General features: G+C 59.4%; 44 protein-coding genes, 2 tRNA genes and 1 riboswitch (1 of these 47 running past the window's edge). Of the genes, 22 read left to right on the top strand and 24 right to left on the bottom strand.

Annotated elements, in window-relative coordinates; all coding sequences use genetic code 11:
* Nucleotides 1-1,742: the 3' portion of a T9SS-dependent choice-of-anchor J family protein gene (locus ABD937_RS06240; protein ID WP_345254317.1), read on the top strand. The gene continues 1,420 nt to the left of window position 1, outside the view; the window shows 1,742 of its 3,162 coding nt (coding positions 1,421-3,162); the start codon falls outside the window, past its left edge; it ends in the stop codon at nucleotides 1,740-1,742.
* Nucleotides 1,742-2,866 carry an aminofutalosine synthase MqnE gene (gene mqnE / locus ABD937_RS06235; RefSeq protein ID WP_345254316.1) on the top strand — a complete coding sequence of 375 codons (1,125 nt, stop codon included), beginning with the start codon at nucleotides 1,742-1,744 and terminating at the stop codon, nucleotides 2,864-2,866. The genes ABD937_RS06240 and mqnE overlap by 1 nt, the downstream gene beginning before the upstream one ends.
* Nucleotides 2,867-3,114: 248 nt before the next feature.
* Here the strand turns inward: mqnE and ABD937_RS06230 are convergent, their stop codons facing one another.
* Nucleotides 3,115-4,848 (bottom strand): 7TM diverse intracellular signaling domain-containing protein, encoded by a 1,734-nt coding sequence (locus ABD937_RS06230; protein WP_345254315.1) that lies wholly within the window; start codon nucleotides 4,846-4,848, stop codon nucleotides 3,115-3,117.
* A 333-nt stretch (nucleotides 4,849-5,181) separates the two neighbouring features.
* On the opposite strand from ABD937_RS06230, the gene ABD937_RS06225 reads away from it, so the two are divergent.
* Nucleotides 5,182-8,733, top strand: coding sequence for a LamG-like jellyroll fold domain-containing protein (locus tag ABD937_RS06225; protein ID WP_345254313.1), 3,552 nt, complete (start codon nucleotides 5,182-5,184; stop codon nucleotides 8,731-8,733).
* Between the two features lie 133 nt (nucleotides 8,734-8,866).
* On the opposite strand, the gene ABD937_RS06220 is transcribed toward ABD937_RS06225, so the two are convergent.
* The 4 genes from ABD937_RS06220 to ABD937_RS06205 all read right to left on the bottom strand — a co-directional run bounded on the left by ABD937_RS06220 (nucleotide 8,867) and on the right by ABD937_RS06205 (nucleotide 15,301).
* Nucleotides 8,867-10,099 carry an NADP-dependent isocitrate dehydrogenase gene (locus tag ABD937_RS06220; protein WP_345254311.1) on the bottom strand — a complete coding sequence of 411 codons (1,233 nt, stop codon included), beginning with the start codon at nucleotides 10,097-10,099 and terminating at the stop codon, nucleotides 8,867-8,869.
* Nucleotides 10,100-10,450: 351 nt separating this feature from the next.
* Nucleotides 10,451-12,616, bottom strand: a complete 2,166-nt coding sequence (locus tag ABD937_RS06215; protein ID WP_345254309.1) for a S9 family peptidase — start codon at nucleotides 12,614-12,616, stop codon at nucleotides 10,451-10,453.
* A gap of 420 nt (nucleotides 12,617-13,036) precedes the next feature.
* Nucleotides 13,037-14,299, bottom strand: coding sequence for an aminotransferase class I/II-fold pyridoxal phosphate-dependent enzyme (locus ABD937_RS06210; RefSeq protein WP_345254307.1), 1,263 nt, complete (start codon nucleotides 14,297-14,299; stop codon nucleotides 13,037-13,039).
* A gap of 195 nt (nucleotides 14,300-14,494) precedes the next feature.
* The gene (locus ABD937_RS06205; RefSeq protein WP_345254305.1) at nucleotides 14,495-15,301 is read right to left on the bottom strand and encodes a Cif family virulence factor; all 807 of its coding nucleotides are present in this window, start codon (nucleotides 15,299-15,301) and stop codon (nucleotides 14,495-14,497) included.
* 82 nt (nucleotides 15,302-15,383) lie between these two features.
* On the opposite strand from ABD937_RS06205, the gene pafA reads away from it, so the two are divergent.
* The 3 genes from pafA (at nucleotide 15,384) to ABD937_RS06190 (ending at nucleotide 21,776) form a co-directional block, all read left to right on the top strand.
* Nucleotides 15,384-17,006, top strand: a complete 1,623-nt coding sequence (gene pafA, locus ABD937_RS06200) for an alkaline phosphatase PafA (RefSeq protein ID WP_345254303.1) — start codon at nucleotides 15,384-15,386, stop codon at nucleotides 17,004-17,006.
* 315 nt (nucleotides 17,007-17,321) lie between these two features.
* Nucleotides 17,322-19,157: a glutamine--fructose-6-phosphate transaminase (isomerizing) gene (gene glmS, locus ABD937_RS06195; RefSeq protein WP_345254302.1), complete on the top strand. Its 1,836-nt coding sequence runs from the start codon at nucleotides 17,322-17,324 to the stop codon at nucleotides 19,155-19,157.
* A 426-nt stretch (nucleotides 19,158-19,583) separates the two neighbouring features.
* On the top strand, nucleotides 19,584-21,776 hold the full coding sequence (locus tag ABD937_RS06190) for a DUF4954 family protein (protein ID WP_345254299.1): 2,193 nt from the start codon (nucleotides 19,584-19,586) through the stop codon (nucleotides 21,774-21,776).
* A 70-nt stretch (nucleotides 21,777-21,846) separates the two neighbouring features.
* On the opposite strand, the gene ABD937_RS06185 is transcribed toward ABD937_RS06190, so the two are convergent.
* The 3 genes from ABD937_RS06185 to era all read right to left on the bottom strand — a co-directional run bounded on the left by ABD937_RS06185 (nucleotide 21,847) and on the right by era (nucleotide 24,551).
* Complete coding sequence (locus ABD937_RS06185; protein ID WP_345254297.1) at nucleotides 21,847-22,104, bottom strand: hypothetical protein; 258 nt, start codon at nucleotides 22,102-22,104, stop codon at nucleotides 21,847-21,849.
* 89 nt (nucleotides 22,105-22,193) lie between these two features.
* Nucleotides 22,194-23,510, bottom strand: a complete 1,317-nt coding sequence (gene der, locus ABD937_RS06180) for a ribosome biogenesis GTPase Der (RefSeq protein WP_345254295.1) — start codon at nucleotides 23,508-23,510, stop codon at nucleotides 22,194-22,196.
* A gap of 171 nt (nucleotides 23,511-23,681) precedes the next feature.
* On the bottom strand, nucleotides 23,682-24,551 hold the full coding sequence (gene era, locus ABD937_RS06175) for a GTPase Era (protein WP_345254293.1): 870 nt from the start codon (nucleotides 24,549-24,551) through the stop codon (nucleotides 23,682-23,684).
* Between the two features lie 129 nt (nucleotides 24,552-24,680).
* Between era and ABD937_RS06170 the strand changes: the two genes are divergently transcribed.
* From ABD937_RS06170 to ABD937_RS06160, 3 genes are read left to right on the top strand one after another with little or no spacing between them, the layout of a single operon-like run.
* Nucleotides 24,681-25,145, top strand: coding sequence for a GNAT family N-acetyltransferase (locus ABD937_RS06170; RefSeq protein WP_345254292.1), 465 nt, complete (start codon nucleotides 24,681-24,683; stop codon nucleotides 25,143-25,145).
* 54 nt (nucleotides 25,146-25,199) lie between these two features.
* Nucleotides 25,200-25,724 carry a GNAT family N-acetyltransferase gene (locus ABD937_RS06165; RefSeq protein WP_345254291.1) on the top strand — a complete coding sequence of 175 codons (525 nt, stop codon included), beginning with the start codon at nucleotides 25,200-25,202 and terminating at the stop codon, nucleotides 25,722-25,724.
* A gap of 57 nt (nucleotides 25,725-25,781) precedes the next feature.
* Nucleotides 25,782-26,543, top strand: a complete 762-nt coding sequence (locus tag ABD937_RS06160; RefSeq protein ID WP_345254290.1) for an energy transducer TonB — start codon at nucleotides 25,782-25,784, stop codon at nucleotides 26,541-26,543.
* 48 nt (nucleotides 26,544-26,591) lie between these two features.
* Here ABD937_RS06160 and ABD937_RS06155 read toward each other — a convergent pair whose 3' ends face one another.
* The 5 genes from ABD937_RS06155 to ABD937_RS06135 form a co-directional block, all read right to left on the bottom strand.
* Complete coding sequence (locus tag ABD937_RS06155) at nucleotides 26,592-27,122, bottom strand: hypothetical protein (RefSeq protein WP_345254288.1); 531 nt, start codon at nucleotides 27,120-27,122, stop codon at nucleotides 26,592-26,594.
* A 10-nt stretch (nucleotides 27,123-27,132) separates the two neighbouring features.
* Nucleotides 27,133-28,287, bottom strand: coding sequence for a zinc-dependent alcohol dehydrogenase (locus tag ABD937_RS06150; RefSeq protein ID WP_345254287.1), 1,155 nt, complete (start codon nucleotides 28,285-28,287; stop codon nucleotides 27,133-27,135).
* Nucleotides 28,288-29,104: 817 nt separating this feature from the next.
* Nucleotides 29,105-29,176 (bottom strand) — tRNA-Met (locus tag ABD937_RS06145).
* A 285-nt stretch (nucleotides 29,177-29,461) separates the two neighbouring features.
* Nucleotides 29,462-29,536 (bottom strand) — tRNA-Met (locus tag ABD937_RS06140).
* 85 nt (nucleotides 29,537-29,621) lie between these two features.
* Nucleotides 29,622-30,332 carry a head GIN domain-containing protein gene (locus ABD937_RS06135; protein WP_345254285.1) on the bottom strand — a complete coding sequence of 237 codons (711 nt, stop codon included), beginning with the start codon at nucleotides 30,330-30,332 and terminating at the stop codon, nucleotides 29,622-29,624.
* Between the two features lie 87 nt (nucleotides 30,333-30,419).
* Nucleotides 30,420-30,524, top strand: a riboswitch (TPP riboswitch).
* A gap of 45 nt (nucleotides 30,525-30,569) precedes the next feature.
* On the opposite strand from ABD937_RS06135, the gene ABD937_RS06130 reads away from it, so the two are divergent.
* Nucleotides 30,570-32,804, top strand: coding sequence for a TonB-dependent receptor (locus ABD937_RS06130; RefSeq protein WP_345254283.1), 2,235 nt, complete (start codon nucleotides 30,570-30,572; stop codon nucleotides 32,802-32,804).
* A gap of 237 nt (nucleotides 32,805-33,041) precedes the next feature.
* Here ABD937_RS06130 and ABD937_RS06125 read toward each other — a convergent pair whose 3' ends face one another.
* The 4 genes from ABD937_RS06125 to ABD937_RS06110 all read right to left on the bottom strand — a co-directional run bounded on the left by ABD937_RS06125 (nucleotide 33,042) and on the right by ABD937_RS06110 (nucleotide 36,025).
* Complete coding sequence (locus tag ABD937_RS06125) at nucleotides 33,042-33,362, bottom strand: rhodanese-like domain-containing protein (RefSeq protein ID WP_345254280.1); 321 nt, start codon at nucleotides 33,360-33,362, stop codon at nucleotides 33,042-33,044.
* A gap of 18 nt (nucleotides 33,363-33,380) precedes the next feature.
* Nucleotides 33,381-34,235, bottom strand: a complete 855-nt coding sequence (locus ABD937_RS06120) for a PASTA domain-containing protein (protein WP_345254278.1) — start codon at nucleotides 34,233-34,235, stop codon at nucleotides 33,381-33,383.
* Between the two features lie 38 nt (nucleotides 34,236-34,273).
* Nucleotides 34,274-35,257, bottom strand: coding sequence for a D-alanine--D-alanine ligase (locus tag ABD937_RS06115; protein WP_345254276.1), 984 nt, complete (start codon nucleotides 35,255-35,257; stop codon nucleotides 34,274-34,276).
* 375 nt (nucleotides 35,258-35,632) lie between these two features.
* Complete coding sequence (locus tag ABD937_RS06110) at nucleotides 35,633-36,025, bottom strand: 4Fe-4S dicluster domain-containing protein (RefSeq protein WP_484489535.1); 393 nt, start codon at nucleotides 36,023-36,025, stop codon at nucleotides 35,633-35,635.
* Nucleotides 36,026-36,030: 5 nt separating this feature from the next.
* On the opposite strand from ABD937_RS06110, the gene ABD937_RS06105 reads away from it, so the two are divergent.
* The 4 genes from ABD937_RS06105 to mscL all read left to right on the top strand — a co-directional run bounded on the left by ABD937_RS06105 (nucleotide 36,031) and on the right by mscL (nucleotide 41,440).
* Complete coding sequence (locus ABD937_RS06105; RefSeq protein ID WP_345254273.1) at nucleotides 36,031-37,035, top strand: acyl-CoA reductase; 1,005 nt, start codon at nucleotides 36,031-36,033, stop codon at nucleotides 37,033-37,035.
* 141 nt (nucleotides 37,036-37,176) lie between these two features.
* Nucleotides 37,177-38,676, top strand: coding sequence for a trypsin-like peptidase domain-containing protein (locus ABD937_RS06100; protein ID WP_345254271.1), 1,500 nt, complete (start codon nucleotides 37,177-37,179; stop codon nucleotides 38,674-38,676).
* A gap of 178 nt (nucleotides 38,677-38,854) precedes the next feature.
* Entirely contained in the window at nucleotides 38,855-40,891 is a 2,037-nt protein-coding gene (locus tag ABD937_RS06095) for a M13 family metallopeptidase (RefSeq protein WP_345254269.1), read from the top strand.
* A gap of 162 nt (nucleotides 40,892-41,053) precedes the next feature.
* Nucleotides 41,054-41,440 (top strand): large conductance mechanosensitive channel protein MscL, encoded by a 387-nt coding sequence (gene mscL, locus ABD937_RS06090; RefSeq protein ID WP_345254267.1) that lies wholly within the window; start codon nucleotides 41,054-41,056, stop codon nucleotides 41,438-41,440.
* A 123-nt stretch (nucleotides 41,441-41,563) separates the two neighbouring features.
* On the opposite strand, the gene ABD937_RS06085 is transcribed toward mscL, so the two are convergent.
* Nucleotides 41,564-42,697: an arginase family protein gene (locus ABD937_RS06085; protein WP_345254266.1), complete on the bottom strand. Its 1,134-nt coding sequence runs from the start codon at nucleotides 42,695-42,697 to the stop codon at nucleotides 41,564-41,566.
* 502 nt (nucleotides 42,698-43,199) lie between these two features.
* Between ABD937_RS06085 and pheS the strand changes: the two genes are divergently transcribed.
* The gene (pheS, locus tag ABD937_RS06080; RefSeq protein WP_345254265.1) at nucleotides 43,200-44,231 is read left to right on the top strand and encodes a phenylalanine--tRNA ligase subunit alpha; all 1,032 of its coding nucleotides are present in this window, start codon (nucleotides 43,200-43,202) and stop codon (nucleotides 44,229-44,231) included.
* 64 nt (nucleotides 44,232-44,295) lie between these two features.
* Here the strand turns inward: pheS and ABD937_RS06075 are convergent, their stop codons facing one another.
* The 4 genes from ABD937_RS06075 to ABD937_RS06060 form a co-directional block, all read right to left on the bottom strand.
* The gene (locus ABD937_RS06075; protein WP_345254263.1) at nucleotides 44,296-47,130 is read right to left on the bottom strand and encodes a hypothetical protein; all 2,835 of its coding nucleotides are present in this window, start codon (nucleotides 47,128-47,130) and stop codon (nucleotides 44,296-44,298) included.
* A gap of 175 nt (nucleotides 47,131-47,305) precedes the next feature.
* Entirely contained in the window at nucleotides 47,306-48,340 is a 1,035-nt protein-coding gene (locus ABD937_RS06070; RefSeq protein ID WP_345254261.1) for a 2-oxoacid:ferredoxin oxidoreductase subunit beta, read from the bottom strand.
* A gap of 61 nt (nucleotides 48,341-48,401) precedes the next feature.
* Complete coding sequence (locus tag ABD937_RS06065) at nucleotides 48,402-48,773, bottom strand: four helix bundle protein (RefSeq protein WP_345254259.1); 372 nt, start codon at nucleotides 48,771-48,773, stop codon at nucleotides 48,402-48,404.
* Between the two features lie 133 nt (nucleotides 48,774-48,906).
* Complete coding sequence (locus ABD937_RS06060) at nucleotides 48,907-49,251, bottom strand: carboxymuconolactone decarboxylase family protein (RefSeq protein WP_345254257.1); 345 nt, start codon at nucleotides 49,249-49,251, stop codon at nucleotides 48,907-48,909.
* A gap of 111 nt (nucleotides 49,252-49,362) precedes the next feature.
* On the opposite strand from ABD937_RS06060, the gene ABD937_RS06055 reads away from it, so the two are divergent.
* From ABD937_RS06055 to yidD, 7 genes are all read left to right on the top strand, one after another.
* Nucleotides 49,363-49,815 (top strand): c-type cytochrome, encoded by a 453-nt coding sequence (locus tag ABD937_RS06055; RefSeq protein ID WP_345254255.1) that lies wholly within the window; start codon nucleotides 49,363-49,365, stop codon nucleotides 49,813-49,815.
* 166 nt (nucleotides 49,816-49,981) lie between these two features.
* The gene (gndA, locus tag ABD937_RS06050; RefSeq protein WP_345254253.1) at nucleotides 49,982-51,430 is read left to right on the top strand and encodes an NADP-dependent phosphogluconate dehydrogenase; all 1,449 of its coding nucleotides are present in this window, start codon (nucleotides 49,982-49,984) and stop codon (nucleotides 51,428-51,430) included.
* A gap of 116 nt (nucleotides 51,431-51,546) precedes the next feature.
* On the top strand, nucleotides 51,547-53,049 hold the full coding sequence (gene zwf, locus ABD937_RS06045; protein WP_345254252.1) for a glucose-6-phosphate dehydrogenase: 1,503 nt from the start codon (nucleotides 51,547-51,549) through the stop codon (nucleotides 53,047-53,049).
* Nucleotides 53,050-53,281: 232 nt separating this feature from the next.
* Nucleotides 53,282-54,136, top strand: a complete 855-nt coding sequence (ypfJ, locus tag ABD937_RS06040) for a KPN_02809 family neutral zinc metallopeptidase (protein WP_345254250.1) — start codon at nucleotides 53,282-53,284, stop codon at nucleotides 54,134-54,136.
* Between the two features lie 596 nt (nucleotides 54,137-54,732).
* Entirely contained in the window at nucleotides 54,733-54,888 is a 156-nt protein-coding gene (rpmH, locus tag ABD937_RS06035) for a 50S ribosomal protein L34 (protein WP_131850803.1), read from the top strand.
* Between the two features lie 212 nt (nucleotides 54,889-55,100).
* A complete protein-coding gene (rnpA, locus tag ABD937_RS06030) occupies nucleotides 55,101-55,493 on the top strand; it encodes a ribonuclease P protein component (RefSeq protein ID WP_345254239.1) in 393 nt (130 codons plus the stop codon).
* Nucleotides 55,477-55,707, top strand: coding sequence for a membrane protein insertion efficiency factor YidD (gene yidD / locus ABD937_RS06025; RefSeq protein WP_345254237.1), 231 nt, complete (start codon nucleotides 55,477-55,479; stop codon nucleotides 55,705-55,707). The genes rnpA and yidD overlap by 17 nt, the downstream gene beginning before the upstream one ends.
* Nucleotides 55,708-55,963: 256 nt before the next feature.
* On the opposite strand, the gene ABD937_RS06020 is transcribed toward yidD, so the two are convergent.
* Entirely contained in the window at nucleotides 55,964-56,425 is a 462-nt protein-coding gene (locus ABD937_RS06020; protein ID WP_345254236.1) for a DUF983 domain-containing protein, read from the bottom strand.
* An 11-nt stretch (nucleotides 56,426-56,436) separates the two neighbouring features.
* Nucleotides 56,437-57,333, bottom strand: a complete 897-nt coding sequence (locus ABD937_RS06015; protein ID WP_345254234.1) for an AraC family transcriptional regulator — start codon at nucleotides 57,331-57,333, stop codon at nucleotides 56,437-56,439.
* Nucleotides 57,334-57,671: the final 338 nt, after the last annotated feature.

Raw genomic sequence — 57,671 nt, 5'->3', positions numbered from 1 at the left:
TAGCCAGCAACAACACCTTCACGACCACCATCACCATCGCCGCCCCGATCGCGCTTCCCCTCGAGGAAGGCTTCGAGTCGACCACCTTCCCGACCTCCAACTGGACGCTGAGCAACCCCGACGGCGACGTGACCTGGGTACGCCGCGCACCGGGCCGCAACAGCGGCTTCTCCGCCTTCTTCGACAACTGGAACAACGACGTGGTCGGTACCAAGGACGATATCCGCAGCGTGCCCATCGCCGTTGCCAACAAAGCCGTTTCCATCACGTTTGACCTGGCCCATAAGAACTATGGTACCGCTTCCGCCGATTGGGATACCCTCCAGGTGCTGGTTTCGACCGACTGCGGCGTGACCTTTACCTCCCTGTACAAGAAGTGGGGCACCAACCTCGCAACTGCAGGCGCGGCCACGGCCAACTACACCAACCCGATCGCCAGCGACTGGCGCCGCGACACCGTAACGGTTCCGGCCACGCTGCTCACCTCGGGCAAGATGATCGTAGCCTTCCGCAACTCCAACCGCTATGGCAACAACATCTTCCTTGACAACATCCGCATCGTAACGATCGAGAACCGCGATATCCAGGCCTTCTCTCTCAACACCACCGCGCCCTTCGTATGTGCCTCCCCCGGCGCTACGAGCCTGACGGTGAAGAACACGGGCGCTGAAGCCGTAACGGGCTTTAAGATCGGCTACTCCGTCAATAACGGTGCTACCGTAACACAGACCGTTACCGGCATCAACCTGCCGAAAGATTCGTTCATTACGGTTCCCATCACCAACATCGCCCTCACTGCCGGCAGCAATGCTCTGCGCGTGTTCACCTTCGACCCGGTATCGGCTTCCGGCACCGGCGACTTCGCCAACGCCAATGACACCGCCCGCACGGTGCTGACCCTGTCGACCCAGGTACCGGACGGCCTGAACGAGAACTTCTCGGCACTGACCGCGCTGCCCCCCACCGGATGGGCCGTTGGTAACTACGACAACGCCGCCACCTGGGCCTACAGCCCCTATGGTAACGGCAACGCCGGCTCCGCCTGGATCCGCTCCTTCAACTACACCGGCTCCAACCGCGACGACCTGGCTACCCCCGTGGTCACCTACAGCGGTGTGGACTCGATCATCCTTTCGTTCGACGTAGCAGCGGCCAGCCGTTACTACCCCGGCACGACTAACATCCAGCTGGACACCCTCGAGGTGCTTGCCACCACCAACTGCGGCGCCTCCTACGACGTGCTGTATAAGAAGTGGGGCAGCGCACTGCAGTCGACGGCCAACCAGAGCAACCAGAACTTCCCGCTCAACACGGAGTTCACGCCCCTCACGGCCTTCAATAGCTTCCGCAACGAGCGCATCGATGCCTCCCGCTACATCAACAACCCCTCGGTGCAGTTCGTGTTCCGCGCGCGTACCAACAACGGCAACAACATCTACATCGACAACGTAAACGTGACGACGAAGAAACTGCCCGCCAACCTGAAGCAGAACGGCTACGTGGTGACCCCCAACCCCACCACCGGTCGCTTCCGCATCTGGCACGTGCAGCCCCCGACCACCCTGCGCTTTGTTAATGTTTACGACTCCAAAGGCGCCCTGGTGTGGAGCCGCTCCTTCACCAAGAACGCAGAGAATGTTATTTACGTAGATTTGTCCGGTCAACCCGCCGGTGTGTACATGGTTTCCCTGAACTATGACGACGAGCACCGCAATGTTACCGAACGAGTCATCAAACGCTAATGAAAACCACATCTGTCCAAAGGCTGATCAATGAACAACCGAGTGAACTGAAAGCCATTGGCGAGAAAGTAATCAATCATATTCGCCTCACAGATGAAGACGGACTGCTCCTTTTTGAAAGGGGCAGTCTTTCTTTTGTAGGGGCCCTCGCCAATCATGTTCGCGAAGAGAAGCACGGTCACCATACATACTTCAACCGGAACTTCCACATCGAGCCCACCAACGTGTGCGTGTTCAGCTGTCACTTCTGCTCCTACTCCCGCCTCTACGCCCACCGCGAGGAGGGCTGGGAGCTGAGTATCGACGACATGCTCAACATCGTAAAGAAGTACGACGGCAAACCCGAGACGGAGGTGCACATCGTAGGCGGCGTGCACCCGAAGATGAACCTGCACTTCTTTGCCGACCTGCTGCGCGCCATCAAGGCCCATCGCCCCGACCTGCACATCAAGGGCTTCACGGCCGTGGAGCTCGATTATATGTTCCGCAAGGCGAAGGTGACGGTGGAGGAAGGTCTGCAGCTGCTGCATGAAGCGGGCCTCGACTCGCTGCCGGGCGGCGGCGCCGAGATCTTCAATTGGGACGTGCGCGAAAAGATCTCAGCCGATAAGGTGAATGCCGAGGGCTGGCTGCACATCCATGAAACGGCCCACAAGCTGGGGATGCACAGCAACGCCACGATGCTCTATGGGCACATCGAGGCCTATTCCGACCGCATCGACCACATGCGCCGGCTCCGCGAGCTGCAGGACCGCACCGGGGGCTTCAACACGTTCATCCCGCTGAAATTCCGGAATGGCGATAACGACATGAGCCATGTGCCCGAGGTGAGCCTCGTAGAGGACCTGAAAACTTACGCGGTGGCGCGCCTGTACCTGGATAACTTCCCGCACCTGAAGGCCTACTGGCCGATGCTCGGCCGCAAGAACGCGCAGCTCACGCTCGCCTTCGGCGTCAACGACATCGACGGCACCATCGACGACACCACGAAGATCTACTCCATGGCCGGCTCCGAGGAGCAGACGCCCTCTATGAGCACCGAGGAGATCGTAACCCTGATCAAGCAGGTACGCCGCCAGCCGGTGGAGCGTGATACGCTGTACAACGTGATCACGGCTTATTAATGTGCTAATGGGTTAATGTGCTAATTTGCTGATAGAGAAGGAGCGTCCCAGCGGACGCTCTTTTTATGCTGCTTCGCCGCGCAACTAAATTGCTTTCAATAAAGCCATAGATAAGGTCGGGGGAAACGAAAAGTGCCTTGCAATGTGATGCGCTATTTCTTGCGAGCTGGCCAATCACCCAACCGACCGAACCCTGCGCTAACTGGTTCGATCACCCCGGTATGCGCTTCGGAGAACAGCTATGGAGCTCAGGTGGCTGTTGTGTCCACTCGCCCCTCTCCCAGTTTCTTCTTCAGCCGGGTCTTGGCTTTGTATACGCTATCGGGTGCGATGTTCAGCAGCAGGGCGATCTCTTTTGCGGAAAGATTCAGGTGCAGGTAGGCCGAAAGGCGGATCTCATAGGGCGTCAGGTCGGGGAAACGGGCCAGCAACTCAGTGAAAAAAGACGGGTGCACCTGTTCGAAGTGCAGCTTGAATTTCTCCCACTCTGAATTCAGCTGGCCATTGTTCTGAAGGGCGGCGCGGATCTGCTGCAATGCCTCCTCCGATTTTCGACCGCCGCTGCCCAGCTGCGAAAGCTGCCGTTGCAGGCCGGAGAGCAATTCCTGCTTTTGTTGCAGTTGCACCGCGTTCGACGCCAGCTCGCGCTGATTGGCCTCCAACTGGTATTGGAGCTGGCTGTTCTGGTCTTTTTCGGCGGCCATCAGTTGCTGAATGCGTTCGATTTCCAGCACAATGTTGGCATTGCGGCCGGCGAGCTGCTCGTTTTGACAGGTGAGCTGGTACACCTCGTGGTGTTTTTGATCGAGCTCCTTTTTCAGCAGGTTGATCCGGGCTACCAGGGCGATGGCGAAGGTGAGCGCATGCGACAGGATGGCGATATTCGGAAGTGGCAATGCTTCTTCGCTCAGGAGGTGACTGTCGAGGGCAAGGCGGAAGGCAAGCAAAGCCACCACCATCAGGGGAAAGGCGTTGGCCAGCAAAAAATAAAAGGCGGGGCGGTACTGCCTCCGGTGCAACACGACCGCAGCTGACAGCAGCAAGGCAATAATCGCCAGAATGAATATATTGATGGCTACGCTAAGCCATAGGTGTGCGAAGTGTTTCGTGCAATAGGTAAGCAGGTTACCGGAAACCGTTAGCAGGACGAATGCGGCCGTCGCACCGGAGAGGATTCTGTTGAGGCGGGGTAGTTTTTCCGGAAGCTGGAGGTATTGCCGCGCCAGCAGCACGAAACCCACGATCACGCCGACGGCCGACAAATCGGCGAGGAGGTAATTCTGATCCACAAAATGGATCCCATCCCCCGTCAGGGTTGCACGAACGAGCCGCCATTTGACAAGGGTGCTGAAAAACCAGTTGATGCCCGTGATATACGTCATCCCGCTGGCCACTATGAGCAGGAAATACAGGAAAGTGCGGTCGCGGAAAATGAAGTAGATGTAAAGATTATAAAGGAAGAAGGCGCCCATCACCGCCAGGGTGATCAGCCAGCCCCAGTAGCGCTGCTGCTCTTTCGCTTCGAAGCGGTCCGCCGGCTCCAGCACCGTGCGCATGCTCACAGACCCGTTGCGGATCGGGCCGCTGCTCACCCGCACGAAGAACGTGTCGGTACCGTTCGGCCGCGCCTGCAAACGAAGGTGGCTGGTTCGTTGACGACTGGCTCCCACTTCAAGGCCGGCGATGGTGCGCGACCACCGCCCTTTGTCGGCATCGTAGGCATAAAGCTCGGTGCGGAACTGGGGACGTACAGACAGGTACGCGGGGGCGCTTTGCGCGGAGGTGTTGCCCACCACCAGCATCAGCCAGTGCCGACCTGCCGCCACCTGGCCGGGCAGGTCGGTGAAGCGCGCCGTTTGCGAACAAACCGTTTCAAAGCCGGCTGCCGTGTCGGGAAAGATCCGGAGCGCAGTAATTTCCTGGGCCGATGCCGCCATTGCCACAACGCTCAGGAAAACACAGAACAGGGGTCGGAGCATCATTGCGTACTCTCTTTTCTAAAGACAAAGATGCGGAAAAAGCCATTGGTTCTTTTTCGTTTAAGCATAAGCGTTACTCCAGTCCGAAAACTCAACAGAAAAGTGGGAAGCGCCTGCCCCGACACAAATGTTGCCGCAGGAGCAAACAGGCAAGCCCTCGCAGAAAAACGCAATAATACCTGATTGATAATCAACAGATTTCGCTACCTGTCCCGATTTTGTCCGGTTCCCTTTTTTGGAATTTACCGGCCCGACCCGAAACCTTGCCGCAAAAGCTCGAGATCAATGTTTATGAACGGAAAGAAGCAGCAACAGCTTGTGCGAAAAGCATTTCGTGTGGCAGCCGTGCTCGCGGTGCTGGCCGGAACCTGTCTCAAAACAGCCGCACAGCCCGCGGGAAGTACACTTCCGCCCAACGCATACAGCTTGTATATGAGCGACTATGGACCAGGAGGCATGTTTACCGCCTCGGTCAACGACACGGTGGTACACCCACCCAATACGAATGAATGCTTCACACCGGATCGACATTATTACCTCGGTATCCGGATGTGGTTAAACGGTAGAATCGAAAGCCGGCCCGCTGCTTTCCTCCCACGTCTCCTCGACCCGATTCAATGCGACGATATTGAGCCGCATACCTACAACGCCACATTCCAGTTGATCAACCAGGGTCTCGAGGCCCTGCCGGGTATTTACTATTATTCGTGGTTCCCGTACGATGACTGTATCCTCCGGTTGAGCGGCTACGGCCCCGACTACCTGCTACCCTACCACTTTAGTGTATGGCCCGACTTCGGCGCACTCCAGCATTACCCCACGAAAATGAATGAAGGAGACCCCGTTTCGGTAACCGCAACGGGCATCCGCGCCGGCACCTATTACCTGGATGCCATCCTGAAGCGAAACAATACCTATTCCGTTCAACGCGTATCCAACTACTTTACCACAAGCGGAGGCAGTCTTACGCTACAGTCTTTTCCGCTCGACACATCGGCAGTGCGTGAAAACAGCCGCGTACACCTCGTCGTTAATCGGCTCGGAACAAAAATGACTTCGGGCCATTCGCTGCGTGGTTTGATCGTGGGATCCGACTTCGTTGTTCGCTTCGCAGAATCGAAAGAATTCTGCGCGGACAGCACCTTCATCGCGGGGTACGAATGGGTGCCTCCCGGAACCTACCAGGTGGCGCTGGTGGATTCGGTTACTGCGGGCACCGTGCTGGGCACACTTTCTGATCCGGTAACCCTGAACGTCGGTGGCCAGCTGCAGATCAACAGCTACCCACTGCAGGCCTCCTTCTTTCCCGGCGGGGTGTTGCCGGCCCGCTTCACCTACCGCATCCTGAAGGATGGGGTGATCTACGACGAATTCGTGGAAAAGTACGCCCGTATATCGGTCTGCACAGGAACACCACAATCCACGGCCGGCCAGACCCTTTCCTTTGGGGGCACTAACGAGGTACTCGTCGTTGCGGATAACCCGAGCCTCGTACTCAACCAGTTTACCGTGGAAACCTGGATGCGGCGCAACCGCAACACCACTTTTGCCGACTTCATTTGCAGCAAGGCAGGCACCGAAAACATGGAGCTCCAACTCCGCGACAGCGGCCGCATTCGCTTCATCCCCGCCCCGGGTGTCTACCTTGATTGCCCGGTCAACACCTTGCCGGCGTCCCTGTCTGCCTGGACCCACGTTGCCGCCACCTACAACCCTGCCATCGGCGCCGCCCGGCTTTTTGTCAACGGCGTGGAGGTGCCGCTCACCAACAATGGAACAGCGCCCCTCACCACTCCTATCGGCCGTAACAACGGCCAGTTCGTCATTGGAGCCCGCAACGGCAACGGCTTCCTGCCCTTTGCCGGCCGGCTCGAAGAGTTTCGCCTTTGGAACCGTGCCCTCGCCGCCTGGGAGATCCGCGCCCGGATGAACTGCGAGATCCCCAGCTCGGCCACCAACCTCGTGCTCAACCTGCACTTCAACCAGGGAGTTGCGGGAGAAGACAACTCGGGTGATCCTGCTTCGCGAACAGCCGTCGATGCTTCAGGTTATAACAACCATGCTTCGCTGCGCAACTTTACCTTATCCTACGTTTTCTCCAACTGGATGGGCGCCGGCCCGGTGGTATCCGGTAGCAGCTGTCCGGCGGCGGCTGCACCCGTAGCCGAAGCGCTCGATTTTGACGGCACCAACGACTTTGTGAACATTCCCAGCAGGCCCGCGCTCAGCCCCACGCGCTTCACCATCGAGTCGTGGGTGCGGTGGAGCCGGACCACCTCTTTAGCCGACTTTATTTGCAGTAAGGGGGGAGTCGAGAACATGGAGCTCCATCTGTCGGCAGGCAACAGCATCCGGTTTATCCCGGCACCGGGCGTTTACCTCGATGCGCCACCAAACACCATTACGCAAAACGTGTGGACCCATATCGCCTGCGCCTACGACCCCACGATCGGTGTTGCCAGGATGTACGTCAACGGCGTCGAGGTAACCCTCACCAACAACGGCACCGCCCCCCTGACCACCCTTCCCGTAGCCAACACGGGTGCGCTGGTAGTAGGCAGTCGCGGAGCTTCCCTTCCCTTTGCCGGCCGGCTCAACGACTTCCGGCTTTGGAACCGCGTGCTCACCCAGCCGGAGATCCAGGCACGCCTGCATTGCCGTATCACCCGGCCCGACCCCAACCTTCTGGTGAACCTCCACCTCGCCGGCACGCTTGATGCGGTCAACACGGCTACCGACGCCTCCGGCAATGGCAACCACGGCGATCTCTCGGGCTTCGCCCTCAGCGGCACTGCGAGCAACTGGGTGAGCGGCGGTGCCGGCACCACCAGCATGCCCTCAGCGTTGGCGGCGGCCAACGCCATACAGGTGCGCGTTGTGGCGGGTCAGGCCACCTCCTTCGGTACGGAGTGTTCCGATGTCATCGCTACGGTAACGCCTTCCGGATCCTTCCCGATCAATTCAAGTACCACCGGTAAGGTGTGGATCGAATCGGCCCAGCCGGCGCAATACGTGAAGCGCCATTACGAGATCACCCCCGCCACTGACGCTGGAGCGGCCACCGGCACCGTGACCCTGTATTTTACTCAAAACGAGTTCGATGATTTCAACGCGGTCAACACCCTGAAGCTGCCGCGCTTCCCCGGCGATGCCCCGGGCATTGCCAACCTGCGGATCGAAAAGCGCAGCGGGGTAAGCAGCGACGGCAGCGGCCTGCCAGATACCTACCCGGCGGGTACACCCCTCACCATCGACCCCGCGGATACCGATATTGTATGGAACGCCGCAGCGGCGCGCTGGGAAGTGAGCTTCGCCGTAGCCGGTTTCAGCGGCTTCTTCGCAAAAACCATGAGCGGCCCGCTGCCGGTTACGCTTGCCGGGTTTGCGGCGTCGTTGCAGGGTTGCCGGGTGGAACTGCATTGGCATACCCTATTCGAATCCAACGCCGATCGTTTTGCGATCCAGCGAAGTGCAGACGGCATACGCTTCGAAACGATCGGCACGACCCGGGCGACGAACAGCGCAGCGGGGTCTCGGTATCGCTATACGGATATGCAGCCGGCAGAAGGAACGAACATTTACCGGTTGCAGATGGTCGATCAGGATGGCAGCAGCAAGTATAGCCCGGTGGTCAGCCGCAGCGGGTGCGGGATGAAGGCCGTTCGCGTGTATCCCAACCCGGCCGCGGACTTCTTAACCATTGATGGATTGGTCGTGGGGGATATCATCCGCATCAGTACCGTCGCTGGCCAGGAAATGGACACAAAACGCGTGCTTCGCCGTACGGAGCAGCTGGCTGTCGGCCACCTCGTTCCCGGTGTGTATCTCATCGCGGTGATCAGCAACCGGGACGGCAAAACCCACTTCGAGCGTTTCTATAAACAGTAGCCCGCTGCTACCCGGTTCCCCCAAAAAAGCGCCCCGCATTGCGGGGCGCTTTTATATATTCGATACTAGAGGGAACAGTTCGTGCTTTCGGAAACCTATTAGCACATTACCCCATTAGCACATTAGCACATTCCTACTTACCCATCTTGGCTTTCAGGTTCTGGTCGATGGCCTCGAGGAACTCCTCGGTGTAGAGGAAGTCTTTACCGTGCTCGGCCTTGCCCGGGTTGATGGTGAGGGCGAGGTCCTTGGTCATCTTGCCGCTTTCCACGGTTTCGATGCACACCGCTTCGAGGGCGTTGCAGAAGTCGATCAGCTCCTGGTTGCCATCGAGCTTGCCCCGGAAGGCAAGGCCGCGGGTCCACGCGAAGATGGAGGCGATGGGGTTCGTCGACGTGGGGCGGCCCTTCTGGTGCTCGCGGTAGTGGCGGGTCACGGTACCGTGGGCAGCCTCGGCTTCCATCGTCTTACCGTCGGGCGTTACCAGAACAGAGGTCATGAGGCCGAGCGAGCCGAAGCCTTGTGCTACGGTATCGCTCTGCACATCGCCGTCGTAGTTCTTACAGGCCCACACGAAATTGCCGTTCCACTTGAGGGCGGAGGCTACCATGTCGTCGATGAGGCGGTGCTCGTAGGTGATGCCCTTCTCGGCAAACTTCGCCTTGTAATCGTTTTGGTAGATTTCTTCGAAGATGTCCTTGAAGCGGCCATCGTATTTCTTCAGGATGGTGTTCTTGGTCGACAGGTAGAGCGGCCAGCCTTTGCTGAGCGCCATGTTGAAGCAGCTGTGCGCGAAGCCTTTGATCGACTCGTCGGTGTTGTACATCGTGAGGGCAACGCCGTCGCCCTGGAAGTTGTACACCACGTGCTCGCTTACTTCACCGTTCTCGCCTTCGAACTTCACGGTGAGCTTGCCTTTGCCCTTCGTTACGAAGTCGGTGGCTCGATACTGGTCGCCGAAGGCATGACGGCCCACGATGATGGGTGCGTCCCAGTTGGTGACAAGGCGGGGGATATTGTTGATCACGATCGGCTCGCGGAACACGGTGCCGTCGAGGATATTGCGGATGGTGCCGTTGGGGCTCTTCCACATTTGCTTCAGGTTAAACTCCTTCACGCGGTCCTCATCGGGGGTGATCGTGGCGCACTTGATGCCCACGCCGTATTGCCGGATGGCATTGGCCGCGTCGATCGTCACCTGGTCGTTGGTCTGGTCGCGGTACTCGATGCCGAGGTCATAGTATTTAATGTCTACTTCGATATAGGGCAGGATCAGTTTGTCCTTGATGAACTTCCAGATAATTCGGGTCATTTCATCGCCATCCAGCTCTACAACCGGGTTGGCTACTTTGATCTTCTGGCTCATGGTAAAATGCGGTGATTTTGGTCAAATAATGGCCGAAGGTAAGAATTCACCGTTTTCAGGGCCTAAAAAGAGCGCAAACGATTACGGAGTGTTCGCTGCGCTCTCTTTTTCACGCGGCGGCGCGGCGGAGGGCGACGCGGCGAAAACTAATGCACGCCTGGCTCCTTCCCGCTTTCTGCAGACGGTGTCAATGTAAATGACGGGTGTTACTTCGGTGAGATGAGTAACCGTCGCGTAAAAAGCGCTGCGTCGCCCTCCGCCGCGCCGCTGCGTGAACGCTCCTGCCGCAGGCAGGACACAAAAAAAGAGACCTCCCTTGCGGGAGGCCTCTTCCAAAAAGCGTGAAGTTACTTAAAACTCTTTTTTCGGCGCATTGATGGCGTTGCCCACATGCGATTTATTGACGTTCTCGTTACCGAGGTTGTCGAAGATCCAGTTGGTCATCTTGCTCCAGATGTGGAAGGTCGTGTTGTCGCCCTGGCCACCGATGCCGTGATTCTTGTTGGGGTAGTACATCGTCTCGAAGTCCACGTTGGCCTTGATAAGGGCCGAGATCATCTGCGTGCTGTTCTGGAAGTGCACGTTATCGTCGGCGGTGCCGTGGATGAGGAGGTACTTACCCTTGATCTTATTCACGAAGTTGATCGGCGCGTTGTCGTCGTAGCCGGCCTTGTTCTCCTGGGGCGTACGCATGTAGCGCTCGGTGTAGATGTTATCGTAAAAGCGCCAGCTCGTTACCGGGGCCACGGCCACGGCAGCGGAGAAGGTCTCGTTGCCCTTGGTGATGGCCAGCGAGCTCATGAAGCCGCCGAAGCTCCAGCCCCAGTGGCCGATGCTCTTGGGATCTACGAAGGGCATTTTCTGCATCCACTTGGCGGCGTCGATCTGGTCTTCGATCTCGAACTTACCGAGCTGCAGGTAGGTCTTCTTCTTGAATTCCTCGCCGCGGAAGCCGGTGCCGGTGTTGTCGACGCTGACCACGATGAAGCCGCGCTGGGCCAGCATCTGGTGCCACATGGAAGTGGCGCCGAAGCGGTTGGCCACCTGCTGAGAGCCGGGGCCGCCGTAGTTGCAGAAGATCACGGGATACTTCTTGTTGGGGTCGAAGTTGGCGGGCTTCAGCATCCAGCCGTTGAGCGTGTCGCCCTTCGAGTTGGGCACGCGGATGAACTCCGTTTTACCCACTCCGAACTCAGCGAGCGTGTTCTGCAGCTTCTTGTTCTCGTTGACCACCTTGTTCAGGGTCGCCTTGTCCTTCTTCAGGTCATACAGCGACACCACCTGCGGCGTGTTGATGTTGGAGTAGTAGTCCATGAACTGCGTGAAATCTTCCTTCAGCTCCACGCGGTGCGTGCCCGTGCCCTGCGTGATCTGCTTCGTGTTCTTGCCGTCGAGGTCGGAAACGAACAGGTTGCGGTCCATAGGCGTGGGGTAGGCCAGCGTATAATACACGAGGCGGTTCTTCTCGTCCACGCCGTTGATATCGGCGATGTCATACTTACCCTTCGTGATCTGGATCTTCTCCTTACCATCCACGCTGTAGCGATAGAGCTGCGTGTAGCCGTTCATCTCGGAAGTGAACAGGTAGCTCTTCCCGTCTTTCAGGAACTGCCAGTTGTCGTTGATCTCCACGAAGTACTTGTTTTTCTCGCGGTACATCTCGGTGGCGGCACCGGTGGTCGGGTTGGTGAGCATGAGGCGCAGGTCGTTCTGGTGGCGGTTGAGCCAGAACACCACGAGGCGGTTATTGGCGTCCTGCGTCCACTTGATACGGGGGATGTAGATGTCGCCCTGCTCGTACTGCGCGGGCACGTCCTTGCGGGTGGCAAGGTCGTAGAGGCGGATCTGCACTTTGGAGTTGTTGTCGCCGGCCTTGGGGTACTTGTAGCCGTACTGGCGGTTGTAGGCCGAGTCGTACACCGTGAATTGGTACTCCTTCACGTTGGTCTCGTCGAACTTATAGTACGCGAGGTACTTGCTGTTGGGGCTCCACTCGAAGGCGCGGCTGAATTCGAACTCCTCTTCGTATACCCAGTCGCAGTTGCCGTTGATGATGTGGTTCCACTTGCCGTCGGTCGTGACCTGGATAGTGGCGGCGTTGGCGAAGTCGTAGATATACAAATTGTTCTCGAACACATAGGCCACCTTGGAGCCGTCGGGCGAGATGGTCGGGTGGAGCACTTTGCCCTTGGTGAGCGGAACGGTCTTCTTCGTAGCCACATCGTAGATGTACACGTTGCTCTTGGAAGAGCGGCGGTAGATGGGTTCGCGGCCGTTGAAGAAAAGGATCCGCTTGCGGTCGGCCGCCACCTGGTAATCGCCGGTGTTGAAGTTCTTTCCGGCCGTGTCTTTGATGTCCTTGGGGTTGAACAGGCTGTCGTCGGAGCCACCGGCAAAGCCCGGAACGAATTCGCTTCGGAACGTGCCTTTCTTGTAGATGTCCTCCATCGTGATCTGCTTCGTGGTCTGGGCTACAGCCAGGAAGGGCAGGAAGAGGACGAGAAACAGGATGCGCATGTGCATTGAGGGATTTTAGGGACTAAATATAAAGGATTGACTGTTAGAGGCGCACGGGGTTTATAGGAGTGGTAAATACTTTAACAGCCCCCTGCCCCCCGAAGGGGGAACTCAGGCCCAGCACACTTACTTTTTGATGGACGGTGTTCCGGTGCAGAATTCAAATTTCCAGATTTCGGTACGATTCTGAACGTACTTCTTTCCTGAGTTCCGCTGGCAACTACGGAAGTACCGGCCTGAATCCCACTATGGAACAGGGGTAGTGACGACAAAAAGGAACAGGCTGCCACGGATGAAAACACCGGACACAAAACACAAAAAAAGGTCCCGCCGTGAGGCGGGACCCTATCCTTAGCGAATACCTTAGCTTCTTCTTTTCTTAGCGGTAAGAATCGCTTCTTTATCTTACGATGCCTTGACTTACGCCTTGCTTTCCGCCATATCCGGAATGGCTTCCACCTTATACGCACCGGCGTCGAGCTTGGCCTTGGTCTCGGAAAAGGCTTTCAACGTTGCCTCGATATCGGCCTCGGTGTGGGCGGCCGTCGGGATGAGGCGGTAGATGATATGTCCCTTCGGGATCACGGGATATACCACGATCGAGCAGAAAATGCCGTAGTTCTCGCGGAGGTCCATCACCATGGCGGTGGCCTCTTCTACCCCACCCTTCATATAAATCGGCGTCACCATCGTGTCGGTGTTGCCAATGTCGAAGCCGCGCTCCTTGAGGCCTGCCTGCAGGGCAAGGGCGTTCTTCCAGAGCTTTTCGCGCAGCTCGGGCATCGAGCGGAGCATTTCGAGGCGCTTCAGGTTGCCGAGCACGATGGGCATGGGCAGGCTCTTGGCGAAGATCTGCGAGCGGATGTTGTAGCGGATATAATCCACGATCTGGCGGTCGCCGGCCACGAAGGCGCCGATGGAGGCCATCGACTTGGCGAAGGTGGAGAAATACAGGTCGATGCCGTCCTGTACGCCCTGGGCCTCGCCGGCGCCGGCGCCGGTATCCCCCAGCGTACCGAAGCCGTGGGCATCATCTACCAGGATGCGGAAGTCGTATTTCGATTTGAGACCGATGATCTCTTTGAGCTTGCCCTGGTCGCCGGCCATGCCGAACACGCCCTCGGTGATCACGAGGATGCCGCCTTGCTTGTTCTTATCAACAAGCGCAGTGGCGCGGTCCATCTGCTTTTCGAAGTCTTCGAGGTCGTTGTGCTTGAACACGTAGCGGTGGCCGGGGTGCAGGCGCAGGCCGTCGATGATGCAGGCGTGGCTTTCGGCGTCGTACACGATCACGTCGTGGCGCGAGCACAGCACGTCGATGATGCTCACCATGCCCTGGTAGCCGAAGTTGAGGAGGGCGGCATCTTCCTTGCTCACGAATTCGGCGAGCTCCTGCTCGAGCTGCTCGTGGTAGTTGGAGTTGCCGCTCATCATGCGGGCGCCCATCGGGTAGGCGAGGCCATAGGCGGCGGCGCCGTCGGCGTCGGCCTTACGGATGTCGGGGTGGTTGGCCAGCCCGAGGTAGTTGTTGAGGCTCCACACGATCACGTCCTTGCCGCGGAACTTCATGCGGCTGCCGATCTCTCCTTCCAGCTTGGGGAAGGCGAAGTAGCCATGCGCACGCTCGCGGTGCTGCCCGATGGGACCATAATTCTTTACCAGGCGCTCAAAGATATCTGCCATATTGAAACGGGGTTTAAGGTTATCCCCCCGCCTGCCCGGGGTCAAAACAAGGACGGCACCACGGGCGGAGGGCGTAAAAAATTGCCGCGAAGGTAAGACATTAGATTAATCTCAGATCTGTGATCTCGGATCTTTGATCTCCAGCCGATCGTGTTAGCGGGGCGCAAGCAGATCAAAGATCCCAGATCTGAGATCTCACATCCTCAATAGCTCCGCCGCGATCTTCCAGCCGGCGGCCTCGTGGCGCCAGATGCGGACGTAGGGCTCGGGCTTTCCGCTGGCGCCGGCGATGGTGCCGTAGACCACGGCAAGGTCGCCGCTGGGCGCGATCATATGGCCTACGGGGCTGAAGGCGATGCGGGCGGGCAGGGCGGCCAGCAGGGTGTCTTGCTCCCGCGGCATCAGCGCAATGGGGCGCGCCTCGCGGCAGAATGCTGAGGAGGGCGAGCGGAAACGGCGGCGCACCATCGTATCGCCCAGCAGGAGGCGCCCGTCGAGGAGGCGCTCCGCCGCCATCAGCGACTCCACCGTACCCCTCGTTTTCGGGGCGTTGAAGGTGTAAAGCAGGTGCAGCGACTCGTCGCCGCTGTCGGTGCCGCAATCGAAGATGAACTTCCAGCTGCCGTCGGCGCCGCGCTTCCAGACCGTGATAAAGTGCCCGCGGGCCACCACCGAATCCTGCTCCGTTCTGGGCTGGAAGGTCCAGGGGCCGAGCGTAAAGCCCCAGTCGCCCGAGGCCGCCAGCTCGTTGATCACCGGCATCCAGTGGAGCACCCCGGGGTTGTTAGGGCGCGCCTCCCACATGGGATAGGCCTTCACCGCCACGCCCTTTTCGAACATGATGGCGGCCGTGTCCATGAAGGCCAGGAAAGCGGCGCGGGTGCCGTGCTCCACCGAATGGGCGGCGAAGCGCACCTCGGTTTCCACCATTGGCGAGGCGCCCCGCTGAGCCCGGGCGCCGGTGTTCAGAAGCAGGATAAGCAGGACCAGGCGTATGTTCATGACCTAAAGTTAACCCGTATTTTTCAACCCGATTCTCCGGCTCTGGGGTTCGCTGCCTAATTTCACGCCCTAATTTCCGAACATGACCCGCCTCCTGCTTGCCTTTTTTGCCTTGTTCACGATCCTCAGCGCCCACGCGCAGGCACCCCAGCGTCCGAAGCTGGTGGTGGGCCTTGTGGTGGACCAGATGCGTTGGGATTACCTCTACCGCTATGCGGACCGCTACGGCTCCGGCGGCTTCCAGCGCCTGCTCCGGGAAGGCTTCAGCTGCGAGAACACGCTCATACCCTATACCCCCACCTACACCGCCCCCGGCCATGCGGGCATCTATACCGGCAGCGTGCCCGCCCTCACCGGTATCATCTCGAACACCTGGTGGGACCGCCGCCTCGACACCACTATGTATTGCACCAACGACACCTCGGTGCAAAGCGTGGGCACCCCCTCGAAGTGGGGGAAGATGTCGCCGAAGAACCTCTGGGCCAGCACCGTCACCGACGAGCTGCGGCTCGCGTCCAACTTCCGCAACAAAACGATCGCCATCGCGCTCAAAGACCGCGGCGCCATCCTTCCCGGCGGCCACACGGCCAACGGCGCCTATTGGTTCGACAATACGTCGCGCGGCTGGATCACGAGCACCTTCTATACTAAAGAGCTGCCGGCCTGGGTGCAGGCCTTCAATGCCCGGGCACTGCCGGAGAACTACCTGAAAGAGAACTGGAACACGCTCTACCCGATCGGTACGTACGCCAACAGCACCGCCGACGCCACTCCCTGGGAAGGTGTGCTGCCCGGCGGCTCCAATACCTTCCCGCACCGCACCGACACCCTGAAGGGCAACGTGGCTATGGAAGCCTTCCGCCACTCGCCCTTCGGCAATCGCTACACCTTCGAGTTCGCCAAGGCGGCCGTGACGGCTGAAAAACTAGGAAAAGGCAACTTCACCGACTTCCTCGCGATCTCCCTGTCGAGCCCCGACTATATCGGCCACACCTTCGGCCCCAACTCCATTGAGGCGGAAGACTGCTTCCTGCGCCTCGACCGCGACATTGCCGCCTTCCTGCAGTTCCTCGACGCGAACGTGGGCAAGGGACAGTACCTCCTCTTCCTATCCGCCGACCACGGAGCCGCCCACTCGCCGGGCTACGCCACGGCCAACCGCATCCCGGCCGGCCGCATCGACGACCGCAAGCTGATGGACAGCCTCAATGCCGTTACCGGCCGCGCTTTTAATATCGTCCGTCCCGTGCGCTCGCTGATCAACTTCCAGGTATACCTCGACCATGACGCTATCCGCCGCGCCGGCGCCGACCGCCAGGCCGTGAAGAACTTCGTGATGGACGAGCTGATGCGCCGCTCCGGCATGGCCCGCGTGGTGGACCTGGAGAACCTGGGCGCCGCCACGATGCCCCCGCGGATCAAGGACATGATCCTCAACGGCTATAACCAGGTGCTGAGCGGCGATATCCAGTTCGTGTTCAAGCCGCAGTGGTTCGACTGGGGCGGCACCACGGGCACCACCCACGGCGCCCCCTACCCCTACGATGCGCATATCCCGCTGGTCTGGTTCGGCTGGAAGATGAAGGCCGGGCGCCTCGGCCGCGAAACCTACATGACCGACATCGCCGCCACGCTGGCCGCCCTGCTGCGCATCCAGGCCCCCAATGCCTGCATCGGGATGCCGATCGCGGAAGTCATACGATGATCTCAGATCTCAGATCTCAGATCTGGGATCTCGGATCTGGAATCTGGGATCTGTGGCTGACGCACGCAGGGAGCTCTCGGAATAAATACTGGCGCGTATTGAGCACCCGAGTGCTGCTCTTGTACTGAATAACATTGTTTGCAAGCCGCCGCAGAAAGAAAGACCTGCGGCAGAAGGAAATGCCCGGACAGCGGAGCTAAATCTGAAATCTGAGATCACACATCTGAGATCCCAAAGGGCGCCCGTTGGGCGCCCTTTGGATATGTGGCGGTTTTTCGTGAATTTCGCCCACTTAATTAAAACCTCTTACCCTCTATGTGCGGAATCGTCGCCTATATCGGACCTCGCGAAGCCTACCCGGTCATTCTGAAGGGCCTGAAGCGCCTGGAATACCGCGGCTATGACAGTGCCGGCGTGGCCCTCCTGGACCAGAACCTGAATGTGTACAAGAAGAAAGGCAAGGTGGCCGACCTGGAGGAAACCCTCGTAGGCAAGAACCTGCACTCCCATATCGGCATCGGCCACACCCGCTGGGCCACCCACGGCGAGCCCAACGACCGCAATGCCCACCCGCACCTCTCGGCCTCCGGCAAGCTCGCCATGATCCACAACGGCATCATCGAGAACTACGCGCAGCTCAAAGAAGACCTCGTGCGCAAAGGCTACGTCTTCCACAGCGACACCGACACCGAGGTGCTGCTCAACTTCATCGAAGACATCCGCAACAACCTCGGTTGCCCCCTCGAAGAGGCCGTGCGCGTAGCGCTGAAGCGCGTCGTAGGCGCTTACGTGATTGTGCTCATGGACCAGGACACGCCCGACACCATCATCACCGCCCGCAAAGGCTCCCCGCTGGTGATCGGCATCGGCAAGAATGAGCACTTCCTCGCCTCCGACGCCTCTCCCATCATCGAATACACCAAGGAAGTCGTATACGTGAACGACTACGAGCTCGCCATCATCAAGGCCGACGAGCTGATCCTCAAGAACCTGGGCAACGAGCGCCAGACGCCGTACATCCAGAAGCTCGACATGGAGCTCGCAGCCATCGAGAAGGGCGGCTTCGACCACTTCATGCTGAAGGAGATCTTCGAGCAGCCCACCACCATCCACGACTGCCTTCGCGGCCGCCTCGATGCGGATAAGGGCACCATCACCATGAGCGGCATCTCCAAGTATGCCGAGCAGCTCACGAACGCCAACCGTATCGTGATGGTGGCCTGCGGCACCTCCTGGCACGCCGGCCTCGTAGCCGAGTACATCTTCGAGGAACTGTGCCGCATCAACGTGGAAGTGGAATATGCCTCCGAGTTCCGCTACCGCAACCCCGTGATCGCCCCCGGCGACGTGATCCTCGCCATCTCGCAGAGTGGTGAGACCGCGGATACGCTCGTGGCTATCGAGAACGCCAAAAAGCAGGGCGCCATCATCATGGGCATCGTGAACGTAGTGGGCTCTTCCATCGCCCGCCTCTCCGACACGGGCGCCTACACCCACGCCGGTCCGGAGATCGGTGTAGCGTCCACGAAGGCCTTTACCGGACAGCTCGCCGTGCTCACCATGGTGGCGCTGAAAGTGGCCCTCGAAAAAGGCACCATCACCCACGAGCGCTTCCTGCAGCTCGTGCGCGAGCTCAACGCCATCCCCGAGAAGGTGGCCAAGATCCTCGAGCAGAACGACGCCATCAAGGCGCTTGCCGAGAAATACAAGGACGCGACCAACTGCCTCTACCTCGGTCGCGGCTACAACTTCCCCGTTGCCCTCGAAGGCGCGCTGAAGCTGAAGGAGATCTCCTACATCCACGCCGAAGGCTATCCCGCCGCCGAGATGAAGCACGGTCCCATCGCCCTCGTGGACTCCGAGCTGCCCGTCATCTTCATCGCCACCAAAGACTCCTACCACGAGAAGGTGATCTCCAACATGCAGGAGATCAAGGCCCGCAAAGGCCGCGTGGTGGCCATTATCAACGAAGGCGACAAGCAGAGCATCGCCCTCGCCGACGATGTGATCGTGGTACCGGAGACCGATGAGATCCTTGCCCCGATGCTGAACTGCATCCCGCTGCAGCTCCTCGCCTACCACATCGGCGTGGCCAAAGGGTTCGACGTGGATAAGCCGCGTAACCTCGCGAAAAGCGTGACGGTAGAATAAGAGGACAACCGCTTAACAAGGAATATCGAATAACGAAGGGAGGTCAGTAATGGCTTCCCTTTTTCACGGGCATTAGGGAGAGAAGGAACGCAGATTTAACGGATCTGATACGATATTCAAGGACGATCCATAAGATTGCTGTTTGCCTCGCGTCGGGCGGCCTCGCACGGGTACGACTTTCTGGTACGATAAGGCCGATACAAAGCGACGCCCCTGTTCTGGAATTGGTGCCGGTCGAGAAGAAAAGTAGATTGTACGGATCGGATTGGATGGATGCGGATGATCACTTACTGCGCTTGGCTTTACGTAGGTGAGGCTGCCGCTGGTAAGATATTCCTTAAAAATAAACGATGCTGCATAGAGGCGCGCCTACTAATAAACTAATAGACCAATAGACAAATAAACGTTCTTCCCTACTTTCGGCCCATGAACGAGATCCGCAAACTGGCAGTCTCCGCCATCGGCTATGGCTTTATCGACCCGGCCTTCCTGCCCGAGGGAAAAGACGAATACCACCTGCGCAACCTGCAGAACCGCAGCGGCATCAGCTACCGCAACCTCAGCGCCTACGAGATCGAGGTGCTCGTGCGCAACAACAATACCTCCGACGACTGGAACAAGATCCAGGTGTCGGACCTCTTCAACCCGGAGCTTGTCAAAAACTGTAAGTTTTTCGGCCTCGTGCGGATCGGCAAGCTCGAGTCGCTCGCCCTGCAGCACCACAACGTGACCCACCCGGTGGGCCTGTACAACAGCACCATCATCTCCTGCGATTTCGGCGACAACGTCGTGGTCGACAACGTGAAGTACCTCGCCAACTACATCATCGGCAACGAGGTGCTGCTGCTCAACATCCACGAGCTGCACACGACCCAAAAGGCCAAGTTCGGCAACGGTATTCTTAAAGAGGGCGAGGACGAAGCGGTGCGCGTATGGCTGGAGGTCTGCAATGAGAACGCCGGCCGCAAGATCATTCCTTTCAACGGCATGCTGCCCGGCGACGCCTGGCTCTGGGCCCACTACCGTGCCGACAAGGCGCTGATGGACCGCTTCAAGGAGTTGACGCAGCTGCGCTTCGACGCACAGCGCGGCTACTACGGCAAGATCGGCGACCGCTGCGTGATCAAGAACACCTCTATTATCAAAGACGTATGGCTCGGCTCTGATGCGTATATCAAAGGCGCCAACAAGCTGAAAAACCTGACGATCAACTCCGCTCCCGATGCGATGTCGCAGGTGGGTGAAGGCTGCGAGCTCGTGAACGGCATCGTGGGCTACGGCTGCCGCGTGTTCTACGGCGTCAAGGCCGTGCGCTTCGTGATGGCGTCGCACTCGCAGCTCAAGTACGGCGCGCGCCTCATCAACTCGTACCTGGGCAACAACGCCACCATCTCCTGCTGCGAGGTGCTCAATTCGCTCATCTTCCCCGCGCACGAGCAGCACCACAACAACTCGTTCCTCTGCGCCGCGCTCATCATGGGCCAGAGCAATATGGCCGCAGGTGCCACCATCGGCTCCAACCACAACAGCCGCGCCGCCGACGGCGAGATCGTGGCCGGACGTGGCTTCTGGCCGGGCCTTTGCGTGAGCCTGAAGCACAATTCCAAGTTCGCCTGCTTCACCCTCATCGCCAAGGGCGCCTACAGCTCCGAGCTCAACATCACGCTTCCCTTCAGTCTTGTATCCAACGACGAAGGCAACAACCGCCTCGTGGTGATGCCGGCCTACTGGTTCCAGTACAACATGTACGCCCTCGCCCGCAATGCGTATAAATACGTAGACCGCGACAAGCGCACGCGCAAGCGGCAGTATATCGAGTACGACTTCCTGGCCCCCGACAGCATGAATGAGGTGATGACGGCCATCCGTACCCTCGAGCGCTTCACCGCGCTGCACCAGCGCAACGGCGACGCCGGCGGCCTCAGCGATGCCGAGCTGGAGCAGGAAGGACGCGTGGCGCTGCAGGGCGACACATCCGGGCTCAAGGCCGGCATCCGTGCCTACGGCTTCGAGAACGCCGGGCGTATGACCCTGCTCACCAAGGTGCCCGAAGCCTACCGGATCTACCGCGAGCTCGTGGTGTACTATGCCGTGATGCAGTTGTTATCGCTGCAGCAGGAACAAGGACTGACCTCATTCGATGCACTAAAGGCCGCACTACCGGCAATGCCTGCCCGTGGACACTGGCACAACGTCGGCGGCCAGCTGATGTCGGATGACACCGTACAGGGCCTGATCGCCGGCATTAAGAATGGCACGCTGGAGAGCTGGAAGGCGGTACACGCCCTTTACGAAGCCGAGGGCGCCCGCTACGCGGAACAAAAGCGCGCCCATGCGCTGGCCTGCCTGCTGGAACAGCTGGAGATCGGTATGGACGGATTCAATGAAACCGTTTTCAACAGCCTGCTGCCGCAAGTGCTCCGCACAAAGGAGTGGATGGTGGCCGGCATCTTCCGCGCACGCGCCAAGGATTACGAGAACCCCTTCCGCAAGATGGTGTATGAAACAGACGCCGAAATGAACGAAGTGATCGGACACCTCGACGAGAACAGCTTTATCGCCCAGCAGCGCGAAGAACTCGAAACACTTCGCAACACGCTTGCGCGGCTCTGGAAGTAAACCGGTAGAATACCATCATTAAAAAAGGCCCTTCTTGCGAAGGGCCTTTTTTATCGGTACAACGATACGATTAGTGACCAGCAGGAGCAGTCGTCGTCGTAGAAGTCGTCGTAGAAGTCTTGGTAGTGTCGCCAGCCTTCATCGTCGTGTCAGAACCAGCAGCGCCAGTCGTGTCGGGCGTTACGGGAGCAGCCGGAGTTGCGTTAGCAGCAGAATCCGTGTTCGTCGTCGTAGTAGAAGTAGAGTCGTTAGTGGTCGTGCTCTCAGAACCGCTGTTGCAGGCAACCAGGGTGCCGGCGATCGCCAGAACGGCAAATACCTTTTTCATCTTGTTTATTGGTTTTAGTTAACTAATTGGGCGCAAAGGTAACGGCTCAGTTGACATTTCCAAATTTCCACCGATGAAAATTATACACATTACTTCTTGCGGAAAAAGATACGGACAGGCACACCTGTAAATTCGAAGTTGGCGCGCAGCTGGTTCTCGAGATAATTCTTATACGGCGTCTTCACCTCCTCGGGGAAGTTGCAGAAGAAGGCGAACGAAGGCACCGCCGTAGGCAGTTGCGTTACATACTTGATGCTGATGGAATGCCCGCGCACCACCGGTGGGTGGTATGCCGCGATGGCTTTCTGCATCACCTCGTTCAGCTCGGACGTAGTAATACGGCGCTTGCGGTTCTCGAACACCTGGATCGCCGTTTCGATGGCCTGGTAAATGCGGATCTTGTCTTTGGCGGAAATAAAAATGATCGGCACGTCGCTGAACGGCGCGAGGCGCTGCTTCAGCACCTTCTCGTAGTCCCGCGCCGTGTTGGTCTGCTTTTCCACGAGGTCCCATTTGTTCACAAGCACCACCACGCCCTTGCCTTTGCGGGCAGCAAGGCTGAAGATGTTGAGGTCCTGCGCGGCAATGCCTTTCTCGGCATCGAGCAGCAGCAGGCACACGTCGGCCTCGTCGAGGGCCTTGATGGCGCGGATCACCGAGTAGAACTCGAGGTCTTCGTGCACCTTGGCCTTGCGGCGGATGCCGGCGGTATCGATCAGGATAAAGTCTTTCTGGAACAGGGAGTAGCGGGTATGGATCGTGTCGCGGGTGGTGCCGGCGATGTCGCTCACGATCGTACGCTCGGCGCCCACGAGCGCGTTCAGCAGCGACGACTTGCCCACGTTGGGCTGGCCGATGATGGCGAACTTGGGCAGGGCGGCCTCTTCGCTCATCTCGTCCTCGTTGTCGTCGGGAATAAGCGCCGTTACCTCGTCGAGGAGGTCGCCGGTACCGGAGCCGCTGATGGCGGCGATGAAGTGCACCTCGTCGAAGCCCAGGCTGTAGAACTCGGCGGCCTCGAGCAGGCGCTCGTTGTTGTCTACCTTATTCACCACCAGGAACACCGGCTTGGTGGAGCGGCGCAGGAGGTCGGCCATATTGGAGTCGAGATCGGTGATACCGGTGGCGGCGTCGGCCACGAACAGGATGCAGCTCGCTTCATCGATGGCGATGGCGACCTGCTTGCGGATCTCGCGCTCGAACACATCCTCGGAGTCGGCCACAAAGCCTCCGGTATCGATGACGTTGAAGGACTTACCGTTCCATTCGGCCACGCCATACTGGCGGTCGCGGGTGACGCCGGGGGTGTCTTCCACGATAGCCTTGCGCTGCTCGAGCAGACGGTTGAAAAAGGTGCTTTTGCCCACGTTGGGACGGCCCACGATCGCGACGGTAAATCCAGCCATAAGATGCCTAAAAAAGTGATTAAGGGTGCAAAAATAAGGCTTCCGGGCCGCAATGCAGGCCCACAGGCGCTTCTACGCACAGGGAGGGCGCTGCAAAAACCGGGCAATGCCCCGCTTGTGGCGGGCTCCCGCGAAGCGTTAAAACTTAGCTCATAAAGGGAAACCCCGGGCTCAGTAACCGTATTCCTTCAATAAAAGGTCATTCTCGCGCCACTTGGGCCGCACCTTCACGAAGAGCTCCAGGAACACCTTTTGCCCGACGAACTTCTCGATATCGCGGCGCGCCTCCGAGCCGATCTTTTTGATCATGCGGCCGCCTTCGCCCAGGATAATGGCCTTTTGCGATTCGCGCTGCACCACGATGATAGCGCCGATCTTGATGAGCGTACTCTTGTGCTTGAACTCCTGCACGAGCACGGTGGCCTGGTACGGGATCTCGTCCTCGAAGTACTGGAAGATCTTCTCCCGTACCATCTCGGCCACGAAGAACTTCTCCGGCAGGTCGGTGAGCTCGTCTTCGGCATAGAAGGGGTCGCCCTCGGGCAGCAGGTCGGTAATGGCCTCCATCAGCGCCGGCACCCCATTCTGCGTCAGCGCGGAAAGGGTCACGATGCGCTTGGCATAGGGCTTCCCGGTGAAAAAGGCAAGCGCCTGATCCAGCTGCTCCTTCTTTGCCTTATCGACCTTATTGAGCACCAGCACACAGGGCACACGGAGCCGCAGTGTACTAAAAATGGCGTCGTTCTCCTCGAGGTTGTCCTGCACGTCAACGAGGAGCACGCCCACGTCCGCGTCCTCCAGGGCGCTCTTTACCGCCCCCATCATGCGCTCGTGCAGCTTGTATTTCGTTTCGCCGATGATGCCGGGCGTATCGGAAAAGATGATCTGGTAGGCGTCGGTGGTCATGATGCCCTTGATGCGGTGGCGGGTAGTCTGCACCTTGGGCGATACGATCGCGAGCTTCTCGCCGATGAGCGCATTGAGGAGGGTGCTCTTGCCCGCATTGGGCTTTCCGAATATGTTGACGAATCCGACCTTCATGGCTTCAAAGGTAACGCGGGACGGCAGAACGGGCGCGAAACGGGCGCCGTGCCGCAATTGGGCTCGGGTTTTCCGCAGTTCTTACGGGCTTCGCTTCCCCGGGCAGGCGCCTGCTTTCATCTTTGTACCATGAACATCCCTACCCCGATCTTTCCACCGCCCCCCATCAGCCGCCCCGGGCCCGACGATTTCGACGAGGTGCTCCAGGTGTGGGAAGACTCCGTACGCGCTACCCACCACTTTCTCGTAGAAGCAGACATCCAGGTGTTCCGCACCCTTGTGCCCCAGCTGCTCGAGGTGGTGGACCTCTATTGCACCCGCGATGAAGCGGGACGCATCAGCGGGTTCCTGGGCATCGCCGACGGCAAGATCGAGATGCTTTTCATGCGGTCCGACCAGCGCGGCAAGGGCATCGGCAAGGCCCTGACCCGGTTCGCCCTCGACGAGCTGAAAATCAGGAAGGTGGACGTCAACGAGCAAAACATGCAGGCGCTGGGCTTCTACCGCCATGCCGGGTTCGTAGTGGTGGACCGCTCGGCGACCGACGGCCTTGGCAAGCCCTACCCGATCTTACACATGGAATACCCCGGGTGACCCCTTACTGATCCTGAGGCGGAACCGTCTTTGGCAAACACCAAACTTTGCCGGATGAAATCACCAACCATTGTCGCCGCTACCCTTTCGGACGCGGCCCTGCTGGCGCAGGTAGGGCGGCAATCCTTTATCGAATCGCACGGCCACAGCGCCCACGAAGCCGACATCCGGGATTATACGGACCGCAAATTCACGACCGCCGCCTTTGCCGAAGAACTGTCGGAAGAGAGGAGCCTGTTCCATATCATTTATGCCGACGGGCAGCCCGCGGGCTATTCCAAGATCATTTACAATAGCGGTCACCCGAACATCGCGCTCCCAAATGTGACGAAGCTGGAGCGCCTGTACGTGCTGGAAGCCTTTCTCTCCTACCGCCTCGGCGCCCCGCTGCTCGAATACAACATGGGCCTCGCCAAAGGAAAAGGGCAATCCGGCATGTGGCTCTTCGTATGGACGGAGAACACCCGCGCACTACGCTTTTACGAGAAGCACGGCTTCCGCACAGTCGGGCATTTCGATTTTCCGATCTCGGAGCGGCACAGCAATCCCAATTATCAGATGCTGCTCCCGCTCGATTGATAGGGAGAACTACGGCGGCAGCGAAACCGGGCGGAGCGGTGTCTTTATGGAAACGAAATGCGTCGACTACTCCTCTTTTTCCTGGGCCTGCCGGCCGGCGCGTTGGCGCAGGATACGCTCATCGGCCACGTCATGAACGAATACGGCGCTCCTGTCCCCTACGCTACCATCAGGTCGGTAAAAAATAAAAAGGCTGTGACTGCAACGGACGTGCATGGCAATTTCAAGATCGTCACCGGCAATTCCGATACGCTGGTCTGCAGCCACGTGCAGTTTGAGCCGCAACGGACGGCAACGAATCATACCCGAAGCGTACTCTTCATACTTGCGAAAAGAAAACCCGAAGAACAAACGATCGTCGTTACCGCCTACGCTTACTTGCTGGAACCGGCCGTTCCATCACCTCCCGCGAAGGCAGCGCAAGTACCTGGCCCCCCACCGGGTGACGAGCCGAATTACGAGCAGACGTTTACGCCGGTGGAGTTGCCCGCCGGATACCCGGGCGGCCCGGATGCGCTGCGGCGCCACTTGTATGCCACCTTGCAGTTTCCCGATACAGCCGCAGTAGCCGGTGCGTTTGAAGCGGTGGTGCGCGTGCGCTTTACGGTCGACCGGAATGGAAGGGTAAGCCAGGTGCTGTTCCTGAACAGCGTTGGCGAGCCATACGAATCCGTTGTGCGAAAAGCTATGCGCACCATGCCCGAGTGGCGCCCCGCGCACCAGAACGGGCGCTGGGTGGACTCGGAGCACGAACTGGTAATTCCCTTGCTGGTGGAGCTCCGGCGCGGCGCGCATGGCATCCTGCGCCGAAGTCGCTGACAAAAACGCCTCCCGGTCGGGAGGCGTTTTTGTCAGCGCTCATTCTGCCTACGCAAAACGACGCTTCTTTTTCTTGTCGCCCGAGAGCAGCCAGATGCCGACACCGATCACGGCCGCCGTAGTGGCTACTTTACGTACGAGGTGCCAGGGCGCATGCTTCCACTCGGCCTTCCACCCGTGCTCGGCGAAAATATTCGGGATATGCCCCTTGCTGAAGTCGTCGATGTATCCTTCGAATACGTTTACCCGGTCTGCCAGGAGCAGGGGGAGCCAGTGTCCGAAAGAACCCTCGCTGTAGCGGAAGGCGTAGCGGCGGATGGCGCCGCTGAGGCCCGAAGGCGGCGTGGAGGTACCATGCACCGCGGTAATGTTCGGCCGCTCGTTCGACTTCAGTATTTCTACGGTCGGCTGCTGCTGTGTGGGCCGCTCGTAGTGGATCCGTTGATGGTCGTCGCCCGTATAGTGCTTCATCGGGTGCGTGGGCTCATTCGTCGGGTCGATGTCGTGGCCCCAGCCCTTGATGTGCGCAAACTTCTCGCGCAGGCTTTCCAGGTTGTTTTGCTGTTTTTTGATTTCCATGATCGATGATTTAAGCCGCACGCGGCGGGATAAGAATGGGTTTGATGCAGTTGTCGCGCTTGGCGGAGAAGATGTGGTAGGCATCCGACACTTCCTCCAGCGGCACGCGATGGGTGATGATTCCCTTGGGGTTGAGCCGACCCGCCATCACGTGCTCGATGAGGCGCGGCAACAGGCGTTTCACGGAAGCCTGGTTGGCGCGGATCGTGAGCCCCTTGTTCACCACGTTGCCGATGGGCACCATGTTGAGCGTGGGACCGTATACACCAACGATGGAGATGATACCGCCTTTCTTAACCGAGTTGATGGCCCATTGCAGCGCTGTGGCCGAGCCTGCCTGGAGCATCATCTTGCGGCCCGTAACGGTTTGCAGGAGGCTACCGGCGGCCTCGCAGCCTACCGCATCGATACAAACGTCAGCACCGAAATAATCGGTCGTTTTCTTGATGAAGAGCACGGGATCAGAGATCGACTCAAAGTTGTAGGCCTCGCACATGGCGTAGTTGCGTGCAAATTCGAGGCGGTATTCGATGTGGTCGATGATGATGACGCGACCGGCACCGAAGAGCCACGCACAGCGCGCCGCCATAATGCCGATGGGGCCGGCGCCGAACACCACCACCGTATCACCGGGCTTGATACCCGCCATCTCGGCTGCCTGGTAGCCCGTGGGCACCACGTCGGTCAGGAGCACCGCATCGTCGAGGTCCATCCCTTCCGGGATCACGGTGGGGCCTACGTTTGCATAGGGCACGCGCACGTACTCTGCCTGTCCGCCGTCGTAGCCGCCAGCGGTATGCGAGTAGCCGAAGATCGCGCCCACCGCGGTGGCCTGCGTGTTGGATTCATGGCAGTTGCCGAAGAGCTCCTGCTTGCAGAAGGGGCATGATCCGCAGGCGATGTTGAAGGGTACGAGTACCTGATCGCCTACTTTGAGATTGGTCACTTCAGGGCCGACCTCTTCCACCACACCGGTGAATTCATGGCCGAAGGTCATACCCACGCGCGTATCGGGTACGAGACCGTGGTAGAGGTGCAGGTCCGACCCGCAGATGCAGGATCGGGTCACACGAACGATGGCGTCCTGCGGGTGCAGGATTTCGGGCATGGCTTTGTCCCGGTCCAGTCGAACCCGGAAGGGTCCGCGGTAGTTCATTGCTAGCATGGGCATTATATTTTTTGCGTCGATGAATAGAAGGGCCCACCGTTCCGGCGCAGCGTCCCTAAAGCAGGAAGCTGATTCAAGACGGTAACCAATATCCTTATGCGCACCAAAAAACCTGCCGTTGCGCGCAATTACACATAAAGTTTTTTCAGCACATCTTTAGGAAACTGAGCGGTAGCGACTCACGTTTACGAGTTCGCTCCACAGGGAAGTTCATCCGTATTATTACAGGAGCATGCGCTTTTCGTACCGGTAGTTGCCAACCAGACTACGCTTTGCGGATGAGTGCGCCGATCGCAAGCGCCGCGGTGAGGAAGACGGCAGCGCCGATCGCCGCGAGGCCTTTTTCTTTTTTACGCATCGTTTTTCCCCATGTAGCGCAAGGTCTGTACCGGATGCGGGTAGCGGGCGATACTGCGGTCAGCGATCGCTGAGTCGAGCGCTTTCGAAGCGGCGTGCAAAAATTTTCCCGCCCCCGTTGTCTTTTCTCAGATAGCGTGGTGAAGGCCTGTGTTGCGCCAGGAGGGGCTACATCGCCCCGGGACCAGGATCATTTGAGGTTCTCCGGAAGAGGCTGTCAGCGTTGTTACACTTCGGCGGACGGAATCCGGGTCCGCGGGCCGGCAAAAAGGAGCCCGGCCGGATTAATGCGAAACGCTTCCCGGAGTAGGCGTTTCGCTTAGTTGCGAAGCTAGGTCCCGAAGCCTCGGGACGAACCCAGGTCCGCGGGCCGGCGGATATGAGCCCGACGAGCTATGAAAAAAGTGGGAGGATAGATCTAATCGAAAACGCCTCCCGAAGGAGGCGTTTTTGGTAGTTGCGAAGCTAGGGATCGAACCTAGGACCTTCGGGTTATGAGCCCGACGAGCTACCGCTGCTCTACTTCGCGTTGCAAATATAGGGAGGCTGGCGCGAGTTCGTACACGTCGCCGAAAAAAGTTGCGGGGATTAACAAATGCGATAATAAAGTAGTGGTGTGTCCGGCGGATAGGAGCCCGGCAGGATTAATGAGAAACGCCTCCCGGAGGAGGCGTTTCGCTTAGTTGCGAAGCTAGGTCTCGAAGCCTCGGGACGAACCCAGGTCCGCGGGCCGGCGGATAGGAGTTCAACGAGCTATGAAAAAAGTGGGAGGATAGCTCTAATGGAAAACGCCTCCCGGAGGAGGCGTTTTACTTGGTTGCGAAGCTAGGGATCGAACCTAGGACCTTCGGGTTATGAGCCCGACGAGCTACCGCTGCTCTACTTCGCGTTGCAAATATAAGGTTCCCGCAGGATACGAAATGAAAAAGGCCGCTCTTTTTTGAGCGGCCCTTTTTCGGCAAGTTGCAGACAGGCTATTTGCCTGATTTCTTTACACTGGAGCCGCCCGACTTGTTGGTCTCCACTACCGAGGGGTTGCCGCGGTACGAAATGTCGGAGCCGCCGGAAGCATGGGCCCGGATCTCCTTGCTCACCTGTACGTCGATGTCGGAGCCGCCGCTCGCCTCGGCCGTGCAGGATTCCGCACTGAGGCCGTAGCCCTTGAAATCGGAGCCGCCGGAAGCATCCACGCGCAGGGTGCCGGCCGTACCGCTGACCGTCATATCGGAGCCGCCGCTCTGGTCTACCTTCATCTGCTGCACCGCCACGGCGCCCTTGAAGTCGGAGCCGCCCGAGAGGTTCACACTGAGCTTATTGGCGCGGATGGTGCCATCCACCAGCACGTCGGAGCCACCCGAGGCATCCACCTGGTCGAGGGCCTTGTAGGAAACATAAGCCTTAAGCGCCTTGTTGCCGTTACTCCAGGACATTCCCTTGTGGTCGTACCAGATGTGCAGGACGCCGTTCTCCACCTTGGTGAGGATGCGGTCGCGGTACTCGGCGTCGCGGGCGGAAACAGCCACGGCCTCGTCGCCAGGGCTCAGATACAGGTCAATGCCGCTGCTCACCTTCACGCCGTGGAAGGAAGAAACGGTGCGCAGTTGCGCATTGGGGTCGTTGATCGTTTTCTGGGCGCCGGCTACCGCGCAAACCGCAAGCAGGGCCACTGTGAAGAGCTTTTTCATATCGGGGGTGGTTTAAATGTCTGACTATGAGACGGGGCAGCTGAAAAAAGGTTACAGCCGCTCATCCCTTCTTTCCTACTTTTGCCCCTGACAACCTCGGGGTGCTCCCGGCGATAAATGCCGGGATGCTGAGATCATACCCGTGAACCTGATCAGGGTAATGCCTGCGCAGGGAAGGCGTCCTCCTCCCAACCTTCTCCTTTGCGACTGCATTTCCCTTTCATTTAAACCCAACAAATGAAAAGGACTGCTATTCTCTTCCTCGCCGCCGGCCTGAGTGCCGGGGCACACGCCCAGAAGACCTTTAACGACAGCGCCGAGCTGGCGCCTGTGGAAGTACAGGCCACCCGCGCCTCGGCCAAAGCCCCCTTTGCCCGCACCGAACTCGGCAAGGCCGCCATCGAACGCCAGAACCTGGGCCAGGACCTGCCCTTCGTGCTCAACCAGACGCCTTCCACCGTGGTGAGCTCCGATGCGGGCAACGGCGTCGGCTACACCGGCCTGCGGATCCGCGGCACCGACCTCACGCGCATCAACGTGACGCTCAACGGCATCCCGTACAATGACCCCGAATCGCAGGGCGTGTTCTTTGTAGACCTCCCCGACTTCGCCTCCTCCCTCGGCTCCATCCAGGTGCAGCGCGGTGTGGGCACCTCCTCCAATGGCCCCGGCGCCTTCGGCGGCACCATCAACCTGAGCACGAACGAAGTGCGCAAAGAAGCCTATGGCGAAGTGCTCAACACCCTCGGCTCCTTCAACACCTGGCGCAACACCGTCAAGGCCGGCACCGGGCTGCTCAACAGCCACTATACCGTCGACGCCCGCCTGTCGCGCATTACGAGCGACGGCTTCATCGACCGCGGCAGCAGCAAGCTCCACTCCTTCTACCTCTCGGGCGCGTGGCTCGGCGCGCGCTCCTCGGTGCGCTTCAACGTATTCTCGGGTAAGGAGAAGACGTACCAGGCCTGGGGCGGGATCCCGGAGCACAAGCTGTTCTTCAACCGCGACAGTCTCCGGCAGCATTATTACAACAACCTCGGCGCGCTTTACTTTACGGAGGCCGATTCAGCGAACCTGTTCTCCGGCAACCCGCGCCGCTACAACGGCTACCTCTATCCCAACCAGACCGACAACTACCGGCAGGACCACTACCAGCTGTTCCTGAATCATACGCTCAAAGGCGGGCTCGCGCTCAGCACGGCCTTCTTTCTGACGCACGGCGAAGGCTACTACGAGGAGTATAAATACGGGCAGCGCTACAGCGCCTATGGGCTTCCGAACCACTCCGTCGGCGGCACCGAAGTAACACGTACCGACCTCGTGCGCCAGCTCTGGCTGAACAACGATCTCTACGGCTTCACCTTCTCGGGCACGTACAAGAAAAAGGACCACGACATCACCTTCGGCGGCTCCTGGAGCCGGTTCGATGCGCAGCATTACGGCAACATCGTGTGGGCGGCACAAGGCATCGGCAAAGACCACGAGTGGTACCGCTACCCCTCGCGCAAGGACGATGGCAACGTATATGCGAAATGGGGCTTCCAGGTGCTGCCGCGTCTGTACCTGATGGTGGACGGGCAGTTCCGATTTGTGGAGCACAGCCTCAACGGCACGCGAAAGTTCCCGGGGCTCATCACGACGCAGCGTTTCCGGTTCTTTAACCCGAAGGCCGGCGTGCGCTACGAGGGCAAGGGCTATACCGCCTATGCATCGTTTGCCGTGGGTCAGAAAGAGCCGAGCCGCAACGATTGGGAAACCGGCGCCGGCATCGCAGATCCGCGCCCCGAGCGGCTCGACGACCTTGAAGTAGGAATCGAGCACAACGGCAAGAAGTGGCAGGCAGGCCTCAATGGCTACTTCATGAACTACCACGACCAGCTGGTGCTTACCGGTAAGCTCAACGACGTGGGCGATGCCGTGCGCGTTAACGTGCCCCGCTCCTACCGCCTCGGACTCGAGGCCTGGGGCGGCATCGAGGTGAACCGATTCCTCACGCTCCAAGGCAATATCACCGTGAGCCGCAACGTGCTCCGCTCCTTCGAGGACTATGTGCCGAAGTACGATGTCAACTTCGATTTTGCCGGATACGACACGGCCCGCTTCAGCAACACGCCGATCGCGTTCTCCCCGTGGCTCACTGCTGCCTTCACGGCCATCGTGAAGCCCGCCAAAGGACTGGAGTGCTCCCTCATCGGCAAGGGCGTCAGCAGGCAATACCTCGATAACACGGGCAGTGACAGCAAGATGATCCGCGGCTATTTTGTGCAGGATGCCGAGGTACGCTACACGCCGGTGCTGAAAGGGCTGCGCGGCCTCGAGCTGTTCGTGCGGGTCAACAACGTCTGGAACAAGCACTACGAGTCGAACGGCTATACGTACAGCTATCGCTACGACGCAACGCTGGTGCGGGAGAACTTCTACTACCCGATGGCGGGCACCAATGTGCTGGGCGGAGTAAACCTGCGGTTTTGATCGCGTATCTGGGATCGCGGATCTGGGAGGTAGGCTGTTGCCGGCGACGCAAGCCGTCAACCAGCGACGAAACGAAAAGAGACGCACAAATGCGTCTCTTTTTATTAAGGGTCTTTTTGGTAACTGCTAGCTCTTCCTGGAACGTCTTTCCGATTCGGAAGGAAGGCGACACCAGTTAGGCATGATCGAACTGAAGCAGATCAAAGATCCGCGATCACAGATCTGAGATCCGCCGCGCTAGCGGCTTACGGGGAATCCTTTCTCTTGCCAGGCGAGGATGCCGCCCACAACGTTTGACGTGTCTTTGAACCCCAGCTGTTCCAGCACCATGGCGGCCATCATGCTGCGGTGGCCACTGCGGCATTGCAGCAGCACGGGCTCGTCTTTCAGGTCCTCGAGCTCGTCCACCTGCATCGTCTGGATCTTGCCCAGTGGGTACAGGCGGCTGCCGGCAATATGGGCCTCGGCATACTCGTGCGGCTCGCGCACGTCGATGAGGTGCACGGTCTCGCCGCGGTCCATCTTTTCTTTCAGTTCTTCTACGGAGATATTCTTCATAAAGGATTGTTTCGGTGTTTATTGATCGCCGCCATCAGCGGGAGCGGACGGTGCAGGTGCGGTGGTATCGGCGGGCGCCGGCACCGACGGGGCGGGCGGGTTCACGTCGAGGTAGAGGTCCATCATCTGGCCGGGGCGGATGCGGAAGGTGCGGCCTTTGGAGTCCATCACCTCGGGGGTCTGGCGCACCACGTAAGCGCTGTTCTTATTTTCGATGCCGGGTGCCACCACGGCACCCAGGATGAGGCCCTGGCTTTCGATCATGGCCACCGCCTGCTCATAGGTGAGGCCCACGAGGTTGGGTACGGCGAGGCTCTCGGCCCCGACGCCGCTGCCCACCACCAAGTCGATGCGGCTGCCCACCTTGATCTTGGTACCCGGCGCGATCGGGGCCCCGTTGACGAGTTGGTCGAGCACCGTATTCTTGGCAAAGTCGGGCCGCGAGGTGGTATCTCCGAGCAGGAGGCCGAGGTTCTTCATCAGCATCTCCGCGTTGCGCAGGTTATAGCCTTTCAGGTTGGGCATGTCCACATCGGGCGGGATCACGCGGTTGATCGTCACGTATACCGTGCGGTTCACCTTCACCACGGCGTCGGCCTCGGGCACCTGCTTCACCACGGCCAGGGGCGGCAGCGAATCGTAGAACACCGAGTCCTGGATCACCACCTCGAAGCCCTTATCCTCGAGCAGCTTCTCCACTTCGGGGAGGGGCTTGCCGATCACCGAGGGCACGGTACGGGCTACGCCGTGGTTGGTCATCCAGTTCAGCGACAGCACGAAAAGAAGCACAATGACCACCAGCAGGCCGATGGCCCAGAGCAGGTTGACCCAGAAGGGCCGGCCGGTGATGTGCCGATGTATGAAGTTTTTCAAGTTGGCGAATTAGGGGTGCAAGATACGGAAACGCGTCCTCAGGAGCGGGCAAGCGCCTGCTCGATCAGTGCCCCGTAAAACGCCGTGAGCGAGCCGCCGGCAGCGCGCACCTGCTGCGGGATCACCGAGGCTTCGCTCTGGCCGGGCACCGTGTTGATCTCAAGCATGTGCGGCCCCTTCTCATCATTATAGATAAAGTCGATGCGCACGACGCCGCTGCAGTTGAATACCTCGTAGATGCGGCGGGCATTGTCTTCCAAATTCTGCTTCCAGTCGGCCGGGATCTCCGCGGGCGTGACCTCCGACGACTTGCCCTGGTACTTAGCCTCGAAATCGAAGAACTCGTTATGCGCGATGATCTCGGTGATGGGGAGCACGTGGATGCTTCCTTCCGCTTTATAGACGCCTACCGTGAATTCACGGCCGGTGATCATCTCTTCTACCAGTACCTGGTCGTCTTCCTTGAAGGCCTTTTCGAGCGCGCCGGCGAGGTCGCCGCCCTCGTTCACCTTGCTCATGCCGATGCTGGAGCCGCCGTTGTTGGGCTTCACGAACAGGGGCGGGCGGAGCTTGGATAAGATATCGCTGACGTCGTAGGGCGTATGCTTGAAGAGGTGCACCGACTTCGCGACGTTGATGCCGGCCATGGCGGCCACGGCCACCGTGTAGCGCTTGTTGAAGGTAAGGGCCGAGGTGGCGGCGCTGCAGGAGGTGTAGGGAAGCCCCAGCAGGTCGAAGTAGCCCTGGAGGCGACCGTCTTCGCCGGGCGTGCCGTGCAGGCCCACGAACACGGCGTCGAATTTGACGAGCTCGGCCCCGAGTGCCAGCGTGAAGTTCTCGCGGTTCACGAGCGACTTCTGCCCGTCTTCGTGGGTATAGGTCCAGCCGTCGGGGTGGATGTCGATGGTATAGACGTCATATACGGCCTTGTCGAGCGCGTCGTAAATGGTCTTGGCCGATTTATAGGAGATGACGGCTTCGCCGGAGTAGCCGCCGGTGACGAGGGCGATCTTTTTCTTCATATCGTGTTTCTAAAGGCGTAAATCTAGGGAGAACAATTGAACAGGGAATAAGGAACAGGGAACATAGGAACCGAAAGGGCGGAAAAAGTTGAAGAAGGGTTTTTTACCGCTAAGAAAATAAGGGGCTAAGGTATTCGCTAAGTCTCGTTGATAACAGAACATACTTTGATCCTACCGTCAGTTCTTAAGCACGGAATGTCCTGAAAACGTAGTGTGGCTGGCGGAAAACGGACATCCGCGTTCATCGTATCAAATCCGTATCATCCGCGTTCTTTCTCACTGATCCCTGCGGCGATGGTCGCTGCACAAAAAAAGACGCATGTTCTTGCGTCTCAATCCGGTGTTCCATGTTCCCTGTTCCCTGTTCAATTACTCTTACAGATGCAGGCGCTCTTTCTTCTGCAGCAGGTCATCCACGGTCTCCTGGTACATCTCGTCGGGCACGCAGCAGTCGACGGGGCACACGGCGGCGCACTGGGGCTCTTCGTGGAAGCCCTGGCACTCGGTACACTTCGAAGGCACGATATAATAGGTGTCCACGGCGATGGGCGCGTTGCGCTGGCCGGCATCCACGGTGGTGCCGTCTACGAGGATATAGGTGCCTTTTACGGAGGTGCCGTCGGCGATGGACCACTCCACGCCGCCTTCATAGATCGCGTTATTCGGACACTCGGGCTCGCAGGCGCCGCAGTTGATACATTCGTCGGTTATCTTGATGGCCATAAGTTGGTTTGATTCGTTGAGACTTACTTTTGTCCGAACAAAAATAACGGATGCGCCTAAAACTGCAAGAACGGATTGAGCTGCTGCTGCGCCTGGGGGAATATATGGGCGGCAACGCGGCGGAATGGGAAGCGGTGAAGAGCAAGGCCTACGTGGTCAACAACTGGTTTACCCGCGAATTCACGGACCTCGCGGTCGAAAATATCCGCACGGCATTTCTCCAGCCCGCGGCCCTGCTGGGGCTTGCCGGCCGCTATAACCTGCCCGAAGAGCAGCCGCACCCGAAAAAGGTCGGCCTCGTGCTCGCCGGCAATATCCCGCTCGTGGGCTTTCACGACGTGCTCTGCACCTTCCTCTCCGGCCACGACGCCTGGATCAAGCCCTCCTCCAAAGACGAAGCCCTGCTGCTGCACCTCGTGGGCAAGATCACCGAATGGCGGCCGGAAGCAGCCCCCAGCCTCGAGGTCCGCGAGCGGCTCAACGGCGCCGAGGCCTTCATCGCCACCGGCTCCAACAATACCTCCCGGTATTTCGAGCACTATTTTGCCCGCTTCCCCCACATCATCCGGAAGAACCGCACCTCCGTGGCCGTGCTCGACGGCACCGAGTCGGCCGGGGAACTGGAAAAATTGGCAGACGATATTTGCCAATATTTCGGACTGGGCTGCCGAAATGTTACCGCCCTGCGCGTTCCGAAAGATTATGATTTCGTGCCCCTGCTGCGGGCGCTCGACAAGTACAGCGAGCTGAAACACCACAACAAGTTCCGCAACAACTACGACTACAACCTGGCGGTGCACATCCTGAACAACAAGTTTTATATGAGCAACGACGTGGTGCTGCTGGTGGAGCACGAAAGCCCCTTCGCCCCCATCAGCCAGGTACACTACCAGTTCTACGAAGACCGCGCCACTGCTGTAGCTGAGCTCGAAGGACGCAGCGACATCCAATGCCTCGTGGGCCGCGGTCTGCTGCCCTTCGGCGAAGCCCAGATGCCGGCCGCCGACACCTATGCCGACGGGGTGGATACGCTGCAATTCCTGTCTTCGTTGTAACTTACGTGATCTACGAAGACCTTAGTAAAGCTTTGTTAAACTGGCCGTGCGGTTGTGTAAAAGGAGGACGCCGAGCGTTATTTTGTTTCTATAGAGGCATACAATTTGACAGTATTCAATAACCTAATTCAATAGCACACTATGAAATGGAAACAAGTTCTGGCCATTGTCGGCATTAGTGCTGCAACCACGTTCGGCAGCATCTTCGCCTACAATAAATTCATCGCCCCCGAGCGCTATGCCGTGGGCACGGCCACGGGCGGGCTCCCGGTCAACTACGCCGGCTTCACCGGCAATACCGGCAACCCCGCGGAGACCGTAGACCTCACCCGCGCCGCCAACGCCGCCGTGCCGGCCGTGGTGCACATCAAAACGAAGATCCCCGCCAAGAAGGTATCCAACCTGCGCCGCAACAACGAGATGTTCGACGACTGGTTCGGCGACTTTTTCGGTGGCAGCCCCAACGTGATCCCCGAGCAGCGGGCCTCCGGCTCCGGCGTGCTCATCTCGGAAGACGGCTATATCGTCACCAACAACCACGTTATCTCCAACGGCAACGACGGCGTTGCCGACGAGATCAACGTCACCCTCAACAACCGCAAATCGTACAAGGCCCGCCTCATCGGCCGCGACCCGAGCTCGGACCTCGCCGTACTGAAGATCGACGGCAATAAATTTCCCTTCCTGATCTACGGCAACAACGCCAACCTGCAGCTCGGCCAGTGGGTACTTGCCATCGGCTACCCCCTCACGCTGGAAACTACCGTAACGGCAGGAATCGTGTCGGCCACGGGCCGCTCCATCAACATCAACCGCCGCCAGAGCGAGACGCCGGTAGAATCGTTCATCCAAACCGACGCTGCCGTAAACCAGGGCAACTCGGGTGGTGCGCTCGTGAACCCCAGTGGTGAGCTCATCGGCATCAACTCGGCCATCCTTGCCCCCACGGGCACCTATGCCGGCTATTCTTTCGCCATCCCGGTCAATATCGTAAAGAAGATCGTGGACGACATCATCCGCTTCGGCGACGTGCAGCGCGGCTACCTCGGCATCAACTACATCGCCACCGATGACCTGTCGGACGACGAGCGCAAGGCCCAGGGCCTGCCCACCAATACCGACGGCGTGCTCGTATCGGGCGTATCGCCTGAAGGCGGTGCTGCTGCTGCCGGCATCAAGAAAGGCGACATCATCACCAAGGTGAATGGCGCCGCCGTGAACTCCGGCATCCAGATGAGCGCCCAGATCGCCAACTTCCGCCCCGGCGACAAGGTGGAGGTCGTGTATCTCCGCAACAACAAGGAAGTAGCCACACAAGTGGTGCTCAAGAAGAAGGGCGATGTCATCACGCAGAACATCGGCAACCGCCTCGGCGCCGAGCTGACGACGCTCGATAAGGCGAAGGCCCGCCAGTACGGCATCTCCGGCGGCGTGGTCGTAAACAAGATCACCGACGGCGGCCCCATCTCGCGCACGCGGATGCAGCCCGGGTTCGTGATCATCTCGGTGAACGGACAGGAGGTCGGCAGCGTGGATGCGCTGGCGCAGCTGCTCACGGCAGCCGGCGGCCCGGTTCGCGTTGAAGGGATCTACCCCGGATACGATGGCACCTACACCTACCCGATGAACCTCGACCAGTAAGACGTCACTAAACGATAACGAAGCCGGTCCCGCAAGGGCCGGCTTTTTTTGTTGAACCAGGCCCGGTGTGCCGGCACAAACTCTTAAAAGTGAGGCGGAGCGCGGATTTTTCGGGTCTACTAAGGTTTTTTTCTAGCTGCCGCTGCTGTACATTAGACGCCTTAATTACAAAATGCACATGAGATTACTGGTAACGTTCACGCTTTGCGGCGCCGCAGCCGCCGGCCTCCTGGGCTTCATGCCGCCGGAGGATCCGAAGCCCAAAAAGCCGAAGTACATCGACCGCGCCAACATGGACCTGTCCGTAAAGCCGGGCGACAACTTCTATTATTACGCCAACGGCAGCTGGCTCAAGAAGAACCCGGTGCCGGCGTCCAAAACCCGTTGGGGTTCCTTCGACGAGCTTCGCGAGGAAAGCAGCCGCCGCCTCCGCAAACTGCTCGAGGAGGCTGGTAAAAACAGTTCCGACCCGAAGCAGCAGAAGATCGGCGACTTTTACCGCAGCGGCATGGATACGGCCCATATCGAGTCGCAGGGGATGAATCCCATCCGTGCCGACCTGCAGCGCATCGACGCCCTCACCAGCACACAGGCCTTCCTCGACGAGCTGGCCTGGGAGCGTACCCAGGGCATGGGCGGCGCCCTTTTCTCGTTCACCATCTCGCAGGACCGCAAGAAGGTAGACCAGTACATCCCGCAGATCGGCCAGGGCGGCATCACGCTCCCCGACCGCGACTATTACCTCAAGAACGACAAGCGCAGCACGACGGTACGCGATGCCTACCGGAAGCACCTGATGGAGATGTTCGTGCTCGCCGGTATCGGGGCCCGGGAGGCCGACCGGATGGGCGATGCCGTACTCCGTATTGAAACCGCGCTCGCGAAGGCCCAGATGGCCCGGGTGGAGATGCGCGACCCGTACAAGACCTATAACAAGTTTGCGGTAAAGGACCTCGCGAACCTGACGCCAGGTGTGGACTGGAACAGCCTGCTGGGCAAGATGAAGCTCCAGGGCGCAGACAGCATCATTATTTCGAATCCCAACTTCCTGCGTGCCGTGGACGTGCTGTTAAGTGCCGTGCCCCTCGAAGACTGGAAGACCTACCTCAAGTGGAACCTGCTTAACAGCACTGCCCCCTACCTGAGCCGCTCCTTCCGCGAGCAGGACTTCAAGCTGCGCCAGGCGCTTTCCGGGCAAAAGGAGATGGCCCCGCGCTGGCAGTTCGTAAGCGGCCTCATCGACCAGCAGCTCGGCGACGCCCTCGGTCAGCTCTACGTGGCCAAATACTTTCAGCCTGAAGCGAAGGAGCGCATGCTGGCGCTGGTCAACAACCTGCAGGAGACCTTTGCCAGCCGCATCAAGGGACTCGACTGGATGAGCCAGGAAACCAAGGTGCGCGCGCTCGAGAAGCTCAATGCCTTTACCAAGAAGATCGCTTATCCCGACAAGTGGAAGGATTACAGCTCGATCAACATCGCCGCCAACGACCTGCTGGGCAACGTGCGCCGATCGGCGCAGTGGCGCTACAACGAGATGATCGGTCGCTTCGGCCGCCCGGTGGACCGCACCGAGTGGGGCATGACGCCGCCGACCATCAACGCGTACTACAGCCCGGTGAACAACGAGATCGCCTTCCCCGCGGGCATCCTGCAGTTCCCCTTCTTCGACTTCGGTGCGGATGATGCCGTAAACTACGGCGGCATCGGCGCCGTGATCGGCCACGAGATCACCCACGGCTTCGACGACCAGGGCCGCCAGTATGCCGCGTCCGGCAACCTGAGCGACTGGTGGACAAAGGCCGACGCGGACCTCTTCAAGCAGCGCGCGGACCAGGTGGTGGCCCAATACAACGCGTTCACGGTGCTCGACACCCTGCATGTGAACGGCCGCCTCACGTTGGGCGAGAACCTCGCCGACCTGGGCGGACTGAGCATGGCCTACGAGGCGTTCACCAAGACGAAGCAGTTCCAGGAGGGCAAGAAGGTCGACGGCTTCACGCCGGCGCAGCGCTTCTTCCTGAGCTGGGCACAGGTATGGCGCAGCAATGCCACGCCCGAGGCGATGGCGCAACTGATCCTCACCGACCCGCACTCGCCCGGCGAGCACCGCGCCAATGGCCCCATTGTAAACATGGACGCTTGGTACCAGGCCTTCAATATCCAGCCCGGCGACAAGATGTACAAAGCGCCGGAGCAACGCATCCGCATCTGGTAGATCTGCGATCTCAGACCTGCGATCTCAGATCAGTAAGGGGCTCCTTCGGGGGCCTTTTGCCGTTAGAAAGGACGGGGTTGCCGTGCGGATGAGCCTTTTTATCCAACAGGACTGCTATTTTTAATTGGAGGAACCCATCTTTGACCAATAAACCAACAGCACATGGGATTTTCAAAAGAATTCAGGGAATTCGCCCTTAAGGGCAACGTAGTGGACCTCGCAATCGCCGTGATCATGGGCGCCGCATTCGGAGCCATCGTGACATCCCTTGTCGACGACATCATCACCCCGGCGATCCTGAACCCTGCCCTCGAGGCGGCACGCATCAAAGACATCAAGGACCTCGCCTGGAACGGGATCAAGTACGGGTCCTTCCTGGCGGCGATCATCAAGTTCATCATCGTAGCCCTCGCGCTCTTCCTCGTCATCAAAGGCATCAACCGGATGAAGCGCAAGAAAGAGGCCCCGGCAACCACGGAGCCTGCAGCCCCGATCTACACGCTGCAGGAAAAGCTGCTCATGGAAATCCGCGACAGTATAAAGAAGTAGGGAATATCGAATATTGAACAAGGAATGATGAATGTCGAAATAGAAAGCCCTCCGTCAGGAGGGCTTTTGTTTTGCAGCAGACAACTTCATCATTCGCTATTCACCATTCGATATTCGATATTCCTACGGGCGTTCCTGCGCGCGGAGCCAGCGCTCGGGGATATCGTTGTTGGCGGCCTGCTGGTAGTCGCGGTGCGAGCAGGCGATGAAGCGCTCGTCGGGGAGCTGCATCCACCAGCGGCCGGTGCGCTTGCTTTGTAGAAATACGGTATCCACCTCGGCGAACATCGTATGAAACTCGTTGAAGTGATCGCGTTCGTCGAGCCCCACCTCGCGGGCGCCGCGGCTGCAGCCGTCGAGCAGGTACCAGAGCATGTGCGCCACCTGCATGGCCGTGAGCCCGGAAGGATCCTGCTCGGGCACGAAGCCGTAGATGCCGAGGCATTGCAGGTGCGGGCTCATGCCGGCATACTGCATCAGCGTGCAAGCCTCCTCCCCGTTGAGGCCGTTGGGCGACAGCCGCGTGGCCGGCGCAAAGGCATGGGCAAAGGCGGCGATGTCGAACGACAGCAGGTGGCAATTGCGGATCACGGGCTCCATCTCCTCGAGGTGCTCTTTTACGGTGCCCACGCGGAAGCAGTCGAAGCGCAGCTTGTCCATCGTTTCGAGCATGCGCGGGTGCACGAAGTAGCTCTGGAAGGCCAGGTGGTTGTAGTGCGTCATGAAGTTGGGCTCCGCGGTGAGGAGCTCCATGAGGAAGTTATCGGCCCGCTGCGGCGAGTCGATATGAATGTCGACCACCGCATCAACGCCTACGGCCTCGATGGCCTTCTCGTCGGCGGCGAATGCATAATACTGCGCGAGGGTAAGGTCGTGGGAGCCGCCGAGGACCACCACGCGCTTGCCGATGCCCATGAGCTCGCGCAGCACGATCTTGAGTGCTGCGTAAGAATCGGCGAGCGAAGAGCCGGTTTTGACGTTGCCGATATCGGCGATTTGCACGTCGTTGTGCCAGTAATAGAGGCTGTAGAACGCCTTACGGATCGCATCGGGCGCGGTGCTGGTACCGCGGAGGCCCGCGCCGCGCTGCTCGCCGCAGCCCACCAGCACGATCTGTGCGGCGTCGAGGTCGGGAAAGCCTTCGTCGAACACGGAGATCACCTTGCCCACCTGCCCTTCTTTGTAGCCCAGGTCGTCGGAGATGAGGGCGGTATTGACGGGCTCCAGGAAATCCACCAGGTTCAGGTAATCAGACATCGCTTCAATTTGCGGCAAACTTAAGGAAAGGGAAATTCTTCGTGTGGCAGGGGTTCGCTGCGCTAACCAGGACACGGGAAATCCAGTTTTTCGCTCGCCGCAAGCGGCTGGCCTTTCCGAAAGACCGACGCGGGTTGCACGCGGAGACGCCAAGGCGCAAAGGCGCAGATAACGGGTTCTGCCTGCGGCAGAACTGTTCACGCAACGGCGCTACGACGCGGCGACGCTACGGTTTTCCCTTCGACGACGCAAGCCGGCTACAGGCTCATCAACCTCCCCAGGATCCGACAGCCGAATAAAACATAACGAACCTGAATTAACCCTGGGGGCGAAAAGGTCATCGGCACTTGCTCCACATTATTTGCGCTCTTTGCGTGCCCCGCGTCTTTGCGTCTCCGCGTGAAACCCGCCTGCCGCTTTGAGAAAAGCAAGGCCGCCTGCGGCCGGCCAAACAGCAGACAGAGGCCCCGACCCATTCGGCCGAACCCCTATCTTTGCGGCCATGGAAGCGATCCTGCAACAGATCGGTGATTACCGCAAGGAGATCGAGGCCGCGGAGCTCAACAGCCCGCAGCAGCTCGAAGAGTACCGCATTAAATTTCTCGGCACCAAGGGCATCGTTAAAGCCATTATGGGCGAGATGCGCAACGTGCCCAACGAGCGTAAAAAAGAGTTTGGACAGGTGCTGAACGACTTCAAGCTCTTTGCCGAAGGCCGCTACGAGTCGGCTAAAGAGGCCCTCGCCCCTGCGGCCACCGCGGCCGCACCCGAGCAGGACCTGTCGCTCCCCGGCGATGCCCTTGGCCTCGGCAGCCGCCACCCCATCTCCCTCGTACGCCGCCGGATCATCGAGATCTTCCAGCGCCTTGGCTTCTCGGTGGCCGACGGTCCGGAGATCGAGGACGACTGGCACAACTTCACCGCGCTGAACCTGCCGGAGAACCACCCCGCGCGCGACATGCAGGACACCTTCTACATCAACCAGAACCCCGACTGGCTGCTGCGTACCCATACGTCGAACGTACAGATCCGCGAGATGGAGAAGGGCAAGCTCCCGATCCGTGTCATCTGCCCCGGCCGCGTATACCGCAACGAAACGATCTCCGCGCGCGCCCACTGCTTCTTCCACCAGGTGGAGGGACTCTATATCGACGAGCACGTGTCCTTCGCCGACCTCAAGCAGACCCTGTATTTCTTCGTGAAGGAAATGTTCGGCCCCGGCATCAAGGTGCGCTTCCGCCCCTCCTACTTCCCCTTCACCGAGCCCTCGGCAGAGATGGACGTTACCTGCACCATCTGCAACGGCTCGGGATGCGGCCTCTGCAAGCAGACCGGATGGGTAGAGATCATGGGCTGCGGCATGGTGCATCCCAAGGTGCTCGAGAACGCCGGCATCGACCCCAACAAATACACGGGCTTTGCCTTCGGCATGGGCGTGGAGCGCATCACCCAGATCCGCTACAACGTCAACGACCTGCGCCTGTACTCGCAGAACGACGTCCGCTTCCTGAAGCAATTCACCGGGGCCGTATAACTACGGGCCAACGCATAAAAAAATGCCAGCCTTACGGCTGGCATTTTTGCGTTATTCATAGAGGCTATAACTTGACCACCGTGCCGCGGAGCGTGCGGCCGGTGCCGGTGTCGGTTACCTGAACGAAATAAATGCCGGGGCGCAGACCGGTCAACGGAACGATAACGCGGTTGCCGGTGAAGGTCACCGGCGCCCCCGCCGGCTGGCCGCCCTGGGTGAGCAACTGCAGTACCTGCGCGTGGCGGCTGCTGCCCGACAGGCTCACCGTAACCTGGCTTGCTGCAGGGTTCGGGCTGAGGCCCAGCCGCGGAGCCATGCGCGTATTGTCGCCATTGCCTTCCGTATCAGCGCTGATCGTTACCGGCGGACAATCGTTGACCGTAAAGCGGAACGTGCGCACCTTGCCCGGGCAGCTCGAGGCACCATCACCAAGAGGGCGCACGCGGATGGAGGCCGAAATGGACCCGGGACCGGGGTTCGTGGTCATGAACGTCGGGATCGTGCCGGTGCCGGAGGCGGCAAGGCCGATGGCGGTGTTGTCGTTCGTCCACGCATAGCCGGAGGCCGTTCCGGAGAAGGAGATCGGCGCCGTCATCATTCCATCACAATACACCTGGTTGGGCACCGGGTTTACCGTAGCCTGCGGGAGCACCGTAAGCTGTGTGCTGGCCATCGAAGCACAAGCGCCCGTTGCGCCGCCGATCATATAAGACACGGTATAGGTACCGGGCATCGACAGTGCCAGGTTGACGGCGCCGGTGCCGGCATCGAGCAGGAGGCCGGAAGGCATGGCGCTGAAGGAGCCGCCGCCAGTTCCTGTTACGCGGGCGTAGGCCCAGCCCGTGCCGCAGTAGCTCGCCTGCGGGTAGCTGAGCGCGCCGGCCGAGCGGGTAACGGTAATCGTACTCATCACCGGCATCCCGCTGCAACCGTTGAGCACCGGCGTCACCGAAATGGTGCCGGTGACCTGCTCATTCATGCTTCCGTTCATCGCGGTGAACGCCGCTATTGACCCGGTGCCCACCGATCCGAGTCCGATGTCTGTGTTGGAGTTGGTCCAGCGATACAGGGCGCCGGCAGTACCGCTGAACACCAGGGACGACGTTTGTGTGCCGGCGCAAACCGACTGCGCTGCGATGGCGTTCATGACCGGCATGGGCTTGACGGTAATGCGGAACGTAGTGGGCTTGGCAGGGCAGCTGGCCTCGTTGGCACTTACCTGGATGATGGCCACCTGGGGCATCGCTCCGGAGTTCATCGCCGTAAAGGCAGGCAGGTTGCCGGCGCCGGAAGCGGCGAGGCCGATCATCGGGTTGTCGTTGGTCCAGGTGTAGTTGCCCGACCCACTGAAAGCGGTCATGGGTACGGCTGTGCCGGCGCAGACCGTCATGTTCGGCACCGGCTGCACCTCGGTGCCCGCTACCTGGATATCGCTGCCGTTGTTGGTGCCGGTGGTTACAGGGGAAGACGACACGATGCGGATGCGGTAGCCGTTACCGGAAGCCCCGGCCGGCAGGGTGGCGGCGATGGTACCGGAGGCTGTGGCCGTCACCGAGCCGATCGACACGGGCATTGCGAACGATCCGTTTGCATCGCTCAGCTGCGCGGTGAAGGTGTTGCCCATATTGAATGTCCCGTTTACCGTATACGGCACCGTCAGCGAGCTGCCGGCGCAGAAGGAGGCCCCGACCGTGCCGGTCATTACTTCGGAGGCGGCGCTTCCCTCGAGCAAGGCCAGGTAGCCGCGGCTCACGCCGTTGTAGGTCTGGAAGTCGCCACCCACCAGTATGTCGCCGGAATTGAGTACCCGGATGGTGCGTACGGCTGCGCCCGTAGCGCTGGTGGGGATGGTAAACCCGGATCCGCTCGTGAAGCCGGCGTCGACCGATCCGTTGGCGTTGAGGCGTACGATCCGCACATGGCTGGCCCCGTTGAACAGGGTGAAGTCGCCCCCCAGCAGGATCTTTCCGTCGTTCTGCACCTCGATGGCGCGCACCCAGGGCGTACCGGTGCCGGAGGCGATGGCGGCGCCGCCGACCGGGTCGAAGCCGGTGTCGAGCGTGCCGTTGGCATTGGTGCGGGCGATATGGTTGCGGGCAGTGCCGTTATAGGTTTTGGCCGCGCCACCGAGCAGAATCTTCCCGTCGTTCTGCAGCGCGAGGCTTTCGGTGTAGTCGCCTGATCCGAAGCCTATGGTAAAAGAGGGGTCGATTGTGCCGTCGGCATTGAGGCGCAGGAAGCGGTTGCGGGAAGTGCCGTTATAACTGTTGAAGTCGCCGGACAGTATGATCTTGTTGTCGGGTTGCACGATCAGGGAGCGCACACGGGCCGTGAGGCCGGTGCCGACCATAAAGCTGTTGTCGAGCGTGCCGTCGGTGTTGAGGCGGGCGATGCGGTTGACGGGCGTTCCGTTGTAGTCGGTGAAATCACCTCCGATGATGACCTTGCCGTCGCTCTGCACCCCAACGGCGCGGACGATGTTGTTGGCCCCGGTACTACCGGTGGTGAAAGACGCGTCTACCGTGCCGTTGCTGTTGACGCGGGCTACCCGGTGGCGGGCGGCGCCGTTGTATGTGGTAAAGCTGCCAACGATGTAAAAGGAGGAGCCACTTGCGGCAATGTCCCATACCGTACCGTTGGCGCCGGTGACTGGGGTAAAGGTTGCGTCGAGGGACCCGTCGGCGTTGATACGGGCGACGCGCGGGCGCGACACACCGTTGTACATCGAGAAGTTGCCCCCGATCACGATCTTGCCGTCGTCCTGAACCGCGGAGGCATACACGGAGTTGTTGGGGCCTGCGCCGCCGGAGGGGAAGGTGGAGACGAGGGTGCCGTCCTGTGCATGGGTGGACGCGCAAATGCTTACAAGTAGGGAGAGGGCAAGGTAACGACGGAGCATAAGCTTGGTTTTAAGCGTTAAAGGTGTCGTTTCCCACAGGTTAGCCCACGGCGCGTGCTTTGCCCGGAAGTTGGGCTTCCCGGCATAGGAGATACGCAGGAATGAAACGATTGGTTTCCCCCGGGTAAAAAAAAGAGACGCACGAAGCGTCTCTCCTATCAGAACGGAAATCTCCTTACACGATATTCCAGACCTCGTTGCCACGCAGCAGCTTGTCGAGGTCGGCGCCCTTGCGGGCTTTTGCGTCTTCGAGCTGTAGGGTCATCATCTCCTCGTAAGTGGGCCGCTCGTGGGCATAGAACACGCCGAAGGGGCGCGGGAGGTGGCGGTCCGCCTTCGGGTCGTCGAACATGCGGGTAAGCAGCTGGGCCTTCATGAGGTCGGTCTCGTCGTGGATCCACAGGTCATCGGCACTATAGGTACCGTCGGTGAGGGACACCACTTCGGGGCGGAGTCCGTTGAGGCGCACGCCTTTATCGCCGGCCGCGCCGAATACGAGGGGCTTGCCCTGCTCCAGGAAAACGGCTTCCTCCAGCTTGGTGCCCTTCTCGGTAAAGACCTCGAAGGCGCCGTCGTTGAAGATGTTGCAATTCTGGTAGATCTCCAGGAAGGAGGTGCCGTGGTGGCCGTTGGCGCGGAGCAGCATCGCCTGGAGGTGCTTCGGGTCGCGGTCCATGGAGCGGGCCACGAAGGTGGCGTCGCCGCCCAGCACTACCGCGAGCGGGTTGAAAGGGTGGTCGATCGAGCCCATGGGGGTCGACTTCGTCACCTTGTTCTCCTCGGAAGTGGGCGAGTATTGCCCCTTGGTGAGGCCGTAGATCTGGTTGTTGAACAGCAGCACGTTGACGTCGAAGTTGCGGCGCATGAGGTGCATGGTGTGGTTTAGGCCGATCGAAAGACCGTCGCCGTCGCCGGTTACGATCCAGACGCTGAGCTCGGGGCGTGCCGCCTTGAGGCCGGAGGCGATGGCCGTGGCCCGCCCGTGGATCGAGTGCATGCCGTAGGTGTTCATATAATACGGGAAGCGGCTCGAGCAGCCGATGCCGGAGATGATCACGATGTCTTCCTTCGGCACACCGATGGTCGGCATTACCTTCTGCACCTGCGCCAGAATTGAATAGTCGCCGCAGCCCGGGCACCAGCGTACCTCCTGGTCGGTGGCGAAATCCTTGGGAGAGAGGAGCGGCTTATCTACAGTTGTCGTTTCCATGATAAACAAGGAACAGGGAATAAGGAACAGGGAAGTCAGAAATGGTTCCCCGCCAAGCCCCCTACTTTTTGTTGTTATTGTTTCGGGCCGTTTCGATGCTCTTGATGAAGATCGAGATCAGCTCGTTGTTCTCGTTAATATTGTCTTCTATTTCACCCAGGTCGATCCAATTCATCCTTCGGATTACCCGCAAGGCATTGAACGTTTCCCGTAGTTCTTTCAGTGCTACTTTCATCTTGTGGATGAAGTCGTCCGGACTCTCCGCAGCCTGCGCCTCTCCGTATTGAAGTACAGGCGCCAAACCGCTTCGTACCAGCTGCCCCGAAACGTATCTTCCAGCCGGAGACGAAGGCAACGCCTCCGTTACTTTTATCACTGCCGCGGCAAACTCGATTAGGCGCTCATCGATCCGGTAAGGTTTCTTTCCAGCCATGTTTTTCGTTCAAAGCTGGCTAGCCCTGCTCAGGATACCATGGGATTTATCCCAATCAATACAGGGAATATTCTCATTTACTTCTGTCCTATTTCCGTGTTCCCTGTTCCTTATTCCCTGTTCAATTGTTTCCCTACCCCGCGATCAGCTCCTCCCAGTATTCCGCCGCTCTTCTCGTATGCGGGATTACGATCGTTCCGCCCACGATGTTGGCCACGGCGAATACCTCGTAGAGTTCCTCTGTGGTGACGCCGTTCTCGTGGCACTTGCCTACGTGGTACTTGATGCAGTCGTCGCAGCGGAGCACCATCGAGGCTACGAGGCCCAGCAGCTCTTTCGTTTTCACGTCGAGGGCGCCTTTCTCATAGGTATTCGTATCGAGGTTCCAGAGGCGCTTCATCACCAGGTTGTTCTTGGAGAGGATCACCTCGTTCATCTTCGCGCGGTACTCGTTGAATTCTTCGGCCAGTTTACCCATATCGGTTGTTTGCGTCCGCAAAGGTAGCGATTGCCGGCGGACGATTTTGTTAAGGATGACCCCGGATTTTTCCGTTAACTTGGCCCCTCAAAACAAGACTACCCACGCACTATGAAGAAAATGATCGTACTCGGATCAGTGTTGGTCGGCATCCTGGCCATGTCCTTCGCGATCCGTGCCGAAGAGCCGGAGTACAAGAACCTGAAGGTCCTCCCTAAGAACATCACCAAGCAGCAAATGGATTCGGTGATGCAGCATTTCAGCGCTTCCGTTGGCCAGAAATGTAATTTCTGCCACGTCCGCAACCAGGAAACCAAGGAGTGGAACTGGGCTTCCGACGGCAACAAGCACAAGCTCATCGCCCGCGAGATGATGAAGATGACCAACCAGCTCAATAAGAAATATTTCGAGGAAGCAGGTGATCCCAAAAAGCTGGAAACAAAGCTGATGGTGACCTGCTATACCTGCCACAACGGCCGCCCCGAGCCGCTGACGATGGCGCCCCGCAAGGAAGCGCCGGCCAGCCGACCCGCTGCCGGCACCGACAGCACCCGCAAGCAGTAAGTGTGCCGGTGCCGTAACCTATCCAGAGGCCGCCCCAGGGGCGGCCTCTTCTTTGGACCCTGGGCGCCCCTGTCCCTTTTCCTCCTTTTCTGCAACGGGCGCAGCAGTGCCCGATCCCCCTGATCGCTTCCCGCGTCCGAACTGGCCCGCCCTTAATTTAGTTGCCATGGAACCCACCTACGACTTTGGCATGATCGGCATCGGCGTCATGGGCAGCAACCTGCTGCTCAACATCGCCGACCAGGGCTACTCCGTGATCGGCTTCGACCTGAAGCAGGAGCGCGCCGACGCGCTGGAGGCCGCCGCCCGGCCCGGCACCACCGTGAAAGGCGTAACGGACGTCACCCTGCTCGCCGCGGGCCTGAAGCGCCCGCGCAAACTCATGATCCTGGTACCAGCCGGCAAGCCGGTCGACGACGTCATTGCCAACCTCCTCCCCCACCTCCAGGAAGGCGACATCCTCATCGACGGCGGCAACTCGTATTTTAAAGACACCAACCGGCGCTTCCGGGAGCTGCAGCCCCGCGGCATCCACTTCTTCGGCATGGGGGTGTCGGGCGGCGAGCTCGGCGCCCGCCTCGGTCCCTCGCTGATGCCCGGCGGCGACGCGGCGGCCTACGAATACCTGAAGCCGATCCTGGAGTCGGTGGCTGCCAGCCACGATGGCGTGCCCTGCGTGGCCTTCATGGGCCGCGAGGCCGCCGGCCACTATGTGAAGATGGTGCACAACGGCATCGAGTACGCCCTCATGCAGCTGCTTTCCGAAGCCTACGACTTGATGCGCCGGGGTGGCTATTCCAACAAGCAGCTGGCTACCGTATTTTCCCGGTGGAACGAGGGCCCGCTGCGCTCCTACCTCGTGGAGATCACGGCCGACATCTTTACTGTGCTCGACGACGAGGACGCCTCCGGCGCCACCTACCTGATCGACCGGATCCTCGACGCGGCTGCCTCTAAGGGCACCGGCAAATGGACCTCGGTAGAAGGCATGGATCTTCCCGTGGCGATCCCTACCATCGATGCCGCCGTGTCGGCCCGCACGCTCTCCGGCGGCAAGGAGCTCCGGCTGCGGGTGGAAGCCCTCTTCCCGCAGGAACCCAGGGCAGAAGCGGTATTCACCGAAGAAGACGCGGCGGAGCTCGAAACGGCGCTGTCGGTCTGCTTCGTGATCGCCTATGCGCAGGGGCTCAGCCTGCTTGTGGCGGCTTCGGATGCTTACCAGATGGAGATCCCGATGGCCTCCGTGGTACGCGTGTGGCGGGCCGGGTGCATCATCCGCTCCGGGCTGCTGCCCCTGTTTGCCGACGCTTTCGACGAGCAACCGAAACTGCCGTCCGTACTACTACACCCGGCGCTCGCTTCCTGGCTGCAGCAAAGAACCGGCGCGCTGCGCGGCGTCGTTTCCAAAGGCGTTGCAGGGGGCATCCCGCTGGCAGCCATGAGCAGCGCCCTCGCCTATTTCGATGCGCTCCGCTCCGGCCGCGGGCCCACCAACCTCGTGCAGGCCCAGCGCGACTACTTCGGCGCCCATACCTACCGCCGCACCGACCGCGAAGGCGTCTTCCACACCGAATGGAACCGGGATAAGACCCAAAGCGATAATCCGGTAACGTAAACAGGTTCAGGAGGGTTCAGAAAGGTTCAGGAAGGTTGGCGTGTAGCCGCATACAGACATCCCGACCCTTCTGAACCCTCCTAAACCCACCTGAACCCTCCTAAACCTTTCTCCCCGTGAGCAACAATATTCCTCCAACGATCATCTACATCTTCGGCGGCTCGGGCGACCTCGCGCAGCGCAAGCTCATCCCCGCCCTGTTCAACCTGCACCTTGACGGCTACCTGCCGGAGCGGGTGGCGGTCATCGGCATCGGGCGCAGTGAGCTGGCCGACACCGCCTTCCGGACGCACCTGCGCAAGGGCGTGCAGGCCCACTCCCGGCGCAAGGAAGCGCTGAAGACACACTGGAACAAGTTCGCGCGCAACATCACCTACAGCCGCCACGACCTCGGACAGGACAAAGCCTATAAGGACATGGCTGCCGAGATCGCCGCGCTCGAAAAAGGCTGGAAGGAGCCGGCCAACGTGATCTACTACCTGTCGGTAGCGCCTAACCTCGCGCCCGTGATCGTCAAAAAACTGCACAAGGCGAAGCTGGCTTCGGACCCGAAGCGGCACCGCATGGTATTCGAAAAGCCATTCGGCCACGACCTCGAAAGCGCGCGGGAACTGAATGCCCTGCTGCGTACGCTCTTCGCCGAAGAGCAGATCTACCGCATCGACCACTTCCTGGGCAAGGAAACGGTGCAGAACCTGCTCGCCCTCCGCTTTGCCAATACGCTCTTCGAGCCGGTTTGGAACAGCAACTACATCGACTACGTGCAGATAACCGCTTCGGAAACGGTCAGCGTCGGGAACCGCGGGGCTTACTACGAAAGCTCCGGCGCCCTGCGCGATATGGTGCAGAACCATGTGCTGCAGATGCTGTGCATGATCGCCATGGAAGCGCCCATTTCGTTTGCCGCCGACGAGATCCGGAACAAGAAGCTCGACGTGCTGCAGGCGGTCCGCCGGATCGAACCCGGCGACGTGCACCAGCACGCCGTACGCGGCCAGTATGGCCCCGGCTGGCTGCAGGGCAACAAGGTGCCCGGCTACCGACAGGAAAAAGACGTGGCCCCGCAGTCCGGCGTCGAGACCTTTGCCGCGCTCCGCCTCTTCGTGGACACCTGGCGCTGGAAGGGCGTGCCCTTTTACGTGCGCACCGGCAAGTGCCTCGCCGAGAAGGAGACCGTGATCACGATCCAGTTCAAGCCGGCGCCCGACTTTGCCTTCCCCGAAGAGGCAAGCCACACCTGGCGGCCGAACCGCCTTACGATCGCCATCGCGCCCACCATGGACATCCGCCTGCGCTTCCAGGCCAAGCAGCCCGGGCCGCACATGACGCTCCGGCCGGTGGATATGCGTTTCGATTACGCCCCCGACGGCGATGAGGACAGCCAGCCCGAAGCCTACGAAACGCTGCTGGAAGACGTGATCGAAGGCAACCCGACGCTTTTTATGCGGGCCGACCAGGTGGAAGCGGCCTGGAAGGTGATCGCCCCCGTGATGGCCGTGTGGGCCAGCAAGCCGCCCGTCGACTTCCCCAATTATGCCCCCGGCACCTGGGGTCCGGAAGACGCGGAGGCCCTCATCGCCCGCGATGGCTTCCACTGGGCCACACTTCCGGAGAGCTGATGGGAGAATGGGGTGATGGGGGAATGGGGTAATTCTAAAAACCATCGCCGGTGAACAGGAACGGGAGCGCTCATCATGATAAGGCAGACGTTAGCTTTCCGAGTGAACAAGGCCTTTCCGTCCCTGGAATCAGTGCCCGGAACGTATTCTCCCATGCTCCCATTCCCCCATTACCCCATCCGCTCTCCCTCCGGCACGTTTTTTACTTTTATACTACTCTAAAGCTTCTACTATGTTATGGCAAGGCAGACGGGAAAGTGGTAATGTGGACGACCGCCGCGGCGGTGGCATGTCGGGTGGCGGGATCGCAGCCGGCGGGGGCATCCTCGGTGTTATTGCCCTGGTACTCAACTTCTTACTGGGAGGCGGCAACGGCGGCGATGGCCAGATGGCGCCCCTTCCGGGGCAAACAACCCAGCAGGTATCGACCGAGCAGCGCGCGGCCGAGGACCAGTTGGCTTCCTTCGTGAAGGTGGTGCTGGCCGATACGGAGGACGTATGGGGACAGCTCTTCCAGCGCGCCGGACAGCGCTACCCGGCGCCCACGCTGGTGCTGTTTACCGACCGGGTGCAGAGCGGCTGCGGCTATGCGAGCGCCCAGAGCGGCCCTTTCTACTGCCCGGCCGACCAGAAAGTATACGTCGACCTTTCCTTCTATAACGAGCTTCGCAACCGCTTCGGTGGCGGCGGCGACTTCGCCATGGCCTACGTGATCGCACACGAGGTGGGGCACCACATCCAGACCCTGATGGGCACTTCGGAAAAGATGGCCCGGATGCGGGGCCGGGTGAGCGAAGCCGAATACAACCAGTTTTCGGTGCGCATGGAGCTGCAGGCCGACTTCTTTGCCGGGGTGTTCGCCCACTACCAGAAAGGCAAGGGCTACCTCGAAGAAGGCGACATTGAAGAGGCGCTCCGTGCGGCCAACGCCATCGGCGACGACAATATCCAGAAGCAATCGCAAGGCTATACCGTTCCGGAGAGCTTCACCCACGGCACCTCCGAGCAGCGGATGCGCTGGTTCAAAAAAGGCTTCGAGACCGGGGATATCAACCAGGGAGATACGTTTAATACGAACGACCTGTAGAACTGCAGAACAGTATCGAAATGAAGAGGGACGGTCGTTCCTCTTTTTTTTATGGACCACCGCACGGGGAGGGTCCAGAAAGAAAGAACGCAGATCTAACGGATTCTATACGATAAGCGCGGATGATTTTGCGGGCAACTTTGGTTCAGAATCGGCAAGTCTCCGCGGTTAAGATCTTTCCATACGATAAACTATGCTGCGCAGAACCGACCTCTTATGCCGGCGCTACGGCCGGCATCCCGACAGGCCCGGCTTCGTCGAGACCAATAGACAAATAGACCGATAGACCCTATTCTTAGCGAAAACCTTAGCTTCTTCTTTTCTTAGCGGTAAAGAAACCCTTCTTTTGCTTAAACCGCCTTCGGACCACACATTCAGGAGAGAATTCGAAATTCCGGTACGGAGTGTTTATTCCGGATCTGTTAAAGCAGCCCAGCCCGAAAGAAATCTGAAATCCAAGATCTGAGATCTGCGATCTTTCCCCTACCTTTGCCGTCCTTTCACAAAGCCAACGGGGGTGGTGCCCTGTAGGCCGCGACTGAAAACCGGCCGTTTCTCCACGGTCCATTTTGTAAAAAGGGAAAAAGAAATTTGATATGAAACGTACATTCCAACCGCACAACCGCCGTCGTAAGACCGTCCATGGTTTCCGCAAACGTATGCAGAGCGCTAACGGCCGTAAGGTGCTGGCTTCCCGCCGCGCCAAGGGTCGTCACAAGCTGACCGTGAGCGACGAGCGTAAACTCAAGTAATCCAGCCACCCCCGTGGCGCGAAGTATATTCAAAAGCCCCCGAGCGGGGCTTTTTGTTTTGCCCGGCCCATCCCCCAACCCCTTCCTAAAGGGAAGGGGTGACGCTGTGGCGCCGTCTTTAGAGCAATCAATCATTTCCTTGGACCTCAATCCTAGGTCCGGCCTAACTTCGATCTTCGTTATCCGGTATTCGTTATACGATATTCACTTCCATGAAGCCCAACGGCCTCCCGAAACAAGCACGCCTCAAGCACCGATCCGCCATCGACGCCCTCTTCAAGGGCGGGCAGCGCTTTTCGGTGTTTCCGCTGCTGACGTGGCACCGGTACCTGCCGGAGGGCACCGATGGGCTCCAGGCCGGGTTCAGCTGCAGCAAGCGGCACTTTAAAAAGGCGGCCGACCGCAACCGGGTGAAAAGACTCATGCGGGAGGCCTACCGGCTGCAGGCGGCCGGGCTCCGCGAACAGGTGGCGGAAACAGGCGGCGGACTGCACCTCTTCTTTATCTACCTCGACAAGCAGCTCCCCGAGTACGACGCGATGTATACCGCCATGGGCCGGGCCCTCAAACAACTCAAAAAGAAACGGCATGAACCAACTTCTTAAGCTCCTGGCGCTGCCCTTTATCTGGATCATCCGCTTTTACCAGAAGGCGATCTCCCCGATGCTGGGTCCCTCCTGCCGCTACACCCCCACCTGCTCGCAATACGGCCTCGAGGCCTTTAAAAAATACGGTCTCTTCAAAGGCTTCTGGCTCACCGTCCGGCGCATCGGCCGCTGCCATCCCTGGGGCGGAAGCGGCTATGATCCTGTGCCTTAGGGGATCTGGCCCCCTGTCCCCCGTAGGGGGAACTTAGGTCGATCATACTTCTTTTGTTTCGAACTTTTCTCAAGGCTGTTTATACGAAAGCCCCGACGGTGTCGGGGCTTTCTACTTCAAAATATTCAATGCTCAATGTTCAACGCTCTATGCTCAAGAGAATTCATTTGAATATTGAGTATTATCTACTTTAGGAATGACAACTACGGTACAAAAAGCCTCGATCTAAGTTCCCCCTACGGGGGACAGGGGGCCGTTACCAGTTATTCATCTGGTCTTTATTGTAGTTATACCGCTGCACGATATCGCCTTTATGCCAGTTGGGACTATAGCGTACGAAGAAGGCCAGCCAGGCAGTGCGGGAGATGCGCATCAGCGGCGGCTGCAGGATGCCGAGCAACACCGCGTTGACGCCGATCCACCAGAAAAAGCGGGAGTCCTGGAGCGACATACCCACGATGAGGTACCAGAGGATAAAAGTGACCACGCTGAACAGCACCGCGATGGCATAGGAGATCATGATGGTGCCGTAGTAGAAGCCCGGCTCCATATCGAGTGGCTGACCGCACACCGGGCACTGGTCGTGCATCTTCATGAGCCCTTTGATGCGGAAGGCCCCTTTGTGCACGAACAGGTCGCCGCGGCGGCAACGGGTGCATTTATTGTTCAATATGCTGAGGATCAGGTTCGGCTTCTCGTCTTGTCTGTACGCACACATGGGGAAAGATTTTACAGGTGAAGGTGCTGCTTCCGGAACTCGTCGGGCGTGCTGCCTACGTACTTACGGAAGAAACGGTTGAAATAGGATGGGTCGTCGAAATGCAGGTTGTCGGCAACGGCGGCTACGGTGAGGTCGGCGTGTGTCAGCAGGCGCTTGGCCTCGAGCAGCACCCGGTCGCGGATAAGGTCGCCCGCGGTGGTGCCCAGCAGGTCGCGGCAGAGCGCATTCAGGTGATTGGGCGTCACATAAAGCAGCGCCGCATATTCGCGCGGCAGGCGCAGTTCCCGGAAGTGCTCGTCGATCAGCTGCCGGAAATGCCGGAGCAACAGGCTTTTTTGAGGAGCCGGCGCGTCGTCTTTATCACCGCCACAAACCCGGTCGGTACGGATAAAGAATTCGAGCAGGCGCAGCCGTACCAGGTCGATCGCACCGGTTTTTCCGAGGCGCACTTCCTCCAACAGATCTTCGAACAGCCCGGCCACCCTTCCCAGCTCGCTCCCGGGGAGCTGGCATACGCTGCGCTCGGGGCGCCCGCTGAAAAAAGCAAAGCGCTCGAGGTAACGGTCGTTGTGCAGAAACGCAGTGAAGAACGAAGGCTGGAAGTGCACGACATAGCCTTCCACGTCGCCTTCGAACTGCCAGCTGTGCACCTGCCCGGGACTCATAAAGTAAGCCTGCCCGGCCCGCACGTCGAAGGTCTCGAAATCGATGGTATGGGTACCGCTGCCCTTCGTGAAGAGCACGAGGTGATAAAACGAGTGGCGGTGCGGACGGCGCAGGTGCGGGTAGTGCTGATCGAGGTAGTCGCGAAAGCGCGCCACCATCAGGCCGTGCTGCGCCTCCGCGTCGATGTGGCGGAGATCGTAAACAGGGATGGTGGCCGTATCGGGATTCTTCTTGATCACAAAGCAAAGGTACCCCGATTAGTACCGCAAGGGGTTGACCAGAATCACCCTTTCCTGGTACTTTTTACGGTTCAGAAGAACTTAGAAAGGTTCTTTGGGTGCTGAAAGTTCTTAGGGTTCTTAGAGGCTGTTTGACTTATTCGATCAGGGCTCATCGGACCGCGCAAGCGCGGGAAGCGGGGCTAACGCCCCTGTCACGACGGCACGACGGCGCAAAGGCACGACGAAAAGTGGAAAGAACAGATCGTTTTTCTACGTCGCGCCGTCGCGCCGTTGTGCCGTAGTGCATCGAGGCCGCCTGCGGCTGACCTTTTCACCTTTTCCTGATGATCATTTAA

It is taken from the genome of Flaviaestuariibacter amylovorans (assembly GCF_039541815.1).
GTDB classification, from domain to species: domain Bacteria; phylum Bacteroidota; class Bacteroidia; order Chitinophagales; family Chitinophagaceae; genus Flavisolibacter; species Flavisolibacter amylovorans.
The sequence above is the reverse complement of the archived record's forward strand: the minus strand, read 5'-3'. Positions and strand labels throughout refer to the sequence as shown.

What these genes read in the sequence shown, in the direction of transcription:
- mqnE (WP_345254316.1), top strand. Translation starts at nt 1,742, where the DNA reads ATGAAAACCACATCTGTCCAAAGGCTGATCAATGAACAACCGAGTGAA.
- ABD937_RS06230 (WP_345254315.1), bottom strand. Translation starts at nt 4,848, where the DNA reads ATGATGCTCCGACCCCTGTTCTGTGTTTTCCTGAGCGTTGTGGCAATG.
- ABD937_RS06220 (WP_345254311.1), bottom strand. Translation starts at nt 10,099, where the DNA reads ATGAGCCAGAAGATCAAAGTAGCCAACCCGGTTGTAGAGCTGGATGGC.
- ABD937_RS06215 (WP_345254309.1), bottom strand. Translation starts at nt 12,616, where the DNA reads ATGCGCATCCTGTTTCTCGTCCTCTTCCTGCCCTTCCTGGCTGTAGCC.
- ABD937_RS06210 (WP_345254307.1), bottom strand. Translation starts at nt 14,299, where the DNA reads ATGGCAGATATCTTTGAGCGCCTGGTAAAGAATTATGGTCCCATCGGG.
- ABD937_RS06205 (WP_345254305.1), bottom strand. Translation starts at nt 15,301, where the DNA reads ATGAACATACGCCTGGTCCTGCTTATCCTGCTTCTGAACACCGGCGCC.
- pafA (WP_345254303.1), top strand. Translation starts at nt 15,384, where the DNA reads ATGACCCGCCTCCTGCTTGCCTTTTTTGCCTTGTTCACGATCCTCAGC.
- glmS (WP_345254302.1), top strand. Translation starts at nt 17,322, where the DNA reads ATGTGCGGAATCGTCGCCTATATCGGACCTCGCGAAGCCTACCCGGTC.
- ABD937_RS06190 (WP_345254299.1), top strand. Translation starts at nt 19,584, where the DNA reads ATGAACGAGATCCGCAAACTGGCAGTCTCCGCCATCGGCTATGGCTTT.
- ABD937_RS06185 (WP_345254297.1), bottom strand. Translation starts at nt 22,104, where the DNA reads ATGAAAAAGGTATTTGCCGTTCTGGCGATCGCCGGCACCCTGGTTGCC.
- der (WP_345254295.1), bottom strand. Translation starts at nt 23,510, where the DNA reads ATGGCTGGATTTACCGTCGCGATCGTGGGCCGTCCCAACGTGGGCAAA.
- era (WP_345254293.1), bottom strand. Translation starts at nt 24,551, where the DNA reads ATGAAGGTCGGATTCGTCAACATATTCGGAAAGCCCAATGCGGGCAAG.
- ABD937_RS06170 (WP_345254292.1), top strand. Translation starts at nt 24,681, where the DNA reads ATGAACATCCCTACCCCGATCTTTCCACCGCCCCCCATCAGCCGCCCC.
- ABD937_RS06165 (WP_345254291.1), top strand. Translation starts at nt 25,200, where the DNA reads ATGAAATCACCAACCATTGTCGCCGCTACCCTTTCGGACGCGGCCCTG.
- ABD937_RS06160 (WP_345254290.1), top strand. Translation starts at nt 25,782, where the DNA reads ATGCGTCGACTACTCCTCTTTTTCCTGGGCCTGCCGGCCGGCGCGTTG.
- ABD937_RS06155 (WP_345254288.1), bottom strand. Translation starts at nt 27,122, where the DNA reads ATGGAAATCAAAAAACAGCAAAACAACCTGGAAAGCCTGCGCGAGAAG.
- ABD937_RS06150 (WP_345254287.1), bottom strand. Translation starts at nt 28,287, where the DNA reads ATGCTAGCAATGAACTACCGCGGACCCTTCCGGGTTCGACTGGACCGG.
- ABD937_RS06135 (WP_345254285.1), bottom strand. Translation starts at nt 30,332, where the DNA reads ATGAAAAAGCTCTTCACAGTGGCCCTGCTTGCGGTTTGCGCGGTAGCC.
- ABD937_RS06130 (WP_345254283.1), top strand. Translation starts at nt 30,570, where the DNA reads ATGAAAAGGACTGCTATTCTCTTCCTCGCCGCCGGCCTGAGTGCCGGG.
- ABD937_RS06125 (WP_345254280.1), bottom strand. Translation starts at nt 33,362, where the DNA reads ATGAAGAATATCTCCGTAGAAGAACTGAAAGAAAAGATGGACCGCGGC.
- ABD937_RS06115 (WP_345254276.1), bottom strand. Translation starts at nt 35,257, where the DNA reads ATGAAGAAAAAGATCGCCCTCGTCACCGGCGGCTACTCCGGCGAAGCC.
- ABD937_RS06105 (WP_345254273.1), top strand. Translation starts at nt 36,031, where the DNA reads ATGCGCCTAAAACTGCAAGAACGGATTGAGCTGCTGCTGCGCCTGGGG.
- ABD937_RS06100 (WP_345254271.1), top strand. Translation starts at nt 37,177, where the DNA reads ATGAAATGGAAACAAGTTCTGGCCATTGTCGGCATTAGTGCTGCAACC.
- ABD937_RS06095 (WP_345254269.1), top strand. Translation starts at nt 38,855, where the DNA reads ATGAGATTACTGGTAACGTTCACGCTTTGCGGCGCCGCAGCCGCCGGC.
- mscL (WP_345254267.1), top strand. Translation starts at nt 41,054, where the DNA reads ATGGGATTTTCAAAAGAATTCAGGGAATTCGCCCTTAAGGGCAACGTA.
- ABD937_RS06085 (WP_345254266.1), bottom strand. Translation starts at nt 42,697, where the DNA reads ATGTCTGATTACCTGAACCTGGTGGATTTCCTGGAGCCCGTCAATACC.
- pheS (WP_345254265.1), top strand. Translation starts at nt 43,200, where the DNA reads ATGGAAGCGATCCTGCAACAGATCGGTGATTACCGCAAGGAGATCGAG.
- ABD937_RS06075 (WP_345254263.1), bottom strand. Translation starts at nt 47,130, where the DNA reads ATGCTCCGTCGTTACCTTGCCCTCTCCCTACTTGTAAGCATTTGCGCG.
- ABD937_RS06070 (WP_345254261.1), bottom strand. Translation starts at nt 48,340, where the DNA reads ATGGAAACGACAACTGTAGATAAGCCGCTCCTCTCTCCCAAGGATTTC.
- ABD937_RS06065 (WP_345254259.1), bottom strand. Translation starts at nt 48,773, where the DNA reads ATGGCTGGAAAGAAACCTTACCGGATCGATGAGCGCCTAATCGAGTTT.
- ABD937_RS06060 (WP_345254257.1), bottom strand. Translation starts at nt 49,251, where the DNA reads ATGGGTAAACTGGCCGAAGAATTCAACGAGTACCGCGCGAAGATGAAC.
- ABD937_RS06055 (WP_345254255.1), top strand. Translation starts at nt 49,363, where the DNA reads ATGAAGAAAATGATCGTACTCGGATCAGTGTTGGTCGGCATCCTGGCC.
- gndA (WP_345254253.1), top strand. Translation starts at nt 49,982, where the DNA reads ATGGAACCCACCTACGACTTTGGCATGATCGGCATCGGCGTCATGGGC.
- ypfJ (WP_345254250.1), top strand. Translation starts at nt 53,282, where the DNA reads ATGTTATGGCAAGGCAGACGGGAAAGTGGTAATGTGGACGACCGCCGC.
- rpmH (WP_131850803.1), top strand. Translation starts at nt 54,733, where the DNA reads ATGAAACGTACATTCCAACCGCACAACCGCCGTCGTAAGACCGTCCAT.
- rnpA (WP_345254239.1), top strand. Translation starts at nt 55,101, where the DNA reads ATGAAGCCCAACGGCCTCCCGAAACAAGCACGCCTCAAGCACCGATCC.
- yidD (WP_345254237.1), top strand. Translation starts at nt 55,477, where the DNA reads ATGAACCAACTTCTTAAGCTCCTGGCGCTGCCCTTTATCTGGATCATC.
- ABD937_RS06020 (WP_345254236.1), bottom strand. Translation starts at nt 56,425, where the DNA reads ATGTGTGCGTACAGACAAGACGAGAAGCCGAACCTGATCCTCAGCATA.